We start from the raw sequence: 57671 nt of genomic DNA, 5'->3' as shown, positions 1-57671 counted from the left end.
TGGGAAGATGCCTTTTTTGGCGGATGCGGTTGATCGGTTGCAGGTGGAAGAGTGTTTTGGGCGGTGTTTAGCGATCGCTGCAAATTGTCGTGTGCAAACAGTCCGGGTTATTCGTCATAAGTTGGGGCGGCGTTGTTTGATTGAATATGAATTGATTAATGATGATGGACAAATAATTACGCTCATTGGTAAGGTTAGGGCTAAGGGAACAGATTTTCATAGTTATGAATTACAGAAATCTCTATGGTCAGCGGGTATTTGGTGATGATAGTCCTGATGGAATTTCTGTACCTGAACCTGTCGGGGTAATTCCTAAATGGCAAATGTGGTTACAGCGTAAAGTTGAAGGGATTATTGCTACTCAATTTTTATCACAAACTGACAGTATTTTACCCGCAAAACTAATTGCTGAAGCTGCCCATAAATTGCACCAAGCTAATATTCCTCCTCGTCGTTCTCATACTATGTCAGATGAATTGCGAATTTTGCATGAGCGGATTCCATTAGTTACGCAACAATATCTACAATGGCAAGAACGTTTAGAGAGAATATTAGAAGCAAGTAATCATTTAGGAGAAAACACTCCAGAAGCAAAAACCTGTGGTATTCACCGTGATTTTTATCCTGATCAAGTGATTATTGATAATTCTCGTTTGTATCTCATCGACCTAGATTTATATTGTGAAGGTAATCCGGCGCTTGATATCGGTAACTTCATTGGTCATATTCAAGAATACAGTCTTCGTACTTTTGGCAATTCTCAAGTATTACAAGACTATGAAAATGTTTTAACTGAAAGATTTATTCAGCTTACAAGCGATGAATTCCTCACAGCAATTCAATCCTATACCACTCTAACTTTAGTTCGACATATTCATATCAGCACCCAATTTGTAGAACGTCGTCCTTTTACAGAAGCACTATTAAATCTGTGTGAACAGCGACTTGGGATAATTCATAATTTGTAAATATATCGGTTTATTAGAAAACAAAGTGGCTGCATTGCAAGCACAACAGTTTTCGCCTCAAGTTGAGTTAAAGGGAGAGATTATCTTTGCGATGACTTGCTATTGTTTATATTGTGGGGTGGGCATCTCGCCATTAGTGTCAAGTTAAGAAAAATAGAAACTTGTCAAGTGGGTAAATCTCAGTAGTTAAACTCAACGTAAGGGTGTTGAGAATAGCCATGAGTAAGCCACGGAAAAAAACAAAATCAGGCGATTGCACTCACACCGACAACAGCGAGTCGCATTTTTAGTGAGAATAGATAGAGCGATCGCATTCACAAAAACACAACAGGCGATCGCACTAAGGAATGAGGATTAAATAAGATCCATAATTATCGGATCTGCGGTACGGCTGTATAATTCCATTGCGGCAAATAATCGTCAAATACAATCTCCATCATCTGCTTAAACTCCTCTGTGACTTTGCGACCGGTCTTGTATACGCCATCTAAGATCGTTGTAAATACCTGAAGCCCTGATTTCGTCTTAGTTTTTGCAATTAACTCCTCGACTATCTCAACACTCTCAAAAATGACCCCCTGACAAGCACGAGTCACATGAGGAAACAAGCGATGTTCAATAGGGTTGTATTTTGAGGTGTATGGGGGATAATGAGCAATGCGAATTTCAATCCCTAACTCATTCACCAAGGCTTGTAAATCTTGGCTTTTACAGATAATGGCGAGAATTGTTACTACCACCCCCATCGCACAGCAACAGGATGGAATTAGCAGTCTGATAGTGCTTTGAACCATAGTGCTTCCACCAATAGCGCAGTGAATCACAGGCAAACTCACCCGTGTCATGACTGATTCCAATCTGGATGTAACCCTCATTGAGGGACAGGTCATACAACCCATGCGGAATCACTACGCCCTCAGCTAAGGTAGGCCAATCATGGTCAAACACTTCTATCTCGGCTTGGGTATACAACTTCCCGGCTCGATATAACCCCCCAATCAGTTCTTTTTTTTGTATCCATGCTGATCACAGGATTGCCTGCGGCTTGATAGGTTTCAATCAACTCTTCAATATTTTCAAACTGTTCATTGCGCTGGGGATGCGCTCCAGTGCTTAAACGCTTTTGAGCTTTGCGTCTGCGGTAGTGATGGCGTTCCAAGAGTTGATCTACCACCGTTACACTCACCTCTATCCCTTCCTCCTGTAACAACTCGGCAATTTCAATGCGCGTCAGGTTAGTCCATTTCACCGTTTCATCCATCGGTGAACCTGCTGTATGCTGCGCCAACACTTGTAAAAATACTGTTTCTAAACCAACAATTGTCGAGAGTGCTGATTTGCGCCCACCACCCTGGCGGCGAATTCTACTCATACTCATCGCTGCTTCATCATCCAACTCCTCCATCCCCAGGCGAAGCGTATAATAATCGCAACCAAATAGGTTACTGACATAGCTTATTCCTCCCCATCCCAGTTTGATGGATTCTATCGCGGCATAGCGACGACGATCTTTCTCGCTTAAGGACCAATATAGTCGTTGCATTTGCTGCTCAATCTCGGATGAATACGGAGTCATAGAATCGAAGAATTCAATGGACATATTCAGCTTATTATTGCATGACCCATTTCTGGATCTTATTTAATCCTCGTTCCTAACGCACCCTACAAAATCAGGCGATCGCACTTTATCAACTATCATATATGCGCGATCGCTTGACTTTTAAGACAGTCTCTATGAGTACGAGCGATCGCACCATTGATTTACGTAGGGTGTGTTAGCGATCGCGTAACACACCGAATATTAGCAACAATAAAGTGCCGTACTCTCATTAACGCATCCTACAAGATCGGCGATCGCACTTTTATTTTTTACTGAGAAGCAAGTCATACTCAGCGTGCGATCCGACCCAGAACCACACTATTTTCTGTTCGTCAGCTTTCATCACTCCCAACGCTCGCCATCCGATTCCAATTCTGACTGACCAAATATTCTCTTTCGGCTTAACTTCTTTAAATTCTAAACTGGGATGGAATGGATTTTGTTTCCAGAGTTCGTAGTTCTTTTTGGCAGTTTCCTTTATTCGTGGCGGTAATTCCGCAAACCTTTGCCGAAAAGCCCTAGTTTTAGACGATCTTATTACTCCTCACCAAAACCTTTTTCTTCGGTTTTACCTTCTTGGTCTTCAATTAATGCTGATTGAGCCATTTTTTGGAGAATATCCAGATTAATCTCGGAATTTGCTAAGGTTTCCTGCCATTTTAGCTCATTCTCAATATCTGCTAACAGTTGTTGAGCAATTTCGTCTTGGAGATTTTCGGAAAGCTTTTGCGCTTCTTGGAAGGCTTTTTGTAACAGTTTAGTCATGCTGTCTTTGATAAGTTAAAAACTTAGCTAATAAACCATTATAGGGGATTTGCTGGGTTAGCCTACGGCAAGCAAGCTACGTTGCCTCAATCCAACCCACAATAAAGGCGATACTTGCGGTGGGCTGCGCCTACGCATTCACAAAAACACAACAGGCGATCGCACTACAAGACCAATGATCGCATTTTTGGTGAAAATTGAGAGAGCATCGCACTAGCAACAATAAGGTGCGTTAGACTTCGTTAACGCACCCTACAAAATCCGCGATCGCACTAACGCACCCTACAAGATCAGGCGATCGCACTTTGAATATGTTTATTAGCGGCTATGCAGTAGTGCTACAAGAGCGATCGCACTTCAGCGAGATAGCTGTGCAAGTCGTTCTGCAAGCCATACCTTAATAATTGACTGACGGGTGACACCCAATCGCTTTGCTTCATAATCTAATGCTTCAATCATCCAGGCTGGGAAATCAACGTTGACTCGTTTTTGCTCTAGTCCTGGACGCTTGGCTTGGGAGAGGTCTAAAAATTCGGTGATGTCTTCCCCCTGATCAAATTTCGCATCAAATTCTGTTGTTTTCATAAATTGCTACCTCTTCTTTTCGCGATCGTCGGACTGAGATCATCCGTACTCTGTTCTCTCGATAGGTAATGATGGCTGACTAGCATTGTTGAGCGATTGTACCGATGACCAGAAATCTTGGTTCGTATTCTATCCGAGCAGGGATTTCAACTCGATCAGGATCAGCCCATAGTTCTTGTGCATCTAGAAAGTTAATTCCGTGCTTTGCTAAGTTGGATTGGCTTTTAACGTCGTCAAACTCAAATTCCACATCGCCTAAAAGGTATAAAAAATATATCTTTATTATACTAATAGCGAGGGGGAATTCCTAATATATTTCTGAAAAGCGATCGCACTCAATCCATGATCGCCCCCTCGTCTCCCATACCATTAACACACTTTACAAGAGAGGCGATCGCACTTGGGGGGATAAGGTGTCGAGTGCGGGCAATCGCTTTGTTTGAGGTTTGGGTGGTACGGTACGCGATCGCACTCAACAAAACCTACAAGATCAGCGATCGCTCTAAAAAAGAGTGACTCCGATTTTGTCTATGGGTGATGCAGCTATCTTTGCTACAAGTGTGCCTTCATTATCCGTATTCAGAACTTCGATGACTGGCGTATTGCTGCCAGAATACATGGTTGCTATTTCGTCTAAAGGATTCTTTTTTACTTCCTCGCTTTCAGCATCCAACCGCCATTGCTCTTTCACAAACTCTTCTATCGACCGTATTTCATATTCACACCTGATCCTTACGCCGGCTGGCTGTATGGCATATCCCCAGGTGAACTGGATATCAAACGCCTCCTCTTCTATAGTCGTCTGTAACCCTACTACGTCACGCAAATGGTCTCTTTTCGCATTATTGTTTGGCAGTGTCCTGTATTCATCCGAAGCTATGATATCCAATACTTCTAAGCATGTCTTCCTGACTAGCTGTTTCACCAACGGTGGCACCTTGGAACTGAGTATTCGATAATATTTCATAACCATACGGCCTGCATTTTGCTCTGTGGAAAACCTCGTAGCCACTGGGATTGCATTATTTCCTCGCAATCTATTTTCCATATCTTTATCTGATATTGTCAGGTGCCGTGCCATTGAATGTCCTCGTTCGCCTGATAAGTCTTCATCCATGTCTGTTGACTTAATTTTATTCAGGTCATCGACTAGTCCATTTATATTCTTGTTTGTTAATTGCCCTTTTTTATGCAATTCTTCTGCCAAATCGTTACCTGAGTATTTGTGTGGTGATAATTTGGCAACTTCAAATAATCTCTTAAGCGCCTCATTCACGCCTTTCTTATTCTTAACATCGCCAAAACGCTTTACAAATTGCGTTTGTGTTTCATAAGGATCGATAAGTCGTTGGATGCTCATGTTGCCTATTTTATTTTGGCTATCATTACATAGCTGCGGTGATCGAGGCGATCGCATCACTGCCCCTCCATTCTGTTGCACAACATGGGTTAACTCATGCGCCAACAACTCTTGTCCACCCCGACTCCCAGGATTATATTCCCCTTGCCGAAAGAACACATCCTGTCCCGTTGTGAAAGCACGCGCCTGAATTGACCGATTCAACTGGTCTGATTGACCATCTGTGTGAACCTTTACCCCACTAAAATCAGCGCCAAATGCCTGTTCCATCGGTTCGCGGATGTTGTCTGCGATCGCCACTCCACCCCCCCGTGCTTGGTTAATGGACGCTTCTAAGTCTGGCGCAGCAGCCATCCCAGCCTCAGCCTGACGCTGCACCATCGGCTTCATCTGCAATTCTTCCTCATCCTCTGGCAATGCTTCTCGTTGCAGCGTGCTACTGTCCAGAGATTTCATTTGCAATTCTTCCTCATCCTCTGGCAATGCTTCTCGTTGCAGCGTGCTACTGTCCAGAGATTTCATCTGTAATTCTTCTTCTTCCTCTGGCAATGCTTCTCGTTGGAATGTGCTAATGTCCAGAGATTTCATCTGCAATTCTTCCTCATCCTCTGGCAATGCTTCTCGTTGGATAGATTGGCGATTTACAGGTTGTGCCATTCTTTGCATTACTTGTTGTGCGACGCTATCAGCTTCCTGTTCGTAAATGTCTCCAGGCTGGCTAATTGAGAGCTTTGCTTGAGAACGCAGTGGTATGCGACTGATATCGTGAGTAATCGGTTTAGGGAGTGGTTGTATTTCAGGAACTGCTTGGCGTGAAATTGCCGACGACTCTAAACTAAAGCCGGGTGTCGGGTGTTTCAAGGATGGGATTGAGAAGCCTGTAGTAGCTTGTTTCTTGCGGCTGACGTATTCTCTCATTTTCTTATCCTGTTGCCCAAGCAGCTAGATGAATATTTTGCTGTTACTAACATCTAGGGTACTGCGATCGCACTTGTAACACAATTCCTCAACTAAATCCAACCAAACACTAAGTTCGACTTTTGGCTACTTTTGATTCTGATGCAGTACCTTTAGCCTGGATTTAGGGAGAGTTTTTTATTTATGGACTCAAAACAGCAACAAACTTTTTTCACCTTCGATGGAGATGTTGGCGGTACTGCTGGCTACGCTGGGGTTTCGGCGGCATCTGATGCTACCAAGGCGGCTAAAACGGCAAGTAAATATCTCAACGACTCACGGCTGATGAACCAGCTTACAGAACACGTATATAAACTTATGCTAGAAGATTTGCGATCGCAGCGCGAAAGAATAGGTAGTTATGATTCTCAAAGGTGGTTGTGATGGCTACAGGCGCTAACAATGGCAACATTACTCACGAATTAAATTATGTCACTACTAATCGGTTCTACGTAGAGATAGACAGTTCTATTGCGGCATCTTTCGCTGAATGTTCAGGATTAAGCGTTCAAATTAAGAAAAATGTTTTTCTGGAAGGTGGTGTCAACGACCAGCAAAGAATTTATTTAGGTCATACAGAATTTGCAGACGTAACTCTTAAACGTGGATTTACCGATCATCCAGGTTTTTGGAACTGGATAAATGCAGTTTTTGATGAACAAAAGAAAACATCTCGACGCAATGTCAATATTTTGATTTTCAATCAAGCCGGTGAAACGATGATGAGTTGGACTTTGATTGGTGCTATTCCTATAACCTGGAAAACACCTGCACTCCAAGCCGATGGTAAGGCAGTTGCCATTGAAGAATTAACTTTAGCTTATGAAGGCTTACAAGTTGCAAGAGCTACAGGAGGAGGCGTTTCTGTACAACGGAATCAAACAACAGGATATTTCGTTTCTAACTAATTAGCTATTTTAAATCATAAATATGCAAATTATTCAATCTCCACTAGGAAACAATATTCATCCCCTTGGGGCAATAACATCTTTATCTCATCCTCAAAAAATGTTGTTGAGAAAAGACTCTCCTTATTTGAAATCACAAAGTAATTTTGTCAGTTTAATACAAACTAAACGACCATTAGCCACATCTTCAAAATTTTTCTTATCTCGTAAATATGAACAGTCGATTCAACCAGTAATCGGTTGGGATACTTGGGATACTCAGGATATCAATAGTGAGCTTACATCGCTAGAACTTGATTCTTTTGATTCAATAATATCACCAGAAGATAGCCATATTAATACTATTAAATTAGCAAGAAATAGCACTCAAGATATACAACTAAATCTTATTGATAAGAATACGGCTAAAGTTACACAACAAGACATAAATACTAAAGATAAATCTAAATCAATAAAAACAAGTAAATCTCAAAAGCCACCAGAAAGAAAATCAAAATCTAAAAAAGCGGTCAAATCTTCAGTAGCTAAGAATGCTAGTAAATTTGTTGATGACAGTAACATTGATATCAATCGTCATGAAGATAGATTACTATTATCAGATGAGTCTCTGCCTGTTAAAGATAATTTGAAATTACCTACTTTACCACTTGAAATAGCTTCCAATAATATTATAAATGAGCAAAATTTTGTTAGTAGTATTAAGCCTATTTTAACCGCATCAGATTTGCCTATTGTTCAAGAACAATCAGTTTTATTCAATAATATTGCTAACGATAGTTTGCAAGCAAGCCCTGAGTTACCATCTAGCTTACCTATTCCAGAGTCTTCTTTTAAAAAAAGTATTTTGCCATCACAAAAAGAGATTAAAATAAATGATAATACAAATGAAGTAATAGAAAATTCGCTTGGCGAATTTCCTTTGCATAATAATGTAGAGCATGGATTTTTCCCGCATAGTAACTTTACTGATAATGAGCAACCAATAATTACCGATACATCAGAATCAGTTAATATCTCAAATATCCCATTCAGTCCAACACTGCCACAACAGCATATTGAAACATATAGGTTTCCTTCTGTAGTTGATAATCAAACTAGCCCTTTATCGACAAATTTAATACAAAAAAAAGACGTATCACCATTTTTAACTTCTCCATCGTCGGAAGGAGAATCAGCAAATATAAATATTAATTTAGAGACAATTAAAGCCACTGAGCCAAACTTGATATCAGAAAGCATTGCGAGTAATTTTATTACAGATAATGCTGTTGTTGATAATTCTCTACCTTTGTTGTCAACACTTACTTCACCCAATGTTGATGATGCACCGACTTTACTGCATTCTTTGGGCAACGATCAAAATACCGTAGGGGCGCACGGTTATTCTGCCCTACCGGATGGTGTTGCACCTAATTATGAGTCTTCAGTTGTAAAAAGCCCTATTACAATACAACAAGAAATTGATTCTAATGTTCTGAGTGAGTTTCCAGCTAGTAGCCCTGTTCAGCTAACACCTACTTCAACCGATGTTGAAGACACACCTAATTTATTTAGAAACTCTGATAGCAAAGAACAGTTAGTAACTTTAGAGTCACAATCTGCTATGACGGTTAATGTTTCAGATGTCTCAGCAAATGTGACTTCATTGGAACATGACAGCAATGTTGAGAATACTACCAGAGAGTCTACAGAAATTCAGCCAATCTTAGCACCACCTGAGATTGTTGAACCTGCAATGTCTAACGACAAACCGCTAGGCGTATACGCACCAACACTTCCCGCCACATCGCCTGAGATTGGTGAAACACCAATAATTACCACCACATCACCTGAGATTGTTCAACCTGCGATGTTTAACGATAAACCGCTAGGCGTTTACGCACCACTTCCCGCCACATTGCCTGAGATTGGTGAAACACCAATAATTACCACCACATCACCTGAGATTGTTCAACCTGCGATGTCTAACGATAGACCACTAGGCGTATACGCACCAACACTTCCCGCCACATCGCCTGAGATTGGTGAAACACCAATAATTACCACAATATCGCCTGAGATTGTTCAACCTGCGATGTCTAACGATAGACCACTAGGCGTCTACGCACCACTTCCCGCCACATCGCCTGAGATTGGTGAAACACCAATAATTACCACAATATCGCCTGAGATTGTTCAACCTGCGATGTCTAATGATAAACCACTAGGCGTCTACGCACCACTTCCCGCCACATTGCCTGAGATTGGTGAAACACCAATAATTACCACAATATCGCCTGAGATTGGAGAAACTGAGAGTATTTTCAGGCAAATTATTGACAATGAACAAACAGTAGAATCAGAATTTCCTACGCAAAATAATGTCAGCATACCATCTGAAGTTGAGCAAAATGCGATCGCAAAAAATTTGCCAGCACCTAAAGGTTATGCTACTGGTGGTCATGTAACAGCTTCCCCAGTTGAAAATCGTCAGCAGATAGCATCTTCCGATACTGTACCTGCAATGCTTACACCTGGAGAGTTTGTAATTAATACCAGGGATGCACAGAAGAATTTACCTTTACTACACCACATCAACACTGGTGGGACACCGCACGATATCATCCTTCCCAGTTTACAGACACCCAATGTTCAAGAATCAGAAGAAACAACCTCTCCAGAAACTCCGACTAAAGTCGATTCTTTTCCAGACACTTCATTACAACTAAAAAGTGCTGAGACTGACTCACCTCAGATATCTAATTCTTTAATTCCTTCTTCCTTGGGGTTGAATATTAGTAGACAAAAGCTTTCGATATTCAATTCTCCACAGCTTAATCCTCTTCAAAACGAAACAAGTAATGTGGATGAACCTTCACCTCAATACTCATCACCTCCCATGATTTTCCGAAAAGCAAATCCCACCACTAACACATCTTCCCAATGGTCAAACACACCTTCTCAATGGTCAAGTGTGGAAGATTTACTAAATGGAAATAATGATGAATTCACTAGCTTTAATTTTAATAGTGGGGAAGCTAACAGCCAAAATTATGAATTTTCCCATGTTTCCGAATCTCCACAAATTTTTGCTAAACACCTTCCTACACCTCAAGGCTTTGCTGATGGTGGAGAAGTCACTCTACCAGATATATCTAGAGAAATACAACCGGTAACTCAGACAATAGAGAGCGCATCCTCATCCCCTCAAAAAGATGACAAAGATGATGCGGCTAATCTTGAAGCTTTAGCCCGTGAAATTTATACCAGATTACGACAAAGGATAGAAATTGAGCGAGAACGTCATGGCGGTTACTCAGGTAGATTACCTTGGTAGATTTCCATTCAATAATTAATTTTCGGAGAAATACTCAAATGGCAAGCCCAGCAATTATTGTTACTCAAAAGCGTCAACCACAACTTCAAAAAGCCAAACTTGTGGCTTATAAAAGTGGAGCAACAAAAGATATTGAATTGATGTTTAATCCGACAGATATTAGTTTTACTAGAACTGTTAAGTGGGAAAGTGAGCAAGGAAATAGAAGTACCGATCTTATCCCTAAAGTTAATTTTTCTGGCGTTGAGCCTTACAAATTTACACTTAAACAATTGCTATTTGATACTTATGAAACTAAAGAATCGGTAATGAAGTATATAAATATTATTAAAAAAGGTGTAGAAAGTATAGATAATAAACCTGATACGCGTCCACCTGTTTATATATTTACATGGGGAACCGAATATTTTTATTGCGTAATTACGAGTTTAACTTACACTTTAAATATGTTTCTTACAGATGGTACTCCAGTCAGGGCACTGGTAGATATATCTTTGCAAGAAGTAGATAAGAACAATATTCCTGGAGGAAAAGAATCAGCTTCTAAAGGCAAAGATCGTCAGGCAAATGAAAAATTGGGGCCAACTGATAAACCAAATTAACCAAATTTTTGAAGAAGAATTCAGAAGTCAGAATTCAGGAGTCAGAATCAAGACGCGACTCGAAAATACTCGCTAACGCTCCGCTATCGCGGACTCGCTAACGCAACTCTTAGAGACGCTAAAAGCGAACGCTATCAGTCGCAGATTCAGACCCGCGACTGATTGAAGACCACTAAATTGAAAATTTAGTGGGGGTCTTAAACCCGTTTATTCAGACGCGACGCTCGAATACTCGCTCTAAGCGAAGCATCCCGAAGGGTATACGCTACGCTATCCGCCACTCGTACAGAATTGATACTGAATTCTGACTCCTGACTCCTGAATTCTGTTTAGATAAATACTTATTTGTCACTTCGCTATCTTTCAAGGTTACTCGAAATATCTACTGCTTATAAAATAATAGTTATGACAAAAGAAAGCCTCTATTTAAGTCAACCTCAAATCCAGATAGAAGGACTAAATGATTATTCAGAATTGATGAAAGATTTGGTGCAAATCACCATAGAAGAAAGCCTTCATTTACCAGCAATGTTTACTCTAGTAGTACATAATAGCTATCTTTCCACTTCTGAACGCTCAGAAAACAAGCCTTGGCGATATGAGCAGGTATTTAAGATTGGCAAAAAAGTAAAGTTGGGTTTTAGTGGAAGTACTACTCAAAATCTTAATTTCAAAAAAGATTTAGAAAGTTTTTTGATGGAAGGCGAAATTACAGCAATGGAAGTTCACTTCAATGAGAAATCTGAAGCTGATGTAATTGTTCGTGGCTATGATATTTCTCATCGTCTTCACAGAGGCCGTTACAATCGTTCTTTTTTGAATGAAACTGATAGCGATATAGTCAAGAAAGTAGTTAAAGAAGTAGGAATAAAACTAGGTAATATAGAGTCAACTAGTGAAGTTCATAAGTATGTCTTTCAAGAAAATCAAACTAATATGGAGTTTTTGCGGGAACGGGCTGCCCGCATTGGCTTTGAATTATTTATTACAGACGACAAAGTAAATTTTTGCAACCCAAAAGTTCAGGGAGATTTGCCACTAAAATGGCTAGTTGATATTAGTAAGTTTAGTACCCGCGTCACCAGTGCTGAACAGGTGAGTTCTGTGGAAGTACGTGCCTGGGACTATAGCCAGAAAAGATTGATTAGTCAAACAGCCAAGAAAGAGAAGCAAGTAACTGAGACAGGTAATAAGCTAGGAAGTAGTACAAGTACTGCATTTTCTAATCTTAATTCTCCCAAAATGACTGTTGTAGATAAACCTGTTGCCAGTGAAAAGCAAGCAAAGGATATGGCTCAGGCTTTGTGTGATGAACTCGGAGGAGAATTTGTTTATGCAGATGCCAAAGCCACAGGGAATCCTGAGATTCGTCCGGGACGAGTTGTTAAACTTGAAGGTATGGGCGATCGCTATAATGGTAAGTACTATATTACAGAAACACGCCATTTCTTCAATCAGCGTGTTTATGAAACTAATTTCAGCGTCCGGGGACTACGTTCTGGTAGCTTATTCACAACTCTATCTCCACAAAAAAGCCTACAGCCATCTGAGACTTTATTAGTCGGAATTGTAACTAATAACAAAGACCCAGAGAAAATGGGCAGAGTGAAAGTTAAGTTCCCAACGATGACAGAAGAACATGAAAGTAACTGGGCGAGAGTTGTAGCTTTGGGAGCAGGCCCAAACAGAGGTTTTGACTGTTTGCCAGAGGTAAACGATGAAGTTTTAGTAGGTTTTGAGCATGGAGATATTCACCGTCCCTACGTCATTGGTGGAGTATGGAATGGTAAAGATGCACCACCCGAAAAGGTAGATGACTCAGTTACAAGTGGTGTAAGATTACGCACCATTAAAACTCGTGTGGGTCATGTTCTACAGTTTGTTGAAGAAGACAAAGGAAGTAGTAAAACAGGTATTCGCGTAGAAACTAAAGACGGTCACAAAATATATCTCAATGATAGTCAAAGGTGCATAGAGATTGAAACCAAAGGCGGTCATAAAATCAAAATGGACGATATGGCTAAATCTGTTTCAGTGAAATCAACAGGTAATATGTCATTAGATGCTGCTGGAAATATAGATATTTCAGCCACTGGCACAATTACAGTTAAAGGTGCGATGATTCGCCTTAATTAATTTTCTATGTTTTTTCTCAGCGCTCTCTGTGCCTCTGTGGTTAGATAAATTACTTTTAAACCACAGAGGCACAGAGAACACAGAGGCAAGAGATTAAAGACACTACACTATTAGGAGGTTGTGATGGGTAAACCAGCAGCAAGAATTACCGACAATGTAGCGCACCCCTTACCCCCAGTATTAACAGGAGGGTCCGGGTAGTCCCAATGTATTGATTGGGTCTTTACCTGCATGGCGGGGTGTGCTTGCAGCAGCAGTACCAGGTTTACAGTCTGCTAAACAAGTTTCTGATACGGCTATTCAAGTGGCTGAGGCTGCTACTAAGGCGGCTGCTGGTACACCAGGGCACCGGCTGCTCTAGCTGCCGAACAAGCTACAAAGGCAACATCAGCAGCTACTATGGGTAGCTGCGATCGCAGCTGCTGCCGCAGGTGCTGATATATCATAATTGCGCCACACCTTTACCCCTACCTCCCCACGGCCCTGGGGTTGTGATTGATGGTAGTCAGACTGTGCTGATTAACAATCTACCTGCATCTCGGATGGGGGACACCGTTTTAGAAGCATTGGGGCCACCGAATAAAATTATCAAAGGCGATTTTACTGTTTTGATTGGCGGCTGATTGGAAAAGTAGAGGAGATGAAGGAGGGGAGAGTTGGAACTTTATTCATCCATCTCAGAACTCCGTTCATCCACTGTTTTATTGAAAATTGTTAATATCGCCTAAAACTGGGCGCATAAATGATCGCTCATAACTAACAATACACTTTGTTCGACGCGCAAATTCATACGCTTTCCGACAAGCCGGATCTTGCTGAGAGTCTATCCGGTATTGCTCGTATGCTGCAAGGCTGGGAAAACTGAACAGAGCTACGGCAATATTATTAGCTCCTTCATGTGGAAGAAAGTACCCGTGATGTTTTCCACCAAATTTTTCCACCAACGGAATCCACATACATCCGTATGCTTCAAAATCCGAAATTTTGTCAGGATCGATAACGTAGCGCAAATAGCAAGTAATCATATCAATCTGCTTTCAGGACTTTTCTCCTCATCAGTCACCTATCCTAGTTTCTTCTCCCAAAATAATGCCTTGCCCATCTGGGGATTTAGCTCATAACCACTGAATCCGCACGCCTTGTATGCTGACTGGGCAACATGGTTTCCTTCTAGTACCTCTAGCGTGAGTTTGCAGCAACCCAAATCCAACGCTATCTCCTCCGCTTTCTGTAGCAGCAGTTTGGACAAGCCTCTACCACGGTAGGGTAAAGCAACGATGACATCGTGAATATTAAGTAATGGCTTACACGCGAACGTAGAAAATCCTTCTAAGCAGACAACAAGCCCTGCGGGTTTGGTATCGACAAGCGCAAGAATGACATGAGCCGCTTTTCTTTTTGCAAGCTCTGCTGAGAGATTTGCTTTAACGTAATCCGACAAACCTTTACTACCACCCATCGGGTCGAGTGCATACTCATCCATCAATTGCACCATAACCTCTGCATGAGCAAGTATACTCAGGTCTGCTTCAAAAATTTCAATCATCTATTAATTCTTAATTCTTCAAATGTTGGCATAACGTTTCTGGTCAGTGGCTGCCGACAACCCTAGTTTGCGATATTTTATCTAAACAGAATTCAGGAGTCAGGAGTCAGAAAACAGGTATGAATTCTGTACGAGTGGTGGATAGCGTAGCGGTAGCGAGTCCACGATAGCGTAGCATTAGCGAGTATTCGAGCGTCGCGTCTTGATTCTGACTCCTGAATTCTGACTTCTGAATTCTTCTTCAACTGAATTACAGCACTTTTCATGTATTCGAACTATATTTGTCGTAAGGGCACAGCAATGCTCATTGGTGTCAACTTAAGCTAAAAGCTTTGTCAAATCTCGTTTCCAGCCTCTGGGCTGGAAATGCAACTTAAAAGCGGCTCTGCCGCCAGCAAGAGAGGCGGAGCCTCTATGAGGGCATTCCCAGTCGGAGACTGGGAACGAGACAAGACTCATTCACGAGTATCAAAGACTCGTCCACGAGTATCAAAGACTCGTCCGCGAGTATCAAAGACTCGTCCGCGAGTATCAAAGACTCATTCACGAGTATCAAAGACTCGTCTGCGAGTATCAAAGACTCATTCACGAGTATTAAAGACTCATTCACGAGTATCAAAGACTCATTCACGAGTATCAAAGACTCATTCACGAGTATCAAAGACTCATTCACGAGTATCAAAGACTCAGTTCACGAGTATCAAAGACTTGTCTATGAATTTTAATTTATACCAGATTCCAGTTACAAATCATTCTCCCCCTGCCCCCCGCTCTTCATCCTCGACCTTTGGCGAATAGGCTTAAACCTTCTGTGCCGATATCTTTGAAGATATCCATGTAAAAACTGTCTAAGTGCCAGATATGGTTTATGGTCGTGAACGAGCCTATTTGGGAACAGGTTGGGCTTACCCACTGCATTTAAGTGTGCAAGGTGGGATACAACTTAGCCGTGAAGATCAAAAAGTTAAAGAATCTATTTGGATTATTCTCCGCACGGGAGTAGGTGAGCGGGTTTATCGACCTACCTTTGGTTCGCGCTTGTCAGAACTGGCGTTTGCACCCATGAATAGCGATACCCTACTGCGAATCCGTCTTTATGTTTTGGAAGCTTTAGAAGTTTGGGAACCACGCATTATTATCGATGAAGTTCTCACTGATCCTGATCCTATCCGTGGCAGAGTGGACATTATCATCAATTATCGACTCAAAGACGCCCCCGATATTTATAGCTTTGTTTATCCTTATTATTTGGTTTCAGCTGGGGAGGAATCGTGATATCAATTCGCAATTCGCAATGACGCTCGTTCCTCGCTAACGCTGCGCTAACGCAATTCGCAATTAAGAAAGCTGAATTTTCTCTGGGTTTCTAGGCTTGTATCTGTCATATTCTTTTTAAATTGGTATGAACTTTGATTTTTTACCGAAATTACCTTCTTCTAACTTAGACGATCGCGCCTTCGATGATTTGGTGGAAGAATGTATTATGCGTATTCCTCGCTATTGTCCAGAATGGACTGACCACAACCTTAGCGACCCAGGAATTACGCTAATTGAGTTATTTGCTTGGTTAACTGACCAAATGTTGCTCAGATTTAACCAAGTACCTCGAAAAAATTATGTCGCTTTCCTAGAATTACTGGGTATTCGTCTCCAGCCTCCAGCCCCAGCCCGTACAGAATTAACTTTTTATTTAAGCGCTGCACTACCTGAAGCCTACACGATTCCGGCAGGATTGGAAGCCTCAACTATCCGCACTGAGACTACAGAAGCAATTACCTTTAGTACAGATTCTCCTCTAATTATCGGCAACCCCCGCATCCAACACTTCTTAACTGCCCAAACTACCGAAGATATTCCCCAATCTCTGCGCGAAAGAGTCACAGCTTCATGGACTCGTCAATCTGACGGTTTCTGGACAGGTAATGAACAACCGATTTTTGAAGAGGAACCCCAGCCTGGTAACTGTTTTTATTTAGCAATTAATTCTGATGATTCTTTAGATGCTAATGTTTTAGAAATTATTTTCCAAGGGGCTGCGGCTACTCCTGCTGGTATTAATCCCAATCAACCACCCCGGAAGTGGGAAGCCTGGGATGGAGAAAACTGGCAACCAGTTTTATTGCGAGAGTCAGATGATAAAACTCGCGGGTTCAGTTTTTACGAAATCGGGCAAGAGGGTGGAAACCCGTCTCAAGGTGCAGAGGTACGTCTGCATCTACCGGAAATTTGGCCTGTGGCTAATTTTACCTCTTACCGAGGTCGTTGGCTGCGCTGTAGCTTTGTTAATACAGAAGCCCAATGCAACTGGTTACAATCGTCCACCACGAATTGTTGGTTTAGCAGTCCGGTCAATTGGCGGTACTGTTAGGGCTAGTCACAGTACGCTGATTCTAGATGAGCGATTGGGAATTAGTGATGGTACACCTGGGCAGAGTTTCCAGTTACAAACAGCACCAATTTTAGAACGCCGAGAGAATGAGTATATTTTAGTTACTCCTGCTGGTGGTTTGCCTCAAAAGTGGACTGAAGTGAGAGATTTTGCTGATTCTGGGCCGCTTAACTTTCATTACACCATCGATTCGATCACTGGTACAATCCAATTTGGGCCGCTGATTCGGGAACCTAGCCAACTTAAACAACAAACACAGGTGCGAACGCGAATTCAGCAACCATCACTAGATGAGACATCTGTACAAGTTCTTGACAATAACCAATCTGAACACCAATATGGGGCGATTCCTCCCCGTGGTTCAGAGATTAAAATGGTTGCTTATCGTACAGGCGGCGGTAGAGAAGGGAATGTTCAAGCTGGGGTAATCCAGTTTTTGAAGTCTGCGTATCCATACATTGCTAGCGTGGTCAATCGTGTACCAGCAATTAATGGGGCAGATGCCGAATCACTAGAGCAAGCTGTAATGAAGGCTCCCCGTATCCTCCGCACACGCGATCGCGCCGTCACTGCTGAAGATTTTGAAGTTTTAACTCAACAAGCGGGTGCAGGTGCGATCGCTCGTGTCCGGTGTTTGCCAGCGAATTCTCGGAGGCAAGCTGGTATAGTTAGTTTACTGGTAGTACCCTTTGCAAATACAGATGCGATCGCCCAAGGCAATGGCATACCACCAGAAGAATTTGCCCTCAGTAATGCCCTCCAAGAGCAAATTTTGAGTTACTTAGATGAAAGACGCTTGTTAGGGGTACAAATAGAGTTACAAGAACCAAATTATGTAGGTGTTTCTGTACAGACAGAAGTTGCTTTAGAGCCAGCATACAACAACCCTTTTGCCAGCGAAGAAATTCGTCGGAATTTAAGGCGATCGCTGTATAAATATTTAAATCCATTAACTGGAGGAATGGACGGCAAAGGTTGGCCATTTGGGCGACCCCTTTATACATCGGATATTGTCGCCTTATTGCAACAAACCCCAGGTGTGCGCCATTTAGGCCCCGTCCTACTGTTTCCCATCCGCAAGCAAGGAGAAAATTGGCGTCGGCAACCATCGCCAGAACAATTGATCGACCCAGGATCGGAAGGTTTGATATGTTCTTGGGCTGATACAAATCTGCGTTCAAATCACGACATCCAAATAATTCGTAATTCGTAATTTGTCATTTGTCACTGGTCATTTATCAGTAGTTATTCTCCCTCCAATCCCCAGTCCCCAATTCCCAATTCATAATCCTATGGTTCAAAGTCGCTCTAGTCCAGCTGTAAGCATTCAATTAACGCCAATGCAGATTCCCGAAGCTTTACCTGTGGCAGGTTTAGCATTTGCAAATGCGGAAAACATCGATGTCGCTGGACGTAGTTTACTTTTGCATCCAGGACATCCCAGTGAGATGATTGTGCAAGTGCAAAACTTAGAACAGCGTCCTTTGCGGGTAAGCTTAAGCGTTGAAGGAAACTTCCCAACTGAATGGTGTCAGATTGGGACAGAAGGGAGTGAGATACCGCCTCGTGGACAAATGGATGCTGTCCTCTACTTCTCAATTCCCGATACATTTTTTGAAGACCAAGAAGCAATTTCACCTGAAAAAAAGATAAACTAACTCTTAATTCGCAGTCTAGTTACTCTACATATAGAACCAGGCACTGACAACGAACAAATCGAGAGAAGCGAGTATTTCGATTTATACATTCGTCCCTACACTGCCTACATGGAATTCTTGCCAATTTTGTATCGGGAAGTAGACTTTATTGGTCGCATTCATGAAAATACTTTGAGCAAGCTTTTCAAGCCAATAGTTAATAGTTACAACGTCATGTGGGCAAACCTCGATCCTTTGACAGCACCACAAGCATTACTACCCTTTATGGCTCATTGGGTTGCTTGGCAAGTAGATTCTGTTTGGGATCTCCAACAACAACGGCGTTTAATCCGCCGTGCCGTAGAACTTTATCGCTGGCGAGGAACTCGTAAAGGATTGCGTCTCTACTTACATCTTTATACTGGTTTACCGCTAGACGAACATTTAACGAATGAAGCTGATAAACATATTAGTATTACAGAACCTTTTGGCCCAAGTTTTATTATAGGAGATGCACAATTAGGGAATGCAGTTTTAGCAGGTGGGCAACCATATCATTTTATAGTGCGTTTGCGTTCAAATATTTCTAGTGGCATCATCAATGAGCAACTCATCCAAAGAATTATAGAACAAGAAAAACCTGCTTTTTGCACTTATGAATTATCTATCGAAAATCCCCCGAATTAAATAATTTGTAATTAAGTAAAATTAAACAGACTTTTAATCCAAAATCTAAAATCCAAAATTACTATGTCTCATCCTTTCCCACCCCCACCAATAAAATCATTTGAACGCCTGCAAGCCGCAGACGGTTTATTAATTAATGCAGAACGCTGGCGCACAGCCCATGATTATCACCGTAATCGGCAAAATGCTCAATATCAAAGTTTGAACCAACCAGGAATTGTCTGCGGTTTAGGTGTTCGAGATGTAACCGCCCCAAGCCAAGTTGAAGCTAGATATAGAGATGGACGTTGGGTACAAATTCAACCTGGTATTGCAATTGATTTAGCAGGTAATCTAATTGTTATACCGACTTCTTATGATTTCCTATTGATTTAGAAGTTGTAGGTTCAGAACCACTCATGATCTAGTTAGTAGTTAGCTATGTAGATCCTGATGAATTACGGCGGGGACAGCAGAGAGATATTGTTCAAGAAACTTATCGAATAGACCAAAGAAACTCTACACCAATCAGTTCAGAAATAGAAATATGTCGAATACTCCTGCAACCAGGACATACTGACATTACTCAACCTGCTGATGCTTTTTTCCCTGGATATAACAATATTGATTTGCGTTATCGCCGTCAAGCACAAATGCGTCCCCAAGCACTTGTTTGTATGGCACAGGCGACTCATAGCGATCCCGAATGTGCGCGTAATTTCTTCAGCCTTTCCTACTTATTACAAGCAGTAGAACCCCTATACCCCAGTTTGCGAGGTGCTGATGAACCAGGTCAGGTTTCTTTAGCAGAAAATATCCAAGACTATGACATCCTTTATCTCACAGGTGGACAAGCTATATCTTTAAATAGTCTCGAATTTGAATCCCTCAGAAATTATTTAAATTTAGGTGGTGTGCTTTTTGTTGATGCACCAACAAATGCTAATGCTCTAATTGAGAGTACTCAAGCCTTAGCACAACAGTTAGAGAGTCCTTTAAGACCTTTAGAAGAATTGCAACGGAGTCATCCTTTAAGGACAAAACCTTTCTTATTTGCTGCTTTGCCAATGGTTAATCAACAGCAAATTAAACTGTTAATTGGTGGAGGAATTATTTTAGCAATTGGAGATTTAGCAACGGCTTGGGGGCTGGATAGAGATTTGAGTTTACCCAGATTGACCATTCGTACAGCTCAGGAATTAGGTATTAATATTCTTCACTATGCTTGGAAGCGGCGACAATTAATAGGTTTGCAACAGGAAGATAATTCTGGGCAATGGTGAGAGTGCTATTTTAGACACTAAGTATAGGGAGGCGATCGCACAAATTGCAAGCTAGTTATAGTTTATAGTGCGATCGCCTCAGATAGAGACTAATGATTTTTGTCGTTTTCAAGTTCTCTTAATAGAGAATCGAAATCGTTACTGTTTCCACCTTTAGTAAATAAAGACCGGATTTTAGCAATAATTGAATCTATATCTCTGTACAAAAAGCTACTTAAATTTTTGACAAAGTTAATTATTTTCTCAAAAACAGCGAGTTCCACGGTGGAATATTCATTTTGATATGGGTATACAACTTTGCCTTTTTCTGTCTCATAGTACTCTTGTTCAGGCATGAGCATTGATTTAAGCGGTCGATCTTGTTTTGCTTTATCTGGTTCGATTCGCTTCTGGCTAAGGAATAAAATATCATAAACTTTTCCATTCCAGACAGCCCAGTAATGATTTTGGAAAAACCACCGTTCGCCATCATCACAATTGGGGTCTTTTCCTCGATATGGGGTTTTTCCACCTTCATGCAAAAATGGTTTCAGGAGACTTTCAATCGCTATTTTTTTAATGCCAAAATAATCTTCTGCTACTTTCTTAAAGGCGCGTGCTAATGTTTGGCAGTCGCCTTCTGGAGAGCCTTTTAAAAGAGTCTCGTGGCTCTTGCTCACCATTGTGTATTTAAATTGGATATTCTCAAAGTTTTTGAAAAGTTGTTCCAGAATTTTATCTTCTGTTAATGTTTCTTCTATCCCATTTACTAGTGTTTTTGCTAGTGGGTATTCTTGTAAAAATTTTTGTTTTCTATCGGTTGAGTTGTCTGCTGCTGATTTTGGCTGCTGTGCATCCTGCTTTTGCAAAGCAGCTGTATTAATTTGGCTGACTACAGAAGTAGCGACTCTATCCGCCTCTTGCTCATATTGATCTCCTGATTGACCAATAGTGAGTTTTGGCTGTATTAATGGTTGCATTTGTGCGAGTGAGACACTATCAGCACGTTTTATCGCCATTTTGCTCAGGTTATGACCAAACAGGGAAGAGTGTTCTTTTCCTTGCTGCAATGGCTCATTCATCTTTGTTTGCAATACAGTGAGTCGCTCCTGTCCCTCTGGGGTGATAGTGCCACGCTTGGCTTGTATTTGGAGTTTTGTTGCCTCAAACTGATACTGTTGAAATTTATGATTGTCTACTTTTGCCTGTACTATAGGCTTGCGGGAACCGAGTTGAGAGTGGGTAGTTAGTAGATGTGATTGCAGCTGATCTTGCTCTGACGAATAAGCGGATGAGTCAGCTTTTTTGTGGGTTTGTAGCCGTTCTTTTCATCGCTAGTTTCAAAAGTCAATAGTGGGTAATCTATATATTATGTCACTTACTTAAAGATCCCCGGCTTCTTTCAGAATTTGAGGATCTAATTGTTTACGAATGATTTAGAATTACGATAATTTTTACTTACTTAAGAACGCCGTACATTCAAGCAACACCACTCTTTGCGTTTCCACAAAGATAGCGACAACCCAGCCATTTTCTTCTAAAGCGTCAGCAACAGCTTTCGATTGTTCTAGTAAAATACCACTGAAGATTGCCCAAGTTTCAGGTTTAGCGATCGCACTCATTTCTGGAATTAATTCAATAATTACATGAGCCAAAATATTACAAACTATACCATCCACTGGTTTGTCAAGCAGTTTTGTCAAAACGTCTACACTTCCCAGTGCTGGTAGTAAACGTTCTGAATTAATATCGTTGAGCGCACCATTACTGATAGTTGATTGCACCGCCAAAGGGTCATTATCTACTGCATAAACTTTCTCTGCTCCCAGTAGCAGCGCCCCAATAGAAAGGATACCAGAACCACAGCCAATATCTGCAATTACCAGATGTTCATGTTTGCCACCAGTACCCACAAACGACTGAGGAACTCCACTCAGCCGCATTTCCAGGGATTCCAAACATAGTTGAGTGGTGGCATGGTTGCCCGTACCAAATGCTACACCAGGATCAAGACGAATTACCAACCGTTCCGTTGTTTCTGGTAATGGTAGCCACGCGGGGTTAATTAGGAAGCGATCGCCTATTTCTTGCGGATGCCAATATTGTTTCCAGCTAGTCGCCCAATCTTCCTCGTCAATTAACTGCCATTGCAGTGTAGGAGATGAAACACCTACACAGAGGGCATCTTGACGCAGCCACAACGATAAAGCTGCCAAATCTAGTAGCTGCGTTTGAATTGTTGATAAATAAGCCCGGACTAAAGATGAATTTCCTTTGTTTTCACTAGCTGTACCACGACAGCCAAAATCTTCCAGTCGCCAAAAGATCGATTCTTCTAGGTCTGGCTCACATAAAATCTGTAGTTCCCACCAGGTGTTTGCCATATAATTTTTAGATTTTAGATTTTAGATTTTAGATTGGGGACTTGGTAACGGTTAATGACCAATGCGAAAAACAATGAGCAATTAGCCATTACCAATCCAAAATCCCTTCGGGTTCGGCAGTCCCCCAGACGCTCGATGACTCGCTAACGCTGCGCTATCGACGGGAACCGCCATCGCGCTTCGCGTCTCCCCTTGGGAGAAGACGGGGGCTACCTCACCAAAATCCGCAATCCAAAATTAAAGTGTTACTGTATACGCATCCCGAATACCAGGGACTTTTATAATCTCATCCAAAATACCCTCTGGTAAAGGGTCATCTATACTCAGAGCCATTACCGCATCACCACGGACGATTTTACGACCTACTTGCATACTGGCAATATTCACATTAAAACTGCCGAGTAGGGAACCAAGTTTGCCGATAATCCCCGGCATATCGCGGTGCAGGGTAAACAACATATATTTGCTGGGTGGGACGTTAATGGGGAAACCGTCAACGTCGGTGAGGTGGATTTCTCGCTCACCCAACAAAGCGCCTGTGACAGAATGAGTACCTAAAGTACCCGTAGCTTCTAGATGTAGTGTGCCGGCATAGTCTCGAATCGAAGCATCGCGGGTTTCAATTACCCTAATTCCCCGTTCTTTAGCTTCTATGTTGGCATTTACGTAATTCACTCGTTCTCGCAAAGCTTGGTAAAGTAAACCTTTGAGAGCAGCGACAATCAAAGGTTGACTTTTGTTGGTAGCGAGTTCCCCTTGTAGTCGAATATTGAGTACTTCCACCCGTCCGCCAGCTAGCTGTCCCACCAGATTACCTAGAGTTTCTGCTAGTTGCATATAGGGTTTGAGTTCTTCCAACACATCGGGGCCTAGTCCGGGAATGTTGACGGCTGAACGTGCTGGTAGTCCTAAAAGTACATCCCGAATTTGTTCGGCAACATCAATAGCCACATTCACTTGAGCTTCTGCGGTAGAGGCTCCCAAGTGGGGGGTGAGGATAACTTCTTTGCCTAGCGATCGCAATTCAGATTCACCCAGTGGTTCTGACTCGAACACATCTAAGGCTGCACCACCGATTTTACCCGCTTTCAAAGCTGCTGCTAAAGCTACTTCATCAATGATCCCACCACGAGCGCAATTGATAATCCGGGCTGTAGGTTTCATCTTTGCCAAGGTTGTGGCATTGATTAAGTGAGTGGTTTCTGGGGTTTTCGGGATGTGTAGAGTGATATAGTCTGCTTGCTGGAAGAGTAAATCTAGCTCCACCAACTGACAGCCAATTTGTTCGGCTCGTTCTGTAGAAATAAAAGGGTCATAAGCTAGGAGTTTCATCCCCATTGTTTTAGCTACAGCCGCAACATGAGAGCCAATTTTACCCAAACCGACAACGCCGAGAGTTTTTTTGTAGACTTCCGCGCCGACAAAGCTATTGCGATCCCACGCACCGCGTTTCACCGAAGCGTTAGCATCGGGAATGTGGCGAGATAAAGCCAAAATCATCGCTAGCGCGTGTTCAGCCGCAGCAATTGTATTTCCCTCTGGAGAATTGACTACCACAATTCCCCTGCGGGTGGCTGCGGGAACATCCACATTATCCACACCCACACCAGCACGACCGATGATTTTTAGCTGAGTGCCGGCTTCAATGATTTCTTGAGTGACGCGTGTACTAGAACGAATCATCAGCGCGTCATACTCACCAATAATTTCGAGCAGTTGGGCTGGTTTTAGACCTAGTTTGACATCAACGGTTGCAACTTGCGAAAGGATGTCAATTCCAGCTTGGTCAATAGAATCTGAGACAAGAACCTTAGACATGATTACTTCATTTAAAGCTACAGGTTTTGCTGCACAAGACTTTTTAGTTTAGTCTTTATCTGTCGCAATTCAGCAAAAATTATTCGTTTGAATATCGACTTAACTTTAACTTACACTATATGTTGATGGTATAGAAGCATGAGTTGCTTCCGGTGGGTACTGCCTCCTAAGTATTTGAAGAATAAGTGGCTGTTTGTACCACCCTGTTGCTAAATATAAAGCATGAATCGCCCTAAGCACCTATATATTTATTAACAGTTTAAAGTTACCAAAGTTTTATCGGCTGAAGCAACTTCCTTCGAGAGGTAGAAACGCTTGTATTCTTGACTGGGCTACAACTTTAGATGAGGCAATGCCATGCAGAACCAGGAAACGAGCTAGTAACTATTGTATCTGTCGAATCTTCTCTATTTCTCAATACCACAAGTGGTATCCCTTAGTCAAAGCAAAACATGACATCATCAAGATAATCGGATTCTGACAGTTAGAATTTAGGCATCAAATAAATTTTATTGCTCATGATTCCGGCAGATTTAAGATTGTCTAGTAGTTAAAAGCTGCCAATTAGTGTCAGTAGAGTAATTAATATATAGGAATCGTATTTGATTTTTGAAATTATCTGCGTAGGCGGGGAGTGGGTAGTAGGGAGTAGGGAATTAGGCTTTTCAGTCTCAGTATGTTTTCAGAAATCAAATCGGAGTTCTATAGAGTCTTAAACTAGTAATTTGTCAAGCTGATTTTGAGAGTTTGTAGTAACACTTAAGTGCTTAAAAAACCAGGATTAAAGTCCTGACTACGAACTTGTTCACGCCCCGTAACTGATGAGACAGATTATTAATGACATCGCTAGGGGAGAAATCGCTATAATTCTGGTGAGCCAAATATCCTTTGAGTTTTGGGGAAACCAGCCATGTTAGAGTACAACTTGCCAAGGTATTTGCCCTCAGCCGAGGAACTACCAGACTCTGATGAAACGCCTGTGGATAACGAATTACAAGAATTAATACCAGGCTTGCTGAAGGCGATCCTGCTGATACTTTGGTCAGAACGCATGGATTGGCTCTTTGCCATAGATATGGGTATTTATTATCACCCCGATAAACCGCCCATTGTGCCAGATGGCTTTTTGAGCTTAGGGGTAGAGCGGTTTTATGATGAGGAACTGCGTCCAAGTTATGTGCTGTGGGATGAAAATGTTGTACCGATTTTCGTGCTAGAAGTAGTTTCCCAAAATTATCGCAAGGAATATACTACTAAATTGGCTGAATATGAGGCTTTAGGTGTACTTTATTACGTAATTTATTCCTCTCGTCGCCGCCGCAAACCGCATTTGGAAGTACATAAATTAGTTAATGGTAAGTATGAGTTGCAAGAGGGAAACCCTGTTTGGCTACCAGAAATTGGCTTAGGAATTGGTTGCGAAAGGGGAAATTATTGCGGTGTAACGCGAGAATGGATGTATTGGTATGATGAGCAAGGAGAACGATATCTCACGCCCGCAGAACAAATAAAACAAGAAACACAACGCGCTCAACAAGAAGCACAACGCGCTCAACAAGAAGCACAACGCGCTCAACAAGAAGCACAACGCTCTCAACAAGAAGCACAACGCGCTCAACAAGAAACACAACGCGCTCAACAAGAAACACAACGCGCTCAACAAGAAGCACAACGCGCTGAAGTTGCAGAACAAAGGGTGCAACAATTGACAGAACAATTAAAAGCGCTGGGAATAGATCCAGATAATCTGGCTTAACTGATATATTTGGCAATATTTTCAACAAAACTTAAAAATTAGGTTTTGTTAAATTTGTGTATTTTTTCATAAATGATTGTCGAAATTTCTATATCTCATCAGTTACATGGGCGCAATTTATGTAGACGCGGAGAGGCTTCCTACAGGGTATTAGCCCTACAGCGTGTAGTTTTGCATAATTCCTGTGAATGGTAAAAACCCGGTCTCTCTATCAAAACCGGGTTTTTACAGCAGTTTTCGATCAAACCCACCACAAAATAAATCCTAAAACAAAGCCCAGTATTGCTTTCAGTACTTTTATCTGTGGCACATTTGATTGCAATTTGCTGTAAGTAATTTTTAATTTATTTTTGAACAGTACAACAGGGCAATAAAGGCTTGTTTACAACTTCTTTTATCTCTACTGAATTCAACAAATCTTCCCAATATTTCTGAACTTCGGGATCGTTAGGACGCTGGAGGCGTAAATTAGCTAGAGTTCTGAGAGAATCTTCCCAAAATCCAGCAGTTGCAAATAGAACTGCACGATCCAAGTCTGTGTTTGGTTGGTTTAATTGAAGAGAGAGGTTTTCGTCTTGCGATCGCACTATTGTACCTTCTACATACGAGTCTTTATCGCGGTTATTCGGATCACAAATCATCGAAAAAGTCCATTTATACTCTTTACCAATTTGCAGAGATGGCTGATCGGCAGGTACATCTACACTAACAATACCATTCTGCCCAACAGGTTTGAAAGTTCCCTTATACAATGGGTCAATACTATCATCATCCCGCAAAACAAATTCTAGTGCTTGCACTGTTGTAGAAGTTTGAGGAACATAGAAAAATAATGTGGGACGCTCTGCTGTGGTTCGTTGAGCTTCCTTATCTGTCGGTGTCAGGGGAATAATATTTTGTCCAACTTGAAAGCAACTTCCCCGTGTTCCTGCTGATCTTACCCTACCAGGTCTACCTGGGACAAAGGCAATACGATTTCTACCGCGTTGGATGTAACTTGTAACATTTCTAATTGCAGAAGTAGCGTATCTATCTCCAGGACGTAGCCGTTCTGCTTGCTGAAAATATCCTAAAGCTTTTCTATAGTTTCTCCGTTTGGTTTCACTATAGCCAAGGAGCATATATTGGGTGTAAGCAGGTTTAGCTTGTGCTAGTTCATCAACTGGCTCTATTGCCAAAACCTGAGTAGTGCTTACAGGCTCTAAGGGGAGAAATGCTAAAGCCGCAAGCAGATAGCTTGCCCAAAATCTATGTTTCATAATGTCCATATCCACTTGTAGTACATTGCTTGGGTATATATAATACAATAGCGCAAGCTTTGCAGTGGCAAGACTTTATCTGTGCTACTTTGTGGAAAGGCTGAGGTAGCTTTCTGATTTTTTTCAAAAAGATTCCCGACTTTCTTAATAAGTCGGGAATTTGATTATTTGGGTTTTAATTTAATTTTGCCTATTCTCTAATGAGGTACAGCCAATTGTTCACCACCTACTTGAGCATTATCAGCAACAATGTTGCGGAATGAATCGCCTTCAATTGTTTCCTGTTCTACTAACAAATCTACTAAACGTTCCAAAACTACGCGGTTTTCTTGCAACAGTTCTTTTGCCTTGATGTAGGAATTGTTAACAATTTCACGCACTTGTGAATCAATTTTGGCGGCAATTTCCTCAGAATAGTCTGATTTATTCATCCAGTCGCGTCCTAAAAATACTTCTGCGCTCTGATTTTCCAAGGACAACGGGCCTAATTCTGACATACCGAAGCGTGTCACCATCTGCCGTGCCATCCCTGTCACCTGTTGCAAATCATTGCTTGCACCTGTGGTCACTTCTGGCTTACCAAAAACGATTTCTTCGGCGGCGCGACCACCCAAAGTAGCTGTAATCCTCGATTTGAGTTGGGAACGGGAAACTAAGCCCTGTTCTTCGTTAGGAGTAAACCAAGTTAATCCGAGTGCTTGTCCCCGTGGAATTAATGTAACTTTCTGCACAGGGTCATGGTCTTTGAGTAATGTGCCTACTAAAGCGTGTCCAACTTCATGATAGGCAATCAAGCGTTTGCTCTTGCTGTCTACCAAGGCAGTACCTTCCATACCTGCAACGACTCTATCCACAGCAGCATCAATTTCTAAAATGGTGACAGCTTCTTTGCGTCTTCTTGCAGTGAGAATGGCGGCTTCGTTGAGTAAGTTGGCTAAGTCTGCGCCAGTAAAACCAGGAGTGCGACGAGCGATCGCTTCTAATGATACGCTAGGATCAATTTTCTTATTCCGGGCGTGGACTTTCAAAATTTCCAGTCGCCCTTTCAAATCGGGTGCATCCACCATCACTTGTCTGTCAAAGCGTCCTGGTCTGAGGAGCGCTGCATCTAGAACATCTGGGCGGTTAGTGGCAGCAATAATAATAATGCCTGTGTTACCTTCAAAACCATCCATTTCGGTGAGAAGCTGGTTCAGCGTCTGTTCGCGTTCGTCGTTACCGCCACCCAGGCCAGCACCACGATGGCGACCAACGGCGTCGATTTCATCGATAAATATTAGACAAGGGGCATTCTTCTTGGCCTGCTCGAACATGTCCCGCACGCGAGATGCACCGACACCAACAAACATTTCCACGAATTCGGAACCAGAAATACTGAAGAACGGTACACCTGCTTCACCTGCGATCGCTTTTGCTAGTAAAGTTTTACCAGTACCCGGAGGGCCAATTAACAACACTCCTTTGGGAATACGTGCGCCTACAGCCGTAAATCTTTCTGGCTGTTTCAGGAAAGTAACAACTTCTTCGAGGTCTTCTTTAGCTTCTTCAACCCCGGCGACATCTTCAAATTTCACTCCAGTTTTGGCCTCCATTTGGAAGCGAGCTTTAGATTTGCCAAAATTCATCGCTTGGCTAGAAGCATTAGTAGAGCGCCGGAGAAACAATAGCATTAAAGCCACCAGTGGCAAAATCCACATGAGATTGATCAACAGTCCAACAGCCGCTCGACTATTAGCAGAGGAAACCTCACCAAAATCAACATTCTTCTCTTTCAGAATATTAATTAACTCTGTGTTTTGGGCCAAAAGTCTCACCTGTTGCGGTGGTGCATCATCTTTTTGTCCCTTGAGATAAACCCTTGCTAGCTGTTCGGTTTCGTCAAGCTCTACTTTTTGGATTTCTCCCGCCTTCGCTTTTTTGATCAAGTCGCCGTAATTTAGAGAGGTGGTTTCTGCTTTTTGTGCCATGACAGGAGTACTGACGAAAATTCCTGGCAACATAATCAAACTAGCAGCGATGCCTACAACGGGCTTGGCCAACGCACTAACCCAAGCACCACGTTTTGAGGACTGCCTTTTTATCAATGGTTTTTTTCCCAAATTTGTCATAATAATTACCCTTTGTCTGCTGGCACAAGTTGAGCTACGGTTTTATGCCTATTCTTCTATCAAAAATTGTAATAACTGGAAATTACACTTTTCTTATCTAGTCTAACTTCCACACAAAATCATTCCCAAATTTATTCCGGCTATTCCATGAAGTTGAGCAACCTGGGTCATTATCTAGATTTATGCAGATGCTGAACTACCCCTTATCCAATCCTCATCACCCACCTTAATATCCCACAACCGAATTTGGTACTCCGAATCAGTAGGAAACTTACGGCGTAATACTTAAGACTAAGCATTGGTAAGATATAGCCAGAGTTAAGAACTTTATCGAACAGAATTCAGGAGTCAGGAGTCAGAATGGGCTAAACGCCCCGCTACCGCTAACAGAATGAATTCTGTATGACTGGCGGATAGCGTAGCGTATACCCTTCGGGATGCTTCGCTTAGAGCGAGTATTCGAGCGTCGCGTCTGAATAATCGGGTTTAAGACCCCCACTAAATTTTCAATTTAGTGGTCTTCAATCAGTCGCGGGTCTGAATCTGCGACTGATAGCGTTCGCTTTTAGCGTCTCTAAGAGTTGCGTTAGCGAGTCCGCGATAGCGGAGCGTTAGCGAGTATTTTCGAGTCGCGTCTTGATTCTGACTCCTGAATTCTGACTTCTGAATTCTTCTTCAATCCCCAGTTCCCAGTCCCCAATAGATATTAATTTGACACATTCTGACACAAATCGCTAATATAAACATAGTCATAACGATTCCGCTTTTTAAGAAGTCTGATGATGGTAGCTAGTTAATAGTTTGTAGGTTAATTATGGTGAGAATTATTGGTATTGGTGGTAGTTTAAGATCAAATTCTTATACTCAGCTTGCTTTAGAGTTAGCAGTGCAAAGGGTAGAAGCCCTCGGTGCAGAGGTAGAAATTCTTGATTTACGGCAGTTGCAGCTACCGTTTTGCACTGGTGCAAAAGAGTATCCAGAGTACCCAGATGTTCTGCGGTTACACAATACAGTTAGTCAGGCTGATGGATTAATTTTAGCTACACCTGAGTATCATGGTAGCGTTAGTGGTGTCCTAAAAAATGCTCTAGATTTGATGAGCTTTGACCAATTGTCTGATAAGGTGACAGGATTGATTAGCGTTTTAGGTGGCCAGTCTAATAGTAATGCCCTAAATGACCTACGGCTAATCACCAGATGGGTGCATTGTTGGACGATCCCAGAACAAATTGCGATCGGACAAGCTTGGGGTGCGTTCAGTCCTGAAGGCAAGCTGCTAGATGAGAAACTCTCTCAAAGATTTGACCAATTTGCTCAGAGTTTAGTTGATAACACTCGCAAGCTACGAGGTGTAAATTAGTTTTAGTGTGGGCAAGTTCGTAGTAAGGTAGTCCTTATTTTCTAAGCACTAAAGTCCTTACTACAAACCTTCACACTAGCTTAGACATTGTGCTAAATATTTATACGGCTATTTTTTGGACTTACAAAAAATGAATTTTCAGGCGGTTTTCCGACTTTTGCAACAGGCTATTGAGTAGTGCCGATGCGATCGCACAAATACTTGTCATCTTTTGATATATCGTGATTATATGCGAGATAATTCCGTGCCCAATTGCAGGCGCTATTCAGGAGCGGATCTAAAGCGAGCTGATCTAAATCCCACAAAATAATCGTATTGTTATAACTAGCAGATGCCAAAGTTTTACTATCGGGGCTGAAAACGACACTTGCGAGACTGGACTTATGTCCTGTCAAAGTTTGCCCTTCCTTGCGATCTTTGACATCCCAAAGTTTGATGGTTCTGTCATAACTAGCAGTAGCGAGAGTTTTACCATCGGGGCTAAAGACTACATCTATGACCACATTATGATGTCCTTCGAAGGTATAGAGTTCATTGCCATTTAAAGCCCAGAGTTTAGCGGTTGTGTCATCGCTAGCAGTAGCTAGGGTTTTACCATCAGGGCTAAAGACGGCACTTGTGAGCTTTTTCTTATGCGCTGTGAAGGTCTGGAGTTCATTACCGTTTAAATCCCAAAGTTTGGCGGTTTTGTCATCACTAGCAGTAGCCAGGGTTTGACCGTCAGGGCTAAAGACGATACTTGTTACCCTTCCGTTGTGCCCTGTAAAAGTTTGCCGTTCATTACCCTTTAAATCCCAGAGTTTGGCGGTTTTGTCATCACTAGCTGTAGCCAGGGTTTGACCGTCAGGGCTGAAGACGATACTTGTTACCCTTCCGTTGTGCCCTGTAAAGGTTTGCCGTTTATTACCGTTTAAATCCCAAAGTTTGGCGGTTTTGTCATTACTAGCAGTAGCGAGGGTTTTACCGTCAGGGCTGAAGACGATACTTGTTACCCTTCCGTTGTGCCCTGTAAAAGTTTGCCGTTCATTACCCTTTAAATCCCAGAGTTTGGCGGTGTTGTCATCACTAGCAGTAGCCAGAGTTTCACCATCAGGGCTGAAGACGACACTTATGAGCTTTTTCTCATGCGCTTTAAAAGTTAGGAGTTCCTTACCCTTTAAATCCCAGAGTTTGACGGTTTTATCATCACTAGCTGTAGCCAGGGTTTGACTGTTGTGGCTGAAGACAACGCTATTAAACCCAAACTCACCCCCTTTAAAAGTTAGCAGTTCCTTACCGTTTAAATCCCAGAGCTTGACGGTTTTATCATCACTAGTAGAAACGAGAGTTTTACCGTCAGGGCTGAAAATAACGCTCTTAACATTATCTTGATGTTTAGTAAAGGTTTCCCGTTGTTTGCCATCTTTGACATTCCAGAGTCTGGCGGTATTGTCATCGCTAGCAGTAGCCAGGGTTTGACCATCAGGACTGAAAACGACACTTGTGACTGCTTTCTCATGCCCTATCAAAGTATGCAGTTCATTGCCATTTTTGACATCCCAAACTTTAACAGTTGTGTCATCAGCAAAAGCGAGAGTTTTACTATCAGGGCTGAAGACGGCGATATTGAACTTACGTTGATTTCCTTTGAAGGTATGCATTTCTTTGCCATCTTGGACATCCCAGAGTCTGGCGGTATTATCATCACTAGCAGAAGCCAGGGTTTGACCATCAGGGCTGAAGACAACACTTGTGACTGCTTTCTCATGCCCTATCAAGGTATGCAGTTTTTTGCCGTTTTTGGCGTTCCAAAGTTTAACTGTGTTGTCGTCACTAGCAGAAGCGAGGGTTTGACCATCAGGGCTAAAGGCGACACTTGTGACTGCCTTCTTATGTCCTTGGAACGTATGCAGTTCTTTGCCGTCTTTGACGTTCCACAGTTTAACGGTATTATCATCACTAGCAGAAGCCAGGGTTTGACCATCAGGGCTGAAAACGACACTTGTGACTGCTTTCTCATGTCCTTGGAAGGTATACAGTTTTTTGCCGTCTTTGACGTTCCAAAGTTTAACTGTGTTGTCATCACTAGCAGAAGCCAGGGTTTGAGCATTAGGGCTGAAAATGACGCTCTTGACCTTTTCCTGATGTCCAGTCAAGATGTTTAACTCTCTCACTCCATAAACTACTTTCTGCAACGCTTCCATAACAAAGGGCTGGGATGCATTTTCTTGTTTTAAGATATTTGCTGCCTTAATTGCTTTGACAAGTGCATCTAAATCTTGATTATCATCAAGGAGCGATAAAGAATAGCGGCTTAATGCTTCAGCTTGACTTTTTAGTGCTTCAACTTGACTTTTTTGCGCTTTTTCTTTTTCATACAAAGCCTCAATCCAAAAGCCAAGACTAACAATAAAAGCTACAACTGCGCCACCCGCTACTCCCCAAGCGGTTCTAATTTCTCGACGGCGACGCGCTTCTTTTTCGTTTTTATGGCGATCGCGCAATTCTTTACAAGCAGTAACATAGTAAGATTCTGACTGATTTAGAAAACTAGTGTTTTTTGCCAACACCTGAGCATCTTCCAATCTTGCCCCGCGATGCACCAAATAATTCTCGTCTTTTCGCTGCTTTTCCCAATCCAAAGCTGCTTGACGAATAGTTTCGCGCAGTTGTAAGTTGATGCGGTTTTCGTCTAACCACTTAAGCAATCGCGGCCAATAGCGGATCAAGGCTTCATGTGCTACTTCTACCTCTTGACGATTTGTAGACCCGTCTGTACTCGTAACCACCAATCGCGCCCCTTCACCAGCCAAGCGCTGCACTAACTGTTTGGTACTTGCCAAATCACCATTAGCAGGTACTAGTTCATCTAGCCAAACTCGCCGTCTTGTATCCCGGCGTTTTCTCGCCCTGGAGGGCGCTTTCATCCAAGCGGGTTAAGCGGATAAAGATATTCTTAACTTGCTCTTGTTCTGAGGGTGACAAAGTATTATAAACATCATCAGCAGTTTGAGCGATCGCCTTATTCACACCACCGATCGCTTCATACTCTATAGACCGCAACCATCTACCATGTCGCCGCTTCCACAATTCCAACAGTGCGTGTTGCAGCAGTGGCATTGCTCCCGGCTCACCTTGCACATCATCAAGAATCGAGTTGCTCAAACCTGGTTCAAAGCGTAAACCTACTTGGGCGGCTTGCATTTCCATCGATTTCCGCAATTCCACCGCATCCATTGGGCCGATTAGTTTTTGTCTAGCTTCCATCAAATCTTTCAGATTGCGGTAGGTAGCACACTCGCCCCAAAAATCTGCCCGCATGGTAATCACGACTTTTTGATATGGAATCAGGCTTAATAATTTTTCGATAAAAGTCAATCTCTGCGCTTCATGGGCACAAAGTGTAAACAATTCCTCAAATTGATCAATTATTAATATTGAAGATTGTCCTTGTAGCGGGGAAAGAGTAGTTTGCAGTTGCTCGATCGGGTTACTGCTTGGTGTCATGTATGCTGTAACTAGCTCAGGTTGCATCTGTTGCAGTGTCGGTATCAATCCCGCTAAAACTACCGATGACTTACCACTACCAGAAGCTCCTAATACGGCCAAAAAGTTGTGTTCAGTCAGCTTTTCTTGCATTTGGACAATCAGTTGTTCTCGCCCAAAGAAAAATTCGCGGTTTTCCACGCGGAAAGGATACAAGCCCCGGAAGGGACAACGAGAATCATAAGTAGGTGGTTGCTGATCCAACGCCAAAGCATGGAAGTTGAGGTCAAGTATTTCCTCACAGAAGTTGTTAATCTCTTCTAAAGCTTGCTGGCGTTCTTTGAGGGCTGGTTTGCTCAAAGCTGTAACATCTGCCCCTAATGTGTTTCCCAGCTGCTGTGCCAGTTCTGTAAACCTTTTTTCTTGGATAGGCGATCGCTCTGGTAGCAACTTTACAAGCCGCTCTAGACCATATTGAATTTCGGCATTGGTTAATTCTCGGTCAAGCTGATCGCTGAATAAAGGTCTTCCCCCTAAACGGCTGAACAGTGCCGGCACAGCAATGTCACCACGTTCTGCTAGAGAGGCTGTAGCTTCATGTAATGCTGAATCCACCTCTCCCGATTCTCTGAGTTGGTAATAAAATTTCTCTGTTAACGCTTGAGCCGTCTTGATAGTAACTTTCTCAGTCATCGCCACTACCGCAGGCATCCCCAAATCCCGCACCAAGCGCTGTCCTAAGCCCCCTAATCCGGCTTCTGCTTCTGGACTAGCGCTTTCACAAGTGCAAAGAAAAGTAAAATGGGGTAGCCCTCTAGCTCCGCGTAACGGGCGCACTCTTTCCAGTAACCTTGTTGCTGTCACCACCTCGACTGTATTATCAGCTTTTGACCAGTAGAGGAGGGTTTCGCCATCATCTAGCACCCTACCGTGGCTGACAAAGTGCAACATTGTATACTGCTTTGTCCGGTCAGTTAGTTGAGCGCAAAGTTCATCTAGGGTCGGTAAACCAATAGCATCATCAACTGTTGCTAGCACATCAGTGGGAATATTACCCAAGGCTGCTCGTACACTTTTGACTGTAGCTTCAACATCAAAGGTATCTAATTTATACTTTTGGGAATCCGAGGGACTCGCCACCAATACCAACGCCCGCAAATCTCGCCGCCCAATGGGAGGAAAAAGTCGGTCAGTAATTGCAGGAATGTAGAAAGAAAAAGGCACTCGTTGATTGATAGCTAATATCTGCCAATCGCCATCAATGGGAGCGCATAGCCTTTCCCAGCGTAAGGTTCTGAGTTGTTTGTCTGGGGCTTCAATAAATAGCAATACCCGCACTGTTTCTTCATTGTGACTTAGTGCCCTGACAAATCCATCACGCACTTCATCTCGTAACAGTGCTTTGCCCAATAATGTCCCGTAGTCTCGTACCTGTCCCAGAAGACTGGTTAAATGCTGGAAATCTTCAGCAGTTAGACAGAGATTACCTTCCGATCGCAACGGTAGAAGGACACCTGGTTGGCTGTGTTCTACTACAATTGGCCAGCTATCTCCTGATTTGCGTTGGATGGTAATCTCGAAGGTGTTCATAAGCTTTGACTGAGGAAGGAAGTTGGCCCCCCTCTGGAGATAAGGGGTAATGGGGATTGGGATATGAGGGAGACAACTAAACGCAATGCCCAATTCAATTTCTTCAAGACATCAACTAGACTAACTACGGCTAATAGTGACGCCTGAAGTTTCTCCATGCGGTCAACTGAAGCTTGCTCAACTGTGTTGACATTTTCTAGTGTTTGGGTTTACTTTACCTAGGGTTGCCCAATTGGTGATGTATCAGATACTTGATGTGTTGCAGGTGCAGTGTGTAAATTCACTGCTGATATCATTAGTTACACAATAACTTTACCAAATCCAAATATCCTGAGTGATAATACTGGGTTTAATCGGAATTTTACTTAAAATAGATTAAAAAAATAATTATTATATGTCAGTACGAAGGGTACACATTAAAAATCCCACGTTTTAAAGCGTGGGAGTCTCAAGTTATTACAGTATAAATGTGTGTAGGTGTAGGGCGAGCAAAGCTTTGCCTACCCTACTAAACTTAATGATGGTGGTGGTGATGATGATGCCCAGCGATTTGGGGATTAACTGCCAAAGTTTCCTCTGACAACAACTCTGCAATATGAGCATCAGCCCATTGGGCCGCCATTGCCATAAATTCTGGATGATCGTTAACGCAAGCCATTTGCACGTAGTTCGTACCAGGATGCTGTTTCTCCAAAGCATGGATGATATGGTGTACATCCAATAAAGTTTCGTGGTTTTCTGTGGCAAAGCCAATTGGCATAAAAATTACCACTTTTGCACCCAGTTGAATCAGGTTATTTGCCGCTTGCTCTGCATTTGGCTGTGTCCAATCAATTAAAGGCGTGTCATGGTTGAGCCAACCCACCGAGATTAACGGATAACGATTAATCAACTTATCCCGAACTAAATCGTACATTGCTTCACTTTCGGCAATCCCAGAAGTAAAGCCTTTAGCTTTATGGGGACAGCCGTGGTTCATTAACACAATACCGATTTGAGAAGGGAGATAAGCGCCTGCTAACTCAGCAATTTTCTCTTCAACCAGATGAGCCATCAAATCGATGTAAGCTGGTTCGTTGAAGAAAGAAGGAATGTAGCGCTGTGCTTTAACCCAGTGTTCTTCACCATCAGCCAATTCAACGAGAGCATTGTTAACTTGCTCGATCGCAATCCCACTGGTAAAAATAGAATCAACAACCAGCAGTGGGTAGATTAGTAGCTTCTCGAAGCCTTGGTTTTTGACTTCTGCTAAAACTTGATTGGGTAGAAAAGGGGCACAGAAGTTGAAAGCCTTGAAAACTTGAACCTTATCACCCCATTTTTCTTGTAAATTCTTCTCAATCCCAGCCCGTTGCTGTTCAAAGATGGCATTGTGTGGAGAGATAAAATCGTGGTGTGTGTGTCCCCACTCGTGGCGGTCAAATAGCGCCAAAAGCTTTGCCAGGGGAGGATAAATCCAGGTTGGTACTGGAGCGAATTTTGCTGTCAGTAGATTTAAAGCCTGTTCGTTATAGTTGGCGAAATCTTCGTAGCTTTCGACTTCGCCGTAGCCCATGAGCAATACGGCTACACGGTCTTTACCTGATAATGGCTCGTGGGTAGCGTGGACTTTTTCCGGCGTTGCAACCACAATAACTTCCTCAATATAACCAGAGTGCAGAGAATTTAAACTTAGGGGATAGCTTGAACATTTCCCCTAATAGTAAATTATTATCACATCCCCCCGGATGGGATAGGTGTAAAAATCAGAATAATACATCAAAAGACATACGAATATTTGCCATTGATCTGATTTGATACTTATCGAGGAGAAGGGAAGGCTACCGCCAAGACACCAAGCATTCCTAAAGTATGCATAAGTCTTGATATCTTTGTCTGTTGTGGAAAGTAAGTCGGCGGAAATAAACATAACTATATTAAGAAAAGTAAAGATTTTCCCTTTTACCCAAAACCCTTTTACTTTACAAAACTATACATAGTTTGGTTTAATCGCGCCTACTTGCTAAGTAGGTGTTTTCTGGGACTTGTAAAATGTTCTTTGGCATCCTAAGCCATACTTCAGCTTATCTGAAAAATATTATGGAATTATTGACCTCTATGAACTGTTCAATTTATGTTCCTCTTGCAATTAGCTTGGGAGCAGTTCCAGGTGCGCTAAGTCGTTACTACCTAACTTTATTTTTTGGGCGATGGTTCGGGACAACATTTCCCTATGGAACCTTATTTATTAGCAAGACGATCATCCTCAACTAAAATGACAGGAATTGGGCTGGATTCCAATACTGCCTGTGAGACAGAACCCACAAGAACTTCATCCCAAGGCTGATGTCCTCGCTTGCCAATGACAATCTCAGCAACTCCATAGTCCTGAGCAACACGGATAATTTCCTCTGGAATTGAGCCTGTAATCGCAATAAACTTATGACGGATGTCTGCTAAGAGTCGTTGAGATTTTTCTTGCAGATGCTCTACTCCTTGAGGATCATTGGTGCAAATGATATGCAATACAATTACTTCGACATCACTACGACGGGCAAGCTCGGCAGTTTTAATCAATACCTGACTAGCTAGAGGGGAGGTGTCAACGGCAGCTAGTATGACAATCCGACGGGCGATCGCTACCTTTGTGGGATCAACCTCGCCCCGCTCCAGCAATTTTGGTGCAAAGGTGGGAATTGCCCAAGCTCCCAAAGGTGCAGTCACCAGGATAGATAAAGCTGCGATCGCTAAAGTTGTCTCTCCACCCTGAATCCCCTGTGTCAGTGGAATCGCCCCGATTGCCGCTTGAACGGTGGCTTTGGCAGAGTTCCCTGGCAGCAAAAATAGTCGCTCCCGACGATTCCAGTTACTCCCCAATGTAGACAAATACCATCCGAGAGCGCGGCCAATCAGCGTCCCAATTGCCAAAATTACCAATCCTGGAACGAGAGTTTTTTCTAACACTTGTAGTTGAATACTTGCCCCTAGCAACACAAACAAAATGATTTCTGCTACAACCCACAGACTATCGAAGCCAGAACGCAAACGTCGTGCTAGAGGAGCATCCAACTCAATCAAGAAAAATCCTGTCGCCATGACTGCCAGATAGCCAGAGAAGAAGGGGAATTTTTCTGCCACCACTACCAGCAACAACCCTAAACTCGCTGCAATTAGGCTATCCTGCACCGCATTTTGAGTCCAGTTCTGCTTCGCTAGCAACAACACTAAAAGCCGTGCTGTCACTAAACCCAGGACGACTCCCAAAACAATTTGGCAAATAATTTGAATAGGTAGGAGTTGAACTGCGCTCAGGGTGATGCCAAAAGGCAATGTCACAGAAGAAGTTGCGCCTTGTGTCAAAAAGTTCAGTAACAAACTAAACACTAGTAGTAGTAACACATCTGATAGGGCGCTGCCGGTGAGAATGGCATCGGGAATTCCTTTAGTCACTCCCCAACCCAGACTTTTCAATCGCAGCATCCCTGGTACAATCACCGCAGGTGATTCAGCTCCAATGATACAACCCAGCAGTAGCCCTGTAGGAAAGTCGAACTTTAAGATCCATATAGCAGCTAAAGCAATAACTAAAGCTTCGCAAGCCGCAGGCAAAAACCCCAACCGGAGTGCTACTGTTCCTTGTTGTACCAGTTTTTCCCGGTCTAACCCTAATCCTGCCTTCATCAAAATTACCATTACAGCGATCGTTCGCAAAGGAGCAGACCCTGCCAGTACATCAGGGCTGATTAGGTCAGCAACTTGAGGACCCAGTATAATTCCGACTAAAACCATGCCTACTAGTGCCGGGGCTTTCAGGCGTCGGGCAATCTGTCCCACAAAAAAGCCGATAAGTAAGATTAAGATAAAACTTTCTAGCATCACGCTGTTTTCAAATAACGAATTGGGCAAGCGTGACTTGCTAAAGGAAGTTTACGACAAACAGCCCTATCCTTCCTCAGCAAGCCAGAAGAATAGGAGCCATCAGCCTTTTTATCAAGTGTAAGTTTGCAAGCTTGATTAGGCGGTTGTGGCGAGCTCCATCGCCTGATTATTACTTTACAGTCAAATTGTTTTTTTTGCAGGACTTATGCAAAATTGACCTCAAGTATCATCTCTACATTTCAATAATCTGGGAGCAAAAGCAAGTAATTTTACGATTAATTCAGTTTTTATTTATAACTATAATTTCTTTGAAATTTTCCCTCCATCTACTGAGGCATCTTAGTACAACGTGAACAGCTGATAGATCGTTGTAGTAGGTTTAAGTTATTAATAATTTTGAAAGCTGCTACGCACAGACAAATGACCATCATTATTTGCCCTGGAATTCATGATCAGCCTTCACCCAATCTTTTATATCAGGATGGTTAGATATTTATAATGGCTCAATTCCTGAAAATAAAGTTAATATACTGGTTTTTCCGGGTAACGATTTTTCGAGTTTATCAGCTTTGCAGATTTTGCAGTTTTTGCACGTTCGCCTAATCAACTCTCTAGAATCACCAATTATATTCATAAGCTTTAGTGCTGGCGTAGTTGGGGCAATAGGGGCAGCACATTTGTGGCAACTCTTGGGTGGTCGTGTCAAAGCGTTTATTGCTATAGATGGATGGGGAGTACCACTACAGGGTAATTTCCCTATTCACCGGATGAGTCATGATTATTTCACCCATTGGAGTTCATCTTTGCTAGGCAGTAGGCAAAATAACTTTTATGCAGAGCCAGCAGTTGATCATTTGTCCATCTGGCGATCGCCCCAAATTGTCCAAGGCTGCTGGGTAGATTCATCCATTGAAATTTCTCCACCCAAAGGTCGTCTGACAGCAACTGATTTTTTGCTTATGCTGTTAAAGCACTACGAAGCAAATTAATCCGGACAATGGAGTAAGTAAACAGGAGTTAGGAGTGAGGAGTCATGAAGGGAACAGGTTACAGGTGACAGTCAAGAAAAACTATACTCCATGCCCCATGCCCCATGCCCCATGCCCCATGCCCCATCTACCCAAAGTATCTAAATGTTTCCAACTGAACCAGCTGCTGTTAATAACGGCTTTGGCGCACTGCTAAAAAACCGTGCTTTTATGCTCCTGTGGATTGGGCAATTGGTGTCCCAGTTAGCAGATAAGGTCTTCTTCGTTTTAATGATTGCTTTGCTGGAGAACTACTCACCGCTTCCTGGGCTGGCACAAAACTCGATGTACTCAACCTTGATGCTGTCGTTTACAATACCAGCAATTTTGTTCGGCTCTGCGGGTGGTCTCTTTGTTGACCGCTTGCCAAAAAAGCTGATTATGATCGGCTCAGACATTGTGCGTGGACTGTTAACACTGTGTCTTCCCCTTTTGCCACGAGAGTTCCTGATTCTGTTAATCTTGACTTTTGCCATTTCCTCAGTGACGCAGTTTTTTGCACCAGCTGAACAAGCAGCCATTCCTTTGTTGGTGAAGCGAGAAAATTTGTTGGCAGCCAATGCGCTCTTTAGCAGCACAATGATGGGAGCTTTAATTGTTGGCTTTGCTATAGGAGAGCCAATTTTGAGTTTGGCGAAAAGCTTGATGGGAGAACAATACGGTCAAGAGATTGTAGTTGGTGGACTATACATCTTATCGGCTGCGATTATGCAGCCAATTAAGTTTAAAGAACCCAAACTCTCAAAAGAGCAACAGGCATCAAATCACCTTTGGACTGAATTCACCGAAAGCCTGCGCTATCTCAAGAAAAACCCTTTGATCTTGAACGCCATGCTGCAACTTACAACTTTATATTGTGTGTTTGCAGCCTTAACGGTGCTGACAATTCAATTAGCCGAGGAATTTGGTTTAAAAGAAAAACAGTTTGGCTTTTTCTTGGCAGCAGCAGGCGTGGGTATGGTATTTGGTGCGGCGATTTTAGGCCACTGGGGTGATAAATTGCATCATAAACCCCTACCTTTAATTGGATTTTTGATAATTGCACTAGTTTTAGGAGTGTTCACTTTTACGCACAACTTATTACTGGCGCTAGCACTCTGTGCATTTTTGGGTGTCGGTGCTTCCCTAATTGGCGTACCCATGCAAACTTTAATTCAACAGCAAACACCATCTACTATGCTCGGTAAAGTATTTGGCTTTCAAAATCATGCCGTTAACATCGCTCTGGCGTTACCTCTGGCCATTACTGGGCCATTAACTGATGCTCTGGGCTTGCGAACTGTGCTGGTAGCAATGAGTGTTATTGTCGTAGTTGTCGGTGTTTGGGCTTGGAAAAATACCCGCAAAGTCTTGCAAAACGTAATTTAACTAATGTAGGCTAATAATCTAGCTTTATATCTAATATAAAAATTAATAAGATTTTGATTGAAGTTTTCAATTAAAATGAAATCTTAAATACAGAATCCAGCATTAACTTTAGCTATAGTCTGAGGTTTGACCGTGCGTTCACAAAGTGTCTCCGCAGGAGAATCGCCTTCCCAAATCAGTCTCCCACAAACTGAGAATCACAAACAGTCTCGTACTTCTAGCCCTCCAGTCGTGCCCAAACGTGCATCTGGCGGTTTTGCTCTGCTTGACAGCCTTCATCGCCACGGCGTTGATTATATCTTTGGTTATCCTGGTGGAGCAATTCTACCAATTTACGACGACCTGTATAAGGTGGAAGCAACTGGTGCTATGAAGCACATTCTCGTGAGACACGAACAAGGCGCAGCCCACGCCGCAGATGGTTACGCCCGTGCAACTGGCAAAGTAGGAGTATGCTTTGGCACTTCTGGTCCAGGAGCAACTAACTTGGTGACAGGCATCGCCACCGCCTACATGGATTCAATCCCAATGATTGTAGTCACGGGACAGGTAGCACGCCCGTCGATTGGTACAGATGCGTTTCAGGAAACCGATATTTACGGAATCACCCTACCAATCGTCAAGCACTCTTATGTAGTGCGCGATCCTAAAGATATGGCGCGAATTGTCGCCGAAGCCTTCCACATCGCTAGCAGTGGGCGTCCGGGGCCAGTTTTGATTGATGTCCCCAAGGATGTAGCTTTAGAAGAATTTGACTATGTACCTGTAAAACCAGGTTCAGTGAAGTTACGCGGTTATCGTCCCACTGTGAAGGGAAATCCCCGACAAATTAATGCCGCGATCCAGTTGATTACTGAAAGCCGCCGTCCTCTACTATACGTGGGTGGTGGTGCGATCGCATCTGGCGCTCATGAAGAAATCAAACAACTAGCTGAATTATTCGATATCCCTGTCACCACAACCTTAATGGGGATCGGTGCATTTGACGAACATCATCCCCTCGCCTTGGGAATGTTGGGAATGCATGGCACGGCTTACGCTAACTTTGCCGTTAGTGATTGTGACCTGCTGATTTGTGTTGGCGCGAGATTTGACGATCGCGTTACAGGCAAGTTAGACGAATTCGCCTCCCGCGCTAAAGTAATTCACATCGACATAGATCCCGCAGAAGTCGGCAAAAACCGCATTCCCGAAGTGCCTATCGTCGGCGATGTGCGGAACGTGTTAGTAGACTTGTTGCGTCGCTGCAAAGAAACAGGCGTTAAAGCTACCCCTAATCAAAACCAAGAGTGGTTAAATTTAGTCAACCGTTGGCGCGATGAGTATCCTCTAATAGTGCCGCACCATCCCGACAGCATTTCACCCCAAGAAGTGATTGTAGAAGTCAACAGCCAAGCACCCAACGCTTTCTACACCACAGATGTCGGACAGCATCAAATGTGGGCAGCACAATTCCTGAAGAATGGCCCAAGGCGCTGGATTTCTAGTGCTGGTTTGGGAACGATGGGTTTTGGCTTACCTGCGGCAATGGGCGCTAAAGTGGCGTTTCCTGATGAAGAAGTCATCTGTATTAGCGGTGATGCTAGTTTCCAAATGTGTTTACAGGAACTTGGTACACTTGCACAATATGCGATAAATGTCAAGACAATAATTATCAATAACGGCTGGCAAGGGATGGTGCGCCAGTGGCAGCAAGCCTTCTATGGTGAGCGTTACTCATGCTCCAACATGGAAGTAGGAATGCCAGACGTAGAGTTATTGGCAAAAGCTTATGGCATTAAGGGTATGGTAATTAGCGATCGCAGTCAATTAAAAGATGCGATCGCCGAAATGCTGGCACACAAAGGGCCAGTAATCTTAAATGTCCACGTCACCAGAGACGAGAACTGCTATCCAATGGTAGCCCCTGGTAAGAGCAACGCTCAAATGGTTGGTTTGCAGAAGCAACCGCCAAAAGCGGCAGCAGAGCCAGTGTATTGCAGCAACTGCAATGCCAAAAATGCTCCTACCCATAACTTCTGTGCTGAGTGTGGGACGAAGTTGTAACGCTTTTTGATAATTCAGACTAGAGAGATAGGGGAGCAAGTAGAAGGGGAGAAAGATAATCATGAATTAGCATGACAGAGAAATGGCTTTCTATCGTCGGTATTGGAGAAGATGGGTTACAGGGGTTAAGCGCGATCGCTCGTTCTCTAGTCGATCAAGCTAAAGTAATTGTAGGAGGCGATCGCCATTTAGCAATGCTCCCTACAGACGACCAACGTGAGAAACTAGTCTGGACATCTCCCATTAGCACTTCAGTAGAGGAAATCAGCAAGCGTCGGGGTGAGTCAATTTGCGTACTTGCAAGTGGCGATCCGATGTGTTATGGCATTGGTGTCACCTTGATGCGGCAAATTCCCGTCTCAGAAATGACAATTATCCCCGCATCTTCAGCCTTCAGCCTCGCCTGTGCCAGGGTGGGATGGTCTTTAACTGAGGTGGAAACCTTGAGTTTGAATGGTCGTCCATCCTCTCTACTCCAGTCTTACATTTATCCAAAAGCGCGGCTGTTGATTTTGAGTGAAGGAAAGGGCACACCCGCCATTGTTGCTGAAATTTTGACGAATCGCGGCTATGGTGGCAGTAAAATCACCGTATTGGAGCGTATGGGCGGCGCTCATGAAAGAATTGTGGAAGGGACGGCTGCATCTTGGAGTGAAACTGAAGTTGCAGCTTTAAATGCGATCGCAGTTTATTGTATTGCTGATGCTGGGGTTATCCCATTACCAAGATTACCAGGATTACCAGATAACGCCTATTACCACGATGGACAGTTAACTAAGCGTGAAGTTAGGGCAATCACCCTAGCAGCTTTAGCACCCACACCGGGAGAATTATTGTGGGATGTGGGTGCGGGTTGCGGCTCAATTTCTATCGAATGGATGCGGAGTAATGCTCGATGTCGAGCGATCGCGATCGAACAAAATGCTTCTAGACTACTATATATCGCCGATAATGCCGCCACTCACGGTACTCCAAATCTGCAAATCATTGAAGGTAAAGCACCCCATGTTCTGAAAGGCTTGCCTGCACCAGATGCGATTTTTATTGGTGGTGGGGTGACAGCAACGGGACTTTTTGATGTTTGCTGGGAAGCACTAAAACCAGGTGGACGTTTAGTGGCAAATGTAGTGACAGTAGAGGGCGAACAAACTTTGTTTCAATGGCGTGAACGAGTCGGTGGCGATTTAACTCGTATTGCCATTCAACGAGCTGAACCTATTGGTAAATTTTTGGGCTGGCGAGGAATGGCGGGTGTGACGCAATGGGTAGTTGTCAAATAACAAGATGAATCATAAGGTAAGAAAACTTAATTTAAAATTTATATTTATAGTACTGATGATTGCAACGCCATAACCAGGAGCTGTTATCGTCCACATTAATGTTCATGATTGAAAAAGCTTACTGTTATTGCAGCTAATAAGCAGCTAATTGCTATACAATTAAGTTTGTGTTCCCTTTTAGACTCGTTCATGGTTTGCAACAATCGCGCCAATTTATTTATTGAAGCGATTTCTGTTGTGATTATCGTTGACAAAAAGTCACTTATTGGGGATGAAGTAATGGACGAGCATAATCTTGATGATAAAAACAAATTTCTTTACCCTCGTAGTCGCTATTACGGTCAAGTTAAGCCAGAGAATTTAATATTTAATGCCAACCTTCAAGAATTTGCTCAAAAAGTTGGCTACATTACCAGTTTAGAAATATCTGGAAAGCTTGACCCAGAAGATGCTTACAAACAGATTAAAGCACTTTGGAAAGAGTTGAAGCGTAGTAAAAAAGGGTTGTTCATTGGTGAGGAACCAGGAGAAAAATTGTGAAGTTGCTTAGGAAAAGTAATAATGCGATCGCTATTTATAATTACTTTTACAAAAGTGCGATCGCCTGTCTTTCAACTACCCTGTTTATCTATAATTAGAGTACTCAACTTTTCTTCATCAAAACTAAGCCCGTGACGTTCTAAATATGGGCGTAAATTTATTTTAATGAATAAATCTTTCAGTTCTTGGGCAATTTCTTGGGGTGGATTTCCTGATAATGCGATCGTTTTTTACTGATGTTGTAGTATTGCGATTGCTTCATAAAAAATACCTCATTATAGCGGTTATCGATTGGATGAAAACACCAAAGTCCTTACTGTCAAATCATTTCAGCAAAGTTTTTGTATCTCACTCAACTGCATACCGCTATACCTACCAAATAACATTTACATCATACTGGGAAATTAAAGGGTCTATAGTCATAATTAATAGATTTTCTAATTGGCTTTGGGCAACCAGTATTCGGTCAAATGGATCTTTATGATGAATTGGGAGATCATAAACTCTAACAGCGTGACTTATATATATTGGTAAGCTTTCAATAGAATTAATCAACAATTGCTCAGAAATAAACTGCTCTGGATTTTTTGGCAAAAGCAACTTACCTAGTTGAGCTTTGGTGGCTATTTCCCAAGCACTAGCTGCACTAAAAAATAACTCATTGCTGCTATCACTAATAATTACCCTAACCATAGATGATAAACGAGAATTATCACTGATCCACCAAAGGAAAGTATGAGTGTCAAAAAGTAATCTCATCCTTCAAAACTAGCTAGTATATCATCAGGTAAAGGATCATCAAAATCTGGAGCAATTGTGATTAATCCCTTCGCACTTCCTGGTATTCGCTTGGGTGGATTTTGATTAACAGGTACTAAACGGGCAATTGCTACTCCGTTTTGAGTAATTGTAATTTCTTCGCCCTGACTCACCCGATTCAAAAGTTCAGAAAAAACAATTTCTGCTTCTTGAATATTAATGTTTACAGTCATAGCAAAGCTTCTCCTCAAAGCTAAAGCTTGCTTTTGTTATTTATTTATATTCTACAGAGGAGCAGACAACTAAGCTATAAATTATCAGGAATGCTCCTCCACTATTAATGTAGACTCAGCAGTACGTCCAAATTCTTCTGGTGCATATTGCAGGTGAACTTCTGCACCAGGCCAAGAAAATGTCCCAGGAGTAACAGAACGGACTAAGTAATGCAGACTATAAACTCCTGGTTCCAGGTGGTCGGCGTATGCGATAATGCGATCGCGGTACACATTCTTAAAACCAAGTTCCCAGCTATCGGCTTTTGCTTGTAATGCACCTGTGGTAGTTTGAAAACTTGCATCCACTGCCTCAAAACCTGCTGGTAACGGATCTTTTATTACTATATGATCCACAGTGCGATCGCAGATGATTTCTAAACCAATATCAAACACCTGTCCAGAGGCTAAAGTCAAGGGTTTATCGAAAGCGTAAATACCTGTTTTTTGTAAAACTTTCTCTTTATTTACTTGACTAATTCCTCGTGTTATGCGTAAACCATTAAATCTGCCTGGTTGATTTCCCTGCAAGCGATAATTATAAGCAACCAGATAGTGTAAAGTGCCATTACCTGCTTTTTGCAGCGTTAAATCATTACGCCCACGAGGTAATAGATTCATCGGCACAATTAGCTGTAAACTAGAATTTTTGTAACCTTCAAACCGATTTTCTCCTAACTTATTACCAGCTAATTGTACTGTGGCAACAAAATTAGGTGGTGTAGCTTGTAGTTGGCTATATTCTACCAAAGCTGTTAAAGCTTGGGCATTATTATAGTTAGTTTGCCATGTGCCATCCCGTCGCAGCGCCAGAAGACTTTGGAATAATTTATCTATAACTTCGGGTTTACTTTGTTTGGCAATAAACAAACGTAAAGCTTGCGCTTGCGTCGTCGTAGATGAACTCATCCATCCCCAACTACTGGGTAAACTCACAACTGCTGTGCGGCCAGTTTCATAGATATTCTGTTGCAGCTTGTTTACTAATTGCTGAGATTCATCTTGCCATTCTGGAAATTGAGATAAGTATCGCGCTAGTTTAATTTGAGTTACTAAATCAAAATTATTGCGCTGTTCATAAATATCTGCAAGAAAAGTATTGCGTTTTTCATCCAGTTGTGCTAAGGCAATTAAAGCATTAAGTTGCAGTTGCCTTTTACATAATTGCTGTTTGCAAAACTCGTATTCTCCAGGATTCGCCAGAACTTTTTGCAGATAAGTTTTGAGGCGGGACAGCATTCCAGAATCGACTAAATTAGGGAACACCTGAATGGCTTTAGCCAAAGATTCACCTGCATAAGCAGAAACCCAAGGGTCAGATTTTTCCTGTCCGGGGAAAGCAGCAAAACCACCATCGGCTATTTGGAGTTTTTGCAATTCTTCAATGGCTTGTTTCGCCTGTTGGCTAGGATTAAATTCTGAAAATGTCTGACCATATTTTTGTGTAAGATTTTGCAAATTAGCAGCAATTATTAATTGACTCGCCGCCGGTTCTGTAAATGGTAAATCATTATCTTCTAAAACCTGCTTTGCTGGTGCTTGAATCTCTGGAATCAAGGTACTCGCCAACTGAATATCTAAACCTCCCGCATTAGGGAAGGTATTTTTATCAACATTCAGGGGAATTTTCACCTGTTTTTCAGTTACACCAGATTCAACAACTTGTTCTGTAATTTCAACTGGCTTAATTTCCAAAGGAACTTCAAAAGCGTCTGCGGCTGTACCATTTAGTTGAGTGGTAAAGCGAACTTTCCCAACTCCCACACTATCCGCCACCATTGGAAAGCGATAAGCGTGAGTTGCGGATTCAGCTTTGGTTTGCAAAGTAGTCGCTGTGGGGTTTTTGTCGGCAAACTTCACATTACCGCTAAGTTCGCCATTAATTGAGAGATTTCCTGTATTCCCAGTGTTGTTAGTTACCGATAAACCAGCAAGGATGCGATCGCCTGGACGAGCAAACTGTGGCAAGATGGCATTAGTTAGTAGTGGCTTTGTGGCGATAAACGTCGCGTCTCCATTCCCGAAACGCAGATTTCCGTCAGTAGCGACAGCCATCACCCGCCATGTAGTTAAATCATCCGGGAGTTTAAAGGTTATCTGTGCATTACCATTTGCATCGGTAAGAACAGAACCGTTGTAGTAAGCTAAAGCTTGAAAATCGGTGCGGGTACGAGTATTTGCTGCACCAGTTGAGAAACCACCGCCATAACCCCAACCTTTGGGTTTTGCTACATCTTGTGCTTGTAATATGACATCTGGACGATTATCGCTAAAGCGGGTAGATATCGGCTGTTCTGCATAAACTGTATCTACCAAATCTGGCGGACGATAACCAGAAAGTTGTAACACCGCTTCATTTACCACCATGACTGTAAACTGTCCTTTGGTGGGATTGCCTTGATTATCCTTCAGTTGTAGTTGTACCGTTTCTTCCGCACCAGGTTCTAATGATGCTTGTACTGGCTTAACTTGCAGTTTTAAATACTTATCTTCTAAGTTAACTTTAAAAGGTGTAAAACCAATCTTCACCAAGTTATCTAAACTTCCCGCTTCTACTTGGTTTATGGGTTTACCTTGTCTGACTAAGACAGCTTCAATGGCTGCATTTGGCAGCATTTCTGGCGTGACTTTAAACTGAATTTGTGGTGCGCTTCCCTGAGTTTTGGTAATTTGCTGATAAAGAGGTTTGTCTTTAATCACAGCAAAGTACAATTCTGCATCTGGATAGGGAGATTGAATTAGTACAGTAGCAGTTTCACCAGGTTTAAACTCTTTTTTATCTAGCTGAATTTCTAAGACATCTTTTTCTTTAGAACCCCAAAATACTGGATTTCCCCCAGTTGCCCAAATTTGTAAATCTGTGGCAATTAATTCGTTTTTAGCATCACCAAAATTAACTCTAATCCGGTATGAACCAGATTCAGGTGCTGTCAAATTTACCGATTGCGGATTGCTAGCAGATGTAATTTCTGCTTGTCCTACTGTTTTATATTCAACTTGATTTTTTGGAGTTCGGCTACCTTCCACCAACTGCGTGACACTGCTGTATTTAATCTGTTGTAATTCCAGCCGCACCCGTTGACCTGTTATCGGTTTTCCTGTAGGGTCAGTAACAATCACTTCAATAGGAAAAGCCTTACCAGCATCAGCAACGAAATTACTTTTTAACCCAATAAGACGAGTACTCGGTAAGGCTGTAAAAGTTTTGGAATTTGCTACAGATAGATTAGAAACATCTGCAACTTGCACATCCACCCGGTAAGTCATCGGATATGGTAAATCATTAGCCACATTCACAGCTTGACTACTTTTACCATTAGCATCTAGCTGGGCATTAGTTTGCAATACATCACTAGATATAGTAGGGGTTTCTTCTGGCCATAACCATTGTCTACCAAAAGTAAATTCCTCCCAACCTTTAGGGACAAAATTAGCCTGTTGGCGAGTAACAAAGTATTTTGCTTCGCCACCTTCTACAGGCGCACCAAATAAATAATTACTTGTAGCATTAATATTAACTTTCTCGTCAATGAGAGCAAATTCTCTATCTAAGTTGAGTTCGACTTTAAAATTGGGTGGCTTAAACTCAGCTACCCGAAATTCTCCAGAAATTTCTTGTCCATTTTTACCCTTAGCCTGGATTGTATAATAACCTAAGCGCTGAGTAGTCTTGATTGGTAATTCTAGAGAAAATGTACCAAATTCATTTGTAGTTTGCGTACCTAAATTAGTCTTTTGCCCATCAGGATTTATTAGAGTTAACTGGTAAACAGCATTTTTATCTTGCTGAATCGCCCCATTTTGTAAATAGTCAGCAAAACCGGTTAACCAAGCTTTTTCTCCTGGTTGATACAACTGTCTATCCGAGAAAATTACCCCGCGTGATTCAGGTTTACCATTTTGCCAACCTGCATCAATACCATATCCATAAACGCCGCTATATTCTTCAACTCTGGCGAATGCCCAATCTTCATTTTCACGGGCAATTACTAATAATTGTGGTGATTTACTAGAACTTTCATTTCCCGAATAACATTGCTGTAATCCTTCACGAAGAATTGTCAAAGTTCCATTTTCATCAGTTTTACCCGTTGCACAAGGTACAGGTTCGGGGCGAGATTTAGCCTGTAACTTTGATTGATAAATTTCCACAGCAGCCGCTTGAACTGGCGAACCATCTGTAAGATGATTGACGCGAATTAAGCCTGACTCAGGAAACCACTGAGTAAATACGCCCAAATTCGTCAACTCAACCATGCCATAAGTTGTAGGTTCACGCCACAGTTCCTTACCATTCTCCTGATATTTATTAGTGCGGGCTTGCACTCCATAAGCTAACATTCCCGTATCTGCACTTATTTTTTCGCGCAGAGGAACAGCAATATCAACTGATTGATTTTTCTTACCCGATACTTTAAAGCTTTGCCAATTAGAAGGTTGTGGTAATAAATCACTACCATTATTAAAATAAACTAAATCTGTCGGTTTAACTACTTGATAAGCTGCCTTATATTTAGGTTCTGGCAGATTCCCCGTACTAATATTTAGCTGTAAATCTTTACCTGTGGGGAAAATATTCAAATCTGAGGGAACCCAGATATCCCCAGCTAAATCTCCAGTATCATATTTTAGTGTGACAGGTTTACCTAAAGTTTGCCCAAACTTATCTTTAAGGTTTCCGCCGATAGTAATTGTATAAGTCTTAGCAGGTTCTAGTGCATAAGGATTGATGCCGACAACTTTATCTTCATCGTTTATTTGGAGAATTCTCGAAATTTCTTTTGGTGCTGGATTAATAGTAATATTTTCTTTAGCTGAATCTGGCAATAAGACGTTATTAAATTCTAGCTGTGGACTGCCTTTAATAAATCGTCCAAATGTTCCACCTGAATCTGGCTGTCCGTAAAAGTTAATTTTTTGAAATGCTAAAGGCGAATAAGTTGCTAACTTACTGGCAAATTCTTTCTCTGTAGGTAGATTGCCATAAGCAGGCAGGATTCCGGGATAAAAGACTAGGCGATAAGGGGTTGCTTTTTCGAGATTTTGCTGGGGGATGAGATTATAAATCCAATTGCGTGCTGAAGGGTCAAATTTTTCTAAAGGTTCTTCTTCATTTTTTAATGGTTTTTCTTCTTTGTTTAATTCAACTTTGAAGCTTACACCCTTATTTTTACCTTCAGGAATTAACTGTAAATGTTTTTGTACAGAAGCTAAATCCAATTCTACATTTGAAGTAAACTGTAATTTCTGTTGTAAATCAATTGGTTCGATATCAGCTTTCTCAATGGGATTAACACCGGGTAAATTAGTCAGATTTATAGATTCGGTATTAAAAGTCCAAGGTAAATCTTTATCTAAACGATGATTTTTTAAATCGGCTAAACCTGTTTTGAGGGTAACTTTAAATCTTGTGGCTATTGGTAAGGCTTTCTCGGCTTGAAAACCCACCATGCGGGGTGTTAAAAAGCGAAATTGACCGGGTAAAGGCGGCCAAAGGGCAAATTTTTCTAAAATTTTCTGCTGTTCTGGACTGTCTAAGCTTTCAACTGGGATTAAAGCTTCTTTAAAACGGATGCGGATTTGGTTAAGAGATTTTGCATCCCCAATGGGACTAATTTGTTCAATCCAGTCTGGTAGTTTAGGCGGAGTGAGTGCTGATACTGTTGGCAGTTGTTCTTTACCTGAGTTGATACCAAAATAATTACACCCTGCTATTCCTAGCATAAATGTAAAGAGAAGAAGATACTGTATTTTTCTCTTTCGGTATGAGGAATGACTAATTTTTTTTAACGTAGATGCTTCGGCTTGCCGCAGGCTACCGCCAAGTACGCCAAGTACGCCAAGGAAGAAATAAAGAATTTTTTGGTGGAAACGGAGTAAAGCTCTGATAATCATATTTTTAGTAATTAAAAATAAAAATCCACAAATTTATAGACAACAAAAGTTTGCATTCCCTCATTGAGTGAGTTGGCAATGCCAAGACTAATAAGGTAAGGCTGATGACTATTTTTTACTCGAATATTGGATAAAACTTATGTTTATTTACATAGATAACCAATACCGTGTGATTGTTCCGCAAAATCACTACAAATCTTAACTATGAAGAAGTATTTAAGTTCTGCAAATATTAATTTATATCTGCTAAGTTAGGAAAAATTAATTATTAAGTATTTGACATACTTACTGATGTAGATATAATAATCTTCGCGTCAAAATTAAGGTAAGTTTTCTTAGGCAGGGATTCCCTGATGAAACTAATTTTACGATCGCTACTCAAACTTAAGCGCACTAGTAAGGTTATCTTAGCTGTGCTGGTAATCTGTCTGGTTGTACGTCTACTACCTTATTTTGCGCCCATTCGTGCCGCAGACATTGCCCAAAATCAGTTGGCAATGCAATTTAGCGATCGCAATGGTTTACCATTAGGAACACTACTCACCCGTGACCAAGAACATACGTCAGTAGTACCACTAAATCAGGTTTCGCCCCAGTTTATCCATGCGATTTTAGCCGCCGAAGATGGCAGCTTTTACTATCACGGGGCGTTGGATATGAAAGCTATTATCCGCGCCAGCAAAGAAGCCATCCACGCGAAACGAATTGTTTCCGGCGCTTCTACTATTACTATGCAGTTAGCGCGGATGTTAGATCCTGTGCCGCGTAGCGTCTCTGGTAAACTGAGTGAGATTTGGCTATCTTGGCGGTTAGTAGCAGGGATGAACAAAGATGAAATTCTCTCTGCATATATCAATCGCCTGCCAATGGGAGGCAATATATATGGTGTGGAAGCAGCCGCGCAGACTTATTTTTCCATCCCAGCTAATGAGTTGAATCTTGCTCAAGCTAGTTTGTTGGCTGCTATTCCTAATAATCCCACATACTTTAACCCTTACCAGCATTGGGAACGGTTGAAGCAGCGACAAAAATACGTCCTTAATCGGATGGTACAGGAAAAGTATATTAGTGGTGCGATCGCAGCCCGAACATCCACCGAAAAGGTTGTGTTTCAATCTCGCCAACAAGGAATTATCGCCGCACCACACTTTTTATTTTGGTTAGCCAATCAAATCCCCTCAACCTCCCTTGAAAAAGGGGTCTTAATCCCCCCCTTTTTAAGGGGGGTTAGGGGGGATCAATCCGTTATTCGCACCACGATAAATCGCCCTTTACAGCAGTTTGTCGAAGCGCAGGTGCAACAGGTGATTTCTTCTCTCGCCGCCAACAATGTCCATGATGCAGCTGCGTTGGTAATTGACAACCACACCGGCGAAATTTTGGCTTATGTTGGTTCACCAGATTACTTTAATGAAGCCAAACTGGGACGCAACGATGGAGTACAGGCTCTACGTCAACCAGGTTCTACTCTCAAGCCTTTTGTGTATGAATTAGCTTTAGAAAAAGGTTTAATCCGCCCAAATACCATTTTGGCAGATCTACCCGCCCATTATGCCATTCCCGGCGCGAAACTTTATAGCCCCACAGATTACACCGAAAGCTTTCTTGGCCCTGTGCGGGTGCGAATCGCTTTAGCAAATTCCCTAAATGTCCCCGCAGTGAGGGTTTTAGAAAAAGTAGGTGTGGAAACTTTCTTAGAACGTCTGCATCAACTGGGCTTTGAACACCTTAATCAAACCCCAGAATATTACGGTTTAGGGTTAACTCTCGGTAGTGGCGAAGTTAGTCTCTGGGAATTAGCCCGTGCCTACCTTACTATGGCACGACTCGGAGAAGCTACACCGCTAGTAAGCACATTTTCAGATTCCCCAATCCAAAATCCAAAATCTAAAATCCAAAATTCGACGACAATATGGCAATTAATCACCAACATGCTTAGTGATAATCATGCTCGTGCAACAGCATTTGGTGTAGACTCAGTGTTAAATTTACCTTTCCCTGTTGCTGTTAAAACTGGCACTTCTTCCAACTTTCGTGATACTTGGACAGTTGGCTTCACCACAAATTACACCGTCGCTACTTGGGTAGGCAATTTCAACGGCGAACCGATGCGACAAGTTTCAGGCGTGACAGGCGCAGCACCCTTGTGGAATCGAATTATGTTACACCTGCACGAACATCAAGAACCAGCAGACTTTCCACCTCCAGAAGGTTTAGTGCAATTACCTGTTTGTGCAATTTCGGGGTTACGACCAACACCAGATTGTACCTCAGTGGTGCAGGAATATTTTTATCCAGAAGATAAAATTGCCTACGAAGGTCAAAATCAATTCAATTTGCCACCAGAGTATGATGAATGGTTGGCAAAACAACAGCAATTGAATTTTACTTCTACCAATTTGAGAATTTTATCTCCACATCATGGCGATTTATTCTTAGTGTATCCAGGTGAAGAAGAGAAGCAAAAACTCGAATTTAAGTTAGTAGGAAATAAATCTGCGCCTGTGGAGTGGTGGTTAAATGGTGAAAAGTTAGATATAAACTCGGCTAATGCTTTATTTTGGAATTTGCGTCCTGGTAAGTGGACTTTAGAAGCAAGAAGCGGGGAAATGACCGATAAGGTAAGTTTTCAGGTAGAGTTAGCTAGTATTAAACCTACGCGTCGAGGATTTTCTATTAATACTACAACATCCAAGTAAAAAGTCGGAAACTTGTCATTGTGAACTTCAAGCTTCGCTCTTAAGGCAAATTTTTGCCGCAGTGTACTAGTCCAATCACAGACTTTCGTAGGTGAGTTCCGGATTTGCCCAGTTGGTTTCTGCCAAAAATTCCCTAAATGTGGTCAGAATTCCAGGAAACTCTTCTTCTCGTAAATGCCAGACATCGGCTTGATAACCTTGCTTGCGATACCACTGAATCAAATCGAACAGTTCCTTTTGTAGCAAGAGTAAGAAAATCCAGGCGGGTGTCTCTTTGTAGACAACTTTCATCTCCTGTGCTTGGGAAAATGCCTCTGCCATCTGAAGAGGAGTTAGCACATCGCCAGCTAACTCAATTTCTTGACCAATATACTTAGTGGGATGTTTAATTACGTAAGCAGCAACGCGGCCCATGTCCTTTGTTGTAATTAAATGAAGGGGCTTGTTTGGTTGAATGGAAAATGGGAAACTACCTTTGAGGATGGAAGGCCGCGTGTACTTCTTCCAAAACTCTTCCATAAACAAGCAAGCTCGCAACATGGTAGTTGGTAAGCCAGCTTCTTTGAGAATTTTCTCTACTTGATACTTTTGCTCAATGCGGGGAATTCCGGAATTCCTATCTGCTCCACCTGCGGAATTGTAGACAAAGTGCTTAATGTCAGCCTGTTTAGCTACTTGTGCAACTCGCCTTGCTCTCTCCACCTCTAGCGGGTCAATTTTAGCAGAGTCCGCAGAAGTAGCGTGGCAGTAAACAGCCGAAATTCCCGTAAAGGCTTCTATGAGGGAGATTTTATCGTCGAGGTTGGCTTTTACCAGTTCAACTCCGGCATCGTTGAGTTTTGCAAGAGTTGGACGATTAAGGTCAATTTCTCTAGTGATAACTCGCAGGTTGGTAACTTTCTGTTCGAGAAATCCCTTAACGACATTTCCACCTGTGCCGCCAGTAACTCCGATGAGTAAAACTTTATCAGTGTTTGACTCTGTGCGATCGCCCAAATTTGACATTCTCTCTTCTACCTGGAGTTATTTATTTAAATTAAGTTTATCCAAAGACAATAGAAGCAAACAATAATTGAAGAATAATTCAGAAGTCAGAATTCAGAATACATCGGTCTTAATCACGGATAGCAGCGATTTTAATTGTTCGGTGCAAGATGTAAGTTAACCTAAGACCAACTCTCACAGAAGCTAGATTCTTGTGTTTTGTTTTGTTTTGACATTATGCTTTGTTTGTATTCATTATCTAAAAAGGGTACAAACAGTGTTTGAACAGTTGTGGAGTTTGACAAACGAACTCCGTCAGAAAATAGACGCTCGTTTTGAATTACATCCAGACCCTTCTGTAGAAAATTTACAGCAATACAGCAGTCTTGATGGGAATATCAAGGGTTCGCTCGCCGCTTTTTCCGGGAAAGAAATTGACTGGCTAGTGCATTCGTGGCTACGAAATCCTGAAAAATCAAACTTTAGTACTATGCGTCTCACCACT

Annotated in this window: 43 protein-coding genes, 5 pseudogenes and 1 riboswitch (2 of these 49 cut by a window edge); of the genes and pseudogenes, 26 read left to right on the top strand and 22 right to left on the bottom strand. The window is 42.3% G+C overall.

The genetic code is table 11. The features are described 5' to 3' along the window. On the top strand, positions 1 to 265 hold the 3' portion of the coding sequence (locus tag ANSO36C_RS10655) for a hypothetical protein (RefSeq protein WP_251959504.1). Its footprint begins 14 nt before the window's first position; only the last 265 of its 279 coding nucleotides appear in the window; the start codon falls outside the window, past its left edge; it ends in the stop codon at positions 263 to 265. Next, positions 225 to 968, top strand: a complete 744-nt coding sequence (locus tag ANSO36C_RS10650) for a phosphotransferase family protein (RefSeq protein ID WP_251959503.1) — start codon at positions 225 to 227, stop codon at positions 966 to 968. Before ANSO36C_RS10655 ends, ANSO36C_RS10650 begins: the two co-directional genes overlap by 41 nt. Before the next feature lie 371 nt (positions 969 to 1339). On the opposite strand, the gene ANSO36C_RS10645 is transcribed toward ANSO36C_RS10650, so the two are convergent. The 6 genes and pseudogenes from ANSO36C_RS10645 to ANSO36C_RS10625 form a co-directional block, all read right to left on the bottom strand. After that, positions 1340 to 1714, bottom strand: a complete 375-nt coding sequence (locus ANSO36C_RS10645; RefSeq protein WP_410174687.1) for an ISAzo13-like element transposase-related protein — start codon at positions 1712 to 1714, stop codon at positions 1340 to 1342. After that, positions 1677 to 2229, bottom strand: a pseudogene (locus ANSO36C_RS34820) (ISAzo13 family transposase). Before ANSO36C_RS34820 ends, ANSO36C_RS10645 begins: the two are co-directional and overlap by 38 nt. A 601-nt stretch (positions 2230 to 2830) precedes the next feature. Next, positions 2831 to 3049, bottom strand: a complete 219-nt coding sequence (locus tag ANSO36C_RS35280; protein ID WP_458368250.1) for a ParE family toxin-like protein — start codon at positions 3047 to 3049, stop codon at positions 2831 to 2833. A 56-nt stretch (positions 3050 to 3105) separates the two neighbouring features. Further along, entirely contained in the window at positions 3106 to 3333 is a 228-nt protein-coding gene (locus tag ANSO36C_RS10635; RefSeq protein WP_251959500.1) for a hypothetical protein, read from the bottom strand. Between the two features lie 357 nt (positions 3334 to 3690). Beyond that, on the bottom strand, positions 3691 to 3918 hold the full coding sequence (brnA, locus tag ANSO36C_RS10630; protein WP_251959499.1) for a type II toxin-antitoxin system BrnA family antitoxin: 228 nt from the start codon (positions 3916 to 3918) through the stop codon (positions 3691 to 3693). 79 nt (positions 3919 to 3997) lie between these two features. Beyond that, positions 3998 to 4168 carry a BrnT family toxin gene (locus tag ANSO36C_RS10625; RefSeq protein WP_251959498.1) on the bottom strand — a complete coding sequence of 57 codons (171 nt, stop codon included), beginning with the start codon at positions 4166 to 4168 and terminating at the stop codon, positions 3998 to 4000. Positions 4169 to 4260: 92 nt separating this feature from the next. On the opposite strand from ANSO36C_RS10625, the gene ANSO36C_RS10620 reads away from it, so the two are divergent. Next, positions 4261 to 4434: a hypothetical protein gene (locus ANSO36C_RS10620; protein WP_251959497.1), complete on the top strand. Its 174-nt coding sequence runs from the start codon at positions 4261 to 4263 to the stop codon at positions 4432 to 4434. Here ANSO36C_RS10620 and ANSO36C_RS10615 read toward each other — a convergent pair. After that, positions 4421 to 6196, bottom strand: coding sequence for an eCIS core domain-containing protein (locus tag ANSO36C_RS10615; RefSeq protein ID WP_251959496.1), 1776 nt, complete (start codon positions 6194 to 6196; stop codon positions 4421 to 4423). The two genes, ANSO36C_RS10620 and ANSO36C_RS10615, sit on opposite strands and share 14 nt — an antisense overlap. 183 nt (positions 6197 to 6379) lie before the next feature. Between ANSO36C_RS10615 and ANSO36C_RS10610 the strand changes: the two genes are divergently transcribed. The 7 genes from ANSO36C_RS10610 (at position 6380) to ANSO36C_RS10580 (ending at position 13820) form a co-directional block, all read left to right on the top strand. Beyond that, positions 6380 to 6619 (top strand): hypothetical protein, encoded by a 240-nt coding sequence (locus ANSO36C_RS10610; RefSeq protein WP_012407849.1) that lies wholly within the window; start codon positions 6380 to 6382, stop codon positions 6617 to 6619. Further along, the gene (locus ANSO36C_RS10605) at positions 6619 to 7143 is read left to right on the top strand and encodes a phage tail protein (protein ID WP_251959495.1); all 525 of its coding nucleotides are present in this window, start codon (positions 6619 to 6621) and stop codon (positions 7141 to 7143) included. Before ANSO36C_RS10610 ends, ANSO36C_RS10605 begins: the two co-directional genes overlap by 1 nt. 22 nt (positions 7144 to 7165) lie before the next feature. Beyond that, positions 7166 to 10459 (top strand): hypothetical protein, encoded by a 3294-nt coding sequence (locus ANSO36C_RS10600; RefSeq protein WP_251959494.1) that lies wholly within the window; start codon positions 7166 to 7168, stop codon positions 10457 to 10459. Between the two features lie 38 nt (positions 10460 to 10497). Next, a complete protein-coding gene (locus ANSO36C_RS10595) occupies positions 10498 to 11061 on the top strand; it encodes a CIS tube protein (protein ID WP_251959493.1) in 564 nt (187 codons plus the stop codon). 405 nt (positions 11062 to 11466) lie between these two features. Continuing rightward, a complete protein-coding gene (locus ANSO36C_RS10590; RefSeq protein ID WP_251959492.1) occupies positions 11467 to 13197 on the top strand; it encodes a VgrG-related protein in 1731 nt (576 codons plus the stop codon). A gap of 211 nt (positions 13198 to 13408) precedes the next feature. After that, complete coding sequence (locus tag ANSO36C_RS10585; RefSeq protein ID WP_251959491.1) at positions 13409 to 13558, top strand: hypothetical protein; 150 nt, start codon at positions 13409 to 13411, stop codon at positions 13556 to 13558. 70 nt (positions 13559 to 13628) lie between these two features. Then, positions 13629 to 13820 carry a PAAR domain-containing protein gene (locus tag ANSO36C_RS10580; RefSeq protein WP_251959490.1) on the top strand — a complete coding sequence of 64 codons (192 nt, stop codon included), beginning with the start codon at positions 13629 to 13631 and terminating at the stop codon, positions 13818 to 13820. Positions 13821 to 13898: 78 nt separating this feature from the next. On the opposite strand, the gene ANSO36C_RS10575 is transcribed toward ANSO36C_RS10580, so the two are convergent. Both ANSO36C_RS10575 and ANSO36C_RS10570 read right to left on the bottom strand, forming a co-directional pair. After that, entirely contained in the window at positions 13899 to 14222 is a 324-nt protein-coding gene (locus ANSO36C_RS10575) for an NIPSNAP family protein (protein ID WP_251959489.1), read from the bottom strand. 38 nt (positions 14223 to 14260) lie between these two features. Next, positions 14261 to 14743: a GNAT family N-acetyltransferase gene (locus tag ANSO36C_RS10570; protein WP_251959488.1), complete on the bottom strand. Its 483-nt coding sequence runs from the start codon at positions 14741 to 14743 to the stop codon at positions 14261 to 14263. A gap of 861 nt (positions 14744 to 15604) precedes the next feature. Here ANSO36C_RS10570 and ANSO36C_RS10565 point away from each other — a divergent pair. The 6 genes and pseudogenes from ANSO36C_RS10565 to ANSO36C_RS10540 all read left to right on the top strand — a co-directional run bounded on the left by ANSO36C_RS10565 (position 15605) and on the right by ANSO36C_RS10540 (position 20718). Then, on the top strand, positions 15605 to 16018 hold the full coding sequence (locus tag ANSO36C_RS10565; protein ID WP_251959487.1) for a GPW/gp25 family protein: 414 nt from the start codon (positions 15605 to 15607) through the stop codon (positions 16016 to 16018). A 127-nt stretch (positions 16019 to 16145) separates the two neighbouring features. Then, positions 16146 to 18345 (top strand): annotated as a pseudogene (locus ANSO36C_RS10560) (putative baseplate assembly protein). A 79-nt stretch (positions 18346 to 18424) separates the two neighbouring features. Further along, positions 18425 to 18790, top strand: coding sequence for a hypothetical protein (locus ANSO36C_RS10555; protein ID WP_251959486.1), 366 nt, complete (start codon positions 18425 to 18427; stop codon positions 18788 to 18790). 117 nt (positions 18791 to 18907) lie between these two features. Continuing rightward, positions 18908 to 19456 carry a phage tail protein gene (locus ANSO36C_RS10550; protein WP_251959485.1) on the top strand — a complete coding sequence of 183 codons (549 nt, stop codon included), beginning with the start codon at positions 18908 to 18910 and terminating at the stop codon, positions 19454 to 19456. Positions 19457 to 19519: 63 nt separating this feature from the next. Then, positions 19520 to 19831 (top strand): hypothetical protein, encoded by a 312-nt coding sequence (locus ANSO36C_RS10545; protein WP_251959484.1) that lies wholly within the window; start codon positions 19520 to 19522, stop codon positions 19829 to 19831. Between the two features lie 233 nt (positions 19832 to 20064). Further along, a complete protein-coding gene (locus ANSO36C_RS10540) occupies positions 20065 to 20718 on the top strand; it encodes a DUF4159 domain-containing protein (protein ID WP_251959483.1) in 654 nt (217 codons plus the stop codon). 89 nt (positions 20719 to 20807) lie between these two features. On the opposite strand, the gene ANSO36C_RS10535 is transcribed toward ANSO36C_RS10540, so the two are convergent. The 3 genes and pseudogenes from ANSO36C_RS10535 to serA form a co-directional block, all read right to left on the bottom strand. Further along, the gene (locus ANSO36C_RS10535; protein ID WP_251959482.1) at positions 20808 to 21779 is read right to left on the bottom strand and encodes a hypothetical protein; all 972 of its coding nucleotides are present in this window, start codon (positions 21777 to 21779) and stop codon (positions 20808 to 20810) included. A gap of 380 nt (positions 21780 to 22159) precedes the next feature. Then, a pseudogene (gene prmA, locus ANSO36C_RS10530) lies at positions 22160 to 23081 on the bottom strand (50S ribosomal protein L11 methyltransferase). 237 nt (positions 23082 to 23318) lie between these two features. Beyond that, positions 23319 to 24899, bottom strand: a complete 1581-nt coding sequence (gene serA / locus ANSO36C_RS10525) for a phosphoglycerate dehydrogenase (protein ID WP_251959481.1) — start codon at positions 24897 to 24899, stop codon at positions 23319 to 23321. Between the two features lie 910 nt (positions 24900 to 25809). On the opposite strand from serA, the gene ANSO36C_RS10520 reads away from it, so the two are divergent. Continuing rightward, positions 25810 to 26655 (top strand): Uma2 family endonuclease, encoded by an 846-nt coding sequence (locus ANSO36C_RS10520; RefSeq protein WP_251959480.1) that lies wholly within the window; start codon positions 25810 to 25812, stop codon positions 26653 to 26655. Between the two features lie 344 nt (positions 26656 to 26999). On the opposite strand, the gene ANSO36C_RS10515 is transcribed toward ANSO36C_RS10520, so the two are convergent. Both ANSO36C_RS10515 and ftsH read right to left on the bottom strand, forming a co-directional pair. Continuing rightward, on the bottom strand, positions 27000 to 27914 hold the full coding sequence (locus ANSO36C_RS10515; RefSeq protein ID WP_251959479.1) for a DUF928 domain-containing protein: 915 nt from the start codon (positions 27912 to 27914) through the stop codon (positions 27000 to 27002). A gap of 197 nt (positions 27915 to 28111) precedes the next feature. Next, entirely contained in the window at positions 28112 to 30022 is a 1911-nt protein-coding gene (gene ftsH / locus ANSO36C_RS10510; RefSeq protein ID WP_323374581.1) for an ATP-dependent zinc metalloprotease FtsH, read from the bottom strand. Between the two features lie 814 nt (positions 30023 to 30836). Here ftsH and ANSO36C_RS10505 point away from each other — a divergent pair. Beyond that, complete coding sequence (locus ANSO36C_RS10505) at positions 30837 to 31382, top strand: NADPH-dependent FMN reductase (RefSeq protein ID WP_251959478.1); 546 nt, start codon at positions 30837 to 30839, stop codon at positions 31380 to 31382. A gap of 167 nt (positions 31383 to 31549) precedes the next feature. Here the strand turns inward: ANSO36C_RS10505 and ANSO36C_RS10500 are convergent, their stop codons facing one another. The 3 genes from ANSO36C_RS10500 to ANSO36C_RS10490 form a co-directional block, all read right to left on the bottom strand. Beyond that, positions 31550 to 34288, bottom strand: a complete 2739-nt coding sequence (locus ANSO36C_RS10500) for a WD40 repeat domain-containing protein (protein ID WP_251959477.1) — start codon at positions 34286 to 34288, stop codon at positions 31550 to 31552. After that, on the bottom strand, positions 34227 to 36437 hold the full coding sequence (locus tag ANSO36C_RS10495) for an nSTAND1 domain-containing NTPase (RefSeq protein WP_251959476.1): 2211 nt from the start codon (positions 36435 to 36437) through the stop codon (positions 34227 to 34229). The genes ANSO36C_RS10500 and ANSO36C_RS10495 overlap by 62 nt, the downstream gene beginning before the upstream one ends. Before the next feature lie 514 nt (positions 36438 to 36951). Then, the gene (locus ANSO36C_RS10490) at positions 36952 to 38067 is read right to left on the bottom strand and encodes a ferrochelatase (protein WP_251959475.1); all 1116 of its coding nucleotides are present in this window, start codon (positions 38065 to 38067) and stop codon (positions 36952 to 36954) included. Positions 38068 to 38534: 467 nt separating this feature from the next. On the opposite strand from ANSO36C_RS10490, the pseudogene ANSO36C_RS10485 reads away from it, so the two are divergent. Further along, a pseudogene (locus ANSO36C_RS10485) lies at positions 38535 to 38675 on the top strand (fluoride efflux transporter CrcB); the annotation flags it as partial. Here ANSO36C_RS10485 and ANSO36C_RS10480 read toward each other — a convergent pair. Then, the gene (locus ANSO36C_RS10480) at positions 38658 to 40292 is read right to left on the bottom strand and encodes a cation:proton antiporter (protein WP_251959474.1); all 1635 of its coding nucleotides are present in this window, start codon (positions 40290 to 40292) and stop codon (positions 38658 to 38660) included. The pseudogene ANSO36C_RS10485 and the gene ANSO36C_RS10480 overlap by 18 nt on opposite strands. Before the next feature lie 86 nt (positions 40293 to 40378). Beyond that, positions 40379 to 40467, bottom strand: a riboswitch (Fluoride riboswitch). A 248-nt stretch (positions 40468 to 40715) separates the two neighbouring features. On the opposite strand from ANSO36C_RS10480, the pseudogene ANSO36C_RS10475 reads away from it, so the two are divergent. From ANSO36C_RS10475 to ANSO36C_RS10455, 5 genes and pseudogenes are all read left to right on the top strand, one after another. Further along, positions 40716 to 41284: pseudogene (locus ANSO36C_RS10475) on the top strand (hypothetical protein). Positions 41285 to 41428: 144 nt separating this feature from the next. Then, positions 41429 to 42691 carry an MFS transporter gene (locus ANSO36C_RS10470; RefSeq protein WP_251959473.1) on the top strand — a complete coding sequence of 421 codons (1263 nt, stop codon included), beginning with the start codon at positions 41429 to 41431 and terminating at the stop codon, positions 42689 to 42691. Between the two features lie 132 nt (positions 42692 to 42823). Continuing rightward, positions 42824 to 44737, top strand: a complete 1914-nt coding sequence (ilvB, locus tag ANSO36C_RS10465; protein WP_251959472.1) for a biosynthetic-type acetolactate synthase large subunit — start codon at positions 42824 to 42826, stop codon at positions 44735 to 44737. 71 nt (positions 44738 to 44808) lie between these two features. After that, positions 44809 to 46017, top strand: a complete 1209-nt coding sequence (gene cbiE / locus ANSO36C_RS10460) for a precorrin-6y C5,15-methyltransferase (decarboxylating) subunit CbiE (protein ID WP_251959471.1) — start codon at positions 44809 to 44811, stop codon at positions 46015 to 46017. 279 nt (positions 46018 to 46296) lie between these two features. Next, entirely contained in the window at positions 46297 to 46557 is a 261-nt protein-coding gene (locus tag ANSO36C_RS10455; protein ID WP_251960298.1) for a DUF7219 family protein, read from the top strand. Positions 46558 to 46929: 372 nt separating this feature from the next. On the opposite strand, the gene ANSO36C_RS10450 is transcribed toward ANSO36C_RS10455, so the two are convergent. The 3 genes from ANSO36C_RS10450 to ANSO36C_RS10440 form a co-directional block, all read right to left on the bottom strand. Continuing rightward, positions 46930 to 47250, bottom strand: a complete 321-nt coding sequence (locus tag ANSO36C_RS10450; protein ID WP_251959470.1) for a type II toxin-antitoxin system VapC family toxin — start codon at positions 47248 to 47250, stop codon at positions 46930 to 46932. A 62-nt stretch (positions 47251 to 47312) separates the two neighbouring features. Next, on the bottom strand, positions 47313 to 47549 hold the full coding sequence (locus tag ANSO36C_RS10445) for a type II toxin-antitoxin system Phd/YefM family antitoxin (protein WP_251959469.1): 237 nt from the start codon (positions 47547 to 47549) through the stop codon (positions 47313 to 47315). A gap of 84 nt (positions 47550 to 47633) precedes the next feature. Next, a complete protein-coding gene (locus ANSO36C_RS10440) occupies positions 47634 to 53312 on the bottom strand; it encodes an alpha-2-macroglobulin family protein (RefSeq protein ID WP_251960297.1) in 5679 nt (1892 codons plus the stop codon). 524 nt (positions 53313 to 53836) lie between these two features. Here ANSO36C_RS10440 and pbpC point away from each other — a divergent pair. Next, positions 53837 to 56182 (top strand): penicillin-binding protein 1C, encoded by a 2346-nt coding sequence (gene pbpC / locus ANSO36C_RS10435; RefSeq protein ID WP_251959468.1) that lies wholly within the window; start codon positions 53837 to 53839, stop codon positions 56180 to 56182. A 75-nt stretch (positions 56183 to 56257) separates the two neighbouring features. Here pbpC and ANSO36C_RS10430 read toward each other — a convergent pair whose 3' ends face one another. Then, the gene (locus ANSO36C_RS10430) at positions 56258 to 57187 is read right to left on the bottom strand and encodes an NmrA family NAD(P)-binding protein (RefSeq protein ID WP_251959467.1); all 930 of its coding nucleotides are present in this window, start codon (positions 57185 to 57187) and stop codon (positions 56258 to 56260) included. 256 nt (positions 57188 to 57443) lie between these two features. Between ANSO36C_RS10430 and ANSO36C_RS10425 the strand changes: the two genes are divergently transcribed. Then, positions 57444 to 57671, top strand: partial view of a red chlorophyll catabolite reductase gene (locus tag ANSO36C_RS10425; RefSeq protein WP_251959466.1) — the 5' end (the start) only. Its footprint extends 513 nt past the window's final position; 228 of the gene's 741 nt are visible here — the first part of the coding sequence; the start codon lies at positions 57444 to 57446; the stop codon falls past the right edge of the window.

This window comes from Nostoc cf. commune SO-36, assembly GCF_023734775.1.
GTDB classification, from domain to species: Bacteria; Cyanobacteriota; Cyanobacteriia; order Cyanobacteriales; family Nostocaceae; genus Nostoc; species Nostoc commune_A.
The sequence above is the reverse complement of the archived record's forward strand: the minus strand, read 5'-3'. Positions and strand labels throughout refer to the sequence as shown.

Bases quoted from the DNA above. Each gene is read 5' to 3' on its own strand.
- ANSO36C_RS10445 (WP_251959469.1), bottom strand. From the start codon at position 47,549: ATGACTGTAAACATTAATATTCAAGAAGCAGAAATTGTTTTTTCTGAA.
- brnA (WP_251959499.1), bottom strand. From the start codon at position 3,918: ATGAAAACAACAGAATTTGATGCGAAATTTGATCAGGGGGAAGACATC.
- ANSO36C_RS10455 (WP_251960298.1), top strand. From the start codon at position 46,297: ATGGACGAGCATAATCTTGATGATAAAAACAAATTTCTTTACCCTCGT.
- ANSO36C_RS10495 (WP_251959476.1), bottom strand. From the start codon at position 36,437: ATGAACACCTTCGAGATTACCATCCAACGCAAATCAGGAGATAGCTGG.
- ftsH (WP_323374581.1), bottom strand. From the start codon at position 30,022: ATGACAAATTTGGGAAAAAAACCATTGATAAAAAGGCAGTCCTCAAAA.
- ANSO36C_RS10610 (WP_012407849.1), top strand. From the start codon at position 6,380: ATGGACTCAAAACAGCAACAAACTTTTTTCACCTTCGATGGAGATGTT.
- ANSO36C_RS10600 (WP_251959494.1), top strand. From the start codon at position 7,166: ATGCAAATTATTCAATCTCCACTAGGAAACAATATTCATCCCCTTGGG.
- ANSO36C_RS10500 (WP_251959477.1), bottom strand. From the start codon at position 34,288: ATGAAAGCGCCCTCCAGGGCGAGAAAACGCCGGGATACAAGACGGCGA.
- ANSO36C_RS10635 (WP_251959500.1), bottom strand. From the start codon at position 3,333: ATGACTAAACTGTTACAAAAAGCCTTCCAAGAAGCGCAAAAGCTTTCC.
- ANSO36C_RS10545 (WP_251959484.1), top strand. From the start codon at position 19,520: ATGTCTCATCCTTTCCCACCCCCACCAATAAAATCATTTGAACGCCTG.
- ANSO36C_RS10470 (WP_251959473.1), top strand. From the start codon at position 41,429: ATGTTTCCAACTGAACCAGCTGCTGTTAATAACGGCTTTGGCGCACTG.
- ANSO36C_RS10650 (WP_251959503.1), top strand. From the start codon at position 225: ATGAATTACAGAAATCTCTATGGTCAGCGGGTATTTGGTGATGATAGT.
- ANSO36C_RS10430 (WP_251959467.1), bottom strand. From the start codon at position 57,187: ATGTCAAATTTGGGCGATCGCACAGAGTCAAACACTGATAAAGTTTTA.
- ANSO36C_RS10515 (WP_251959479.1), bottom strand. From the start codon at position 27,914: ATGAAACATAGATTTTGGGCAAGCTATCTGCTTGCGGCTTTAGCATTT.
- ANSO36C_RS10570 (WP_251959488.1), bottom strand. From the start codon at position 14,743: ATGATTGAAATTTTTGAAGCAGACCTGAGTATACTTGCTCATGCAGAG.
- ANSO36C_RS10615 (WP_251959496.1), bottom strand. From the start codon at position 6,196: ATGAGAGAATACGTCAGCCGCAAGAAACAAGCTACTACAGGCTTCTCA.
- cbiE (WP_251959471.1), top strand. From the start codon at position 44,809: ATGACAGAGAAATGGCTTTCTATCGTCGGTATTGGAGAAGATGGGTTA.
- ANSO36C_RS10595 (WP_251959493.1), top strand. From the start codon at position 10,498: ATGGCAAGCCCAGCAATTATTGTTACTCAAAAGCGTCAACCACAACTT.
- pbpC (WP_251959468.1), top strand. From the start codon at position 53,837: ATGAAACTAATTTTACGATCGCTACTCAAACTTAAGCGCACTAGTAAG.
- ANSO36C_RS10620 (WP_251959497.1), top strand. From the start codon at position 4,261: ATGATCGCCCCCTCGTCTCCCATACCATTAACACACTTTACAAGAGAG.
- ANSO36C_RS10555 (WP_251959486.1), top strand. From the start codon at position 18,425: ATGGTTCAAAGTCGCTCTAGTCCAGCTGTAAGCATTCAATTAACGCCA.
- ANSO36C_RS10590 (WP_251959492.1), top strand. From the start codon at position 11,467: ATGACAAAAGAAAGCCTCTATTTAAGTCAACCTCAAATCCAGATAGAA.
- serA (WP_251959481.1), bottom strand. From the start codon at position 24,899: ATGTCTAAGGTTCTTGTCTCAGATTCTATTGACCAAGCTGGAATTGAC.
- ANSO36C_RS10535 (WP_251959482.1), bottom strand. From the start codon at position 21,779: ATGAATGAGCCATTGCAGCAAGGAAAAGAACACTCTTCCCTGTTTGGT.
- ANSO36C_RS10565 (WP_251959487.1), top strand. From the start codon at position 15,605: ATGGTTTATGGTCGTGAACGAGCCTATTTGGGAACAGGTTGGGCTTAC.
- ANSO36C_RS10440 (WP_251960297.1), bottom strand. From the start codon at position 53,312: ATGCTAGGAATAGCAGGGTGTAATTATTTTGGTATCAACTCAGGTAAA.
- ANSO36C_RS10645 (WP_410174687.1), bottom strand. From the start codon at position 1,714: ATGGGGGTGGTAGTAACAATTCTCGCCATTATCTGTAAAAGCCAAGAT.
- ANSO36C_RS10450 (WP_251959470.1), bottom strand. From the start codon at position 47,250: ATGGTTAGGGTAATTATTAGTGATAGCAGCAATGAGTTATTTTTTAGT.
- ANSO36C_RS10520 (WP_251959480.1), top strand. From the start codon at position 25,810: ATGTTAGAGTACAACTTGCCAAGGTATTTGCCCTCAGCCGAGGAACTA.
- ANSO36C_RS10480 (WP_251959474.1), bottom strand. From the start codon at position 40,292: ATGCTAGAAAGTTTTATCTTAATCTTACTTATCGGCTTTTTTGTGGGA.
- ANSO36C_RS10505 (WP_251959478.1), top strand. From the start codon at position 30,837: ATGGTGAGAATTATTGGTATTGGTGGTAGTTTAAGATCAAATTCTTAT.
- ANSO36C_RS10605 (WP_251959495.1), top strand. From the start codon at position 6,619: ATGGCTACAGGCGCTAACAATGGCAACATTACTCACGAATTAAATTAT.
- ANSO36C_RS10575 (WP_251959489.1), bottom strand. From the start codon at position 14,222: ATGATTACTTGCTATTTGCGCTACGTTATCGATCCTGACAAAATTTCG.